Below are 57,671 nucleotides of genomic sequence, written 5' to 3'. Positions count from 1 at the left end.
CTTGCCAGTCTAAGGTTTCCTGCCCTGAAATAGCGATTATTTCACTATTTTTCGGTAAGTTAGCTTCACTAGCAATTGAACCCGCAGTCACCTCACCAATAATGGGCTTTACGCTTGGCACACCAATTAAAAACATTAAATAGAAAGCGGCAATAGCAAAACCAAAATTAGCAAAAGGCCCTGCGGCTATAATAGCAATGCGTTGATACACTGACTTGGCATTAAAGGTGCGACTTATTTGTGCTTCGCTTACGTTATCGACTCGACTATCGAGCATTTTAACGTATCCGCCCAGTGGTATCATGGCGATAACAAACTCAGTGCCATGACGATCGACTTTACGCCAAATAGCTTTACCAAAACCGATAGAAAAGCGGTCTACTTGCACACCGTTTTTACGTGCGACCCAAAAATGACCGTATTCATGAACGGTAATTAAAATACCCAGTGCAACAACAAAAGACACAAGATTCCATATAAACTCTATCATGCTACTACTCTTTAATTATGTTAATGCTTGGCTTGAGTTATCAGTGATTGTGCGAAAATTCTAACATTTTTATCCAAAGCAACAACATCTTCGATTGAAGTCACCTTTTCTGAGACAAATTTATTGACAGAAGTTTCATTTATTTTCGCAATATCAGTAAATTTAATTTTTTCGTTCAAAAAAGCATCAACGGCAATTTCATTGGCCGCATTCAGTGCCGTACATGCACCTTGGCCACTTTTACAGGCATCAATCGCTAACTTTAAATTCGGGTACTTGACGAGGTCGACTGCTTGAAATTCTAATGATTTTGCTGCGAAAAAATCAAAGGGTGCGACGCCAGATTCAATACGTTGTGGAAAACTTAACGCATGCGCAATCGGTGTACGCATATCAGGATTACCCATTTGAGCAATAACAGAGCCATCTTTATATTGTACCATAGAGTGAATAGTACTTTGCGGGTGGAGCACAACTTGAATATCATCAGGGTCAATGTTAAACAGCCATTTAGCCTCAATAAACTCTAGGCCTTTATTCATCATAGTCGCTGAATCAACCGATATTTTACGGCCCATATCCCAGTTAGGATGTGCACAAGCCTGTGCAGGAGTCACACATTCTAACTCATGATTTTCCCAGGTTCTAAACGGTCCACCTGAGCCCGTTAATAAGACTTTACTGACCCCATTGTCAGCTAGGTCACAATAACCTGGCTGTTGTTGTGCCCTTAACGGTAAACACTGAAATATTGCATTGTGTTCGCTATCAATCGGCAAAAGCTGGGCACCAAACTCTTTTACGGCCTCAATAAATATGGCGCCAGAGGTCACTAAAGCTTCTTTATTAGCGAGCAACACTTTTTTACCAGCTTTAACTGCCGCTAATGTCGGCAACAAGCCTGAAGCACCGACGATGGCAGCCATGACCGTATCAGTAACAGGGTCTTGCGCGATGATTTCAAGCGCATGAGTACCTGAGGTCACCTCAATATTAGCAAGTTTTGTGGCAATCAATTTTTTAACCAGCAGTTCGGCATGTACTCCAGAGACCATGACGACTTTATTAGGCTGAAACTCTAGACACTGATTAAACATATCATCAACGCTTGAATAAGCCGACAAACTCACGATATCAAATTTTTCAGGATGCAATCGCACAACATCTAAGGTGCTTTTACCAATGGACCCAGTAGAGCCTAGAATACACAATTTTTGCATTTATTCTACCAACCCAAATATACGTAACATAACGCATAGATAGGTGCTGTTGCTGTTAGACTATCAATACGGTCGAGTACTCCACCGTGCCCTGGCAATATTGTACCACTGTCTTTTACACCCGCTTGACGTTTAAACATACTTTCATTTAAATCACCCAAGACAGAAATGGTGGTAATTAAAATTGTTACGGGTATTACGACGCGATATTGCGCTATAGACCAATCAATAATGTAACCGGCAACTGCCACCATAATACAGGCAAAAATAACACCCCCTAAGAAACCTTCTAAGGTTTTACCTGGGCTGACATTGGGTAACAGTTTGCGCTTGCCAATAGACTTGCCAACAAAGTAGGCACCAACATCAGCACTCCACACCATGAGAAGCAGAAACATCAACAATTGCGCGCCATGGTAACTGTCTACTTGGTAATCGCTACTTCTAAGGACCATAAAAGCCAACCACGTAGGAATTAACGTTAAAAATCCAAAAATTCCACGCACGGAGCGATGACTGGACCAAAAGGCGCTGTAGCGTGGATATAAAAAGGTTAATCCTGCAGATAACAACCACCAAGCAACAGCTAACCATAACACTATATTGGCTTGCTCAAGTAAAAGCTTTGGCGCATGCCACAATTGCTCAAGCGGTAAAAAATGCCATAATGTTGCTATTAATATACTGGTGATACCGACAAAAGCTAATCGGCGACGCTTGTTAGCAAAACCCATTAAGGGTCCCCATTCCCAAGCACCAATAGCCATAACAACTAGCATTACTGCTGCAAAGTTAATTAGAGATAAATAAAAAATCGCCCAAATCGCAGCGGGTGCGAGTATTAATGCAGTTATAATGCGTTGTTTTAACAAACGATATTCCTTAAATTGTGTTACAGCAACTTGATTAATTACCGGTTAATTTTTAATGGTTAAAATGAAAAAATACGGCGTTATAAAACTTATAAGTAGAATAACTACTGACTAAATTTTATGATTGGTATTTATCTATTTTTCCTCATTAAAAGTAGATCACTTGATTAATCAAATTGCTATTAAGTATTTTTAGTTTTTATTAGTTACTTGTTCACCCGTTTGACCAAAACGTCGTTCTCGTTGATCAAACACAGTAATCGCTTTTATAAACTCTTGTTCATTGAAATCTGGCCATAGCACATCGGTAAAATATAACTCTGCATAAGCTGCTTGCCAAAGCAAAAAATTACTTATGCGATAATCGCCACCTGTTCTGATCAATAAATCTAATTCAGGTAACTGAGCCAAACTTGTTTGTTCGTGAAGTGCGGCTTCGGTAATCCCCTCAGCGGTGATTTCTTGACGTGCTACTTTTTCTGCCAATTTTTTTGCTGCGTAAGTGATATCCCAGCGTCCGCCATAGTTAGCGGCAATTGATAATACCATACCAGTATTTTCAGCCGTTAAAGTTTCTGAGTCTTTGATCATTTTCTGCAATTTGCTAGAAAACTTACTCAAGTCACCAATAACATTAAATTTAATACCATTTTTATGTAATCGTTTAACTTCTCGAGTTAAAACAAACATAAAAAGATCCATCAAAACACCAACTTCACTTTCGGGGCGCTGCCAGTTTTCGCTACTAAAAGCAAATAAAGTTAACGCTTTAACACCACTTTTTGCTGCCGTAGCGACTGAAGATCTCACTGACTCAACACCAGATTTGTGCCCTGCTGCACGTTTTTTCCCTCTTAACTGTGCCCAACGGCCATTACCATCCATAATAATAGCAATATGCTGAGGTATTTTCGCCTCTGCTGCTAGCAAGGGGTTAATTTCGTTATCTGTTTTACTCACATACTCTCCATAGTAAGCTTAACGCTGAGTATTAAATTAGTCTATGCAAAAACGCCGTAGTCATTATCTACGGCGTTATGGATTAAGCAATGGAAATTTTAAATTTCCATTAATTCCTTCTCTTTAACGGTCAAAATATCATCAACTTGTTTAATAAACGTGTCAGTAATTTTTTGTATGTCATCTTCCGCTTGATGCATTTCGTCTTCACTGACTTCTTTTTCTTTATTTAATGATTTAATGTCAGTATTTGCATCACGACGGATATTACGTACCGCAACTTTACCGCCTTCTGCCTCAGCACGAACGACTTTAACTAAGTCTTTACGTCGCTCCTCGGTTAGTGCCGGTAAAGGAATACGAATTAACGTACCTTGTGATGACGGGTTCAGTCCTAAGTCAGACTTCAAAATGGCTTTTTCAACCGCACCAATCATACCTTTGTCAAATACGGTAATAGCTAGAGTACGTGCGTCTGGCACAGCGATATTGCCCACTTGGTTAAGCGGTGTATCCATACCGTAATATGAGACAACAATATTATCAAGCAATGAGCGATGTGCCCGCCCGGTACGTACTTTGTTCAAACTAATTTTTAATGACTCGATACTTTTCGCCATTCTTTCTTGAGCGTCTTGTTTTATTTCGTTTATCACTATTTTATTCCTGCACTAATTAATTTAAATTTTTGGCGTGATCTATCGTTGTACCTTCATCACCACCCATAATGACAGACTTTAATGCGCCAGGTTTATTCATGTTAAACACACGTAGCGTCATACTGTGATCACGCGCTAGTGTAAAAGCCGCTAAATCCATCACTTGTAATTCTTTTTCTAAAACGTCTTGGTAGGTTAAATGACTGTATAGAGTTGCATCTGGATTGGCCACTGGATCTTCTGAATAAATGCCATCAACCTTCGTTGCTTTTAACACCACGTCAGCTTCAATTTCAATACCACGTAAACAAGCTGCTGAATCAGTGGTAAAAAATGGGTTTCCTGTGCCAGCACTAAAAATAACCACGCGGCCAGATTTTAATAAGCTAATAGCTTCAGCCCAATTATAGCGGTCACAAACACCGGCTAAATCGATTGCTGACATTAAACGCGTATTAACAAAAGCACGATGTAAAGCGTCACGCATAGCTAAGCCATTCATGACGGTTGCCAACATGCCCATTTGGTCACCCACAACTCGATTCATGCCGGCTTCAGCCAGGCCTTTACCACGAAACAGATTACCACCGCCAATAACTAAGCCAACCTGAATGCCCATTTCGATTAATTCTTTTATTTCTTGTGCCATGCGATCCAATACTTTCGGATCTATGCCAAAACCTTCTTCGCCCATTAGGGCTTCACCACTGAGTTTTAAAAGAATTCGACGATACATTGGTTTGGGGTTGATGCTCATGTAATAAACATTCCTTAAGAATTTTTAAATTAAAATAGACTAGGTCTGATCGACCGCTGCTATTTTAATACGTTTAGCCACGGTTCGAAAGTCAAATATGAAAAAAGTCTACCCTAGATGCTATTTATCGTTTTTCACTGGTAAAATAGTATGATATTCAACCGATAAATATACATTATCCAAAGTAGCTGACTTATTGTAGCCTGCTTTATCTGCAAAATTTTGCTATAAAAAAAGCGCCAATCGGCGCTTTTTCAAGAAATATGCTTTAACTCATATCAATTCACCAAAGTGAATTAAGCTTTTGCCGCAGCGATTTGTGCTTCAACTTCAGCAGCGAAATCTTCTTGTTTCTTCTCAATACCTTCACCAACTTCTAAACGAACAAAGTTAGCAACTGAAATGCCTTTCTCTTTTAAGATAACGCCAACAGTTTTCTTAGGTTCCATGATGAAAGGTTGACCGGTTAAAGATACTTCGCCAGTGAATTTTTTCATACGACCAATGATTATTTTTTCAAGCAACTCTACAGGCTTTTTCTTATTTTCTTCAAGCTTGTCATTTTCAATTTTTAAGATATCTAATTGAATCGCTTTTTCTTTTTCAACAACATCAGCAGGAACATCTTCAGGATTGATGTAATCAGGCTTGCTTGCAGCAACGTGCATAGCGATGTGCTTAAGTGCTTCTGCATCACCTTCACCAGCAACAACAACACCGATGGTAGCGCCGTGACTGTATGTCGCTAATGTAGTACCTTCAATGTATTCTACACGACGAACATTGATGTTTTCACCAATTTTTGTCACTAGCGTAATGCGCTTTTCTTCGAATTGAGCTTGTAACTCTTCGATAGTTGCTCTAGCAGCAAGAGCGGCATCAGCAACTTCATTAGCAAAAGCTAGGAAGTTATTATCTTTTGCTACGAAATCAGTTTGGCAGTTAATTTCAACTAAAGCAGCAAGGCCACCTTCAGTTTTAATTAAGATTGTGCCTTCAGCAGCGATATTACCCGCTTTTTTAGCCGCTTTCGCTTGGCCAGACTTACGCATATTTTCGATCGCAAGTTCCATATCGCCATTAGCTTCTTGTAAAGCTTTTTTACAATCCATCATCCCCGCAGCTGTGCGTTGACGTAATTCTTTAACTTGTGCAGCAGTAATTGTCATGAAATTTTCCTCAATATAAAAAGTTTTCAGTAATTACCACAACAACCAAAATTGTTGTGGTAATAACAGCATAAAACGTTACTTAAAACTGAATTTATTCAGTTTCAACAAAACCGTCTTTTTCAGCTTGTACTGCGATGTTTTGCTCGCGACCTGAAAGTACAGCGTTAGCTGCAGAATCTAAGTATAAGGTCACAGCGCGAATCGCATCATCGTTACCTGGAACGATGTAGTCAACGCCATCTGGATTTGAGTTTGTATCAACAACAGAAATTACTGGAATGCCTAAGTTGTTAGCTTCTTTAATAGAAATGTGCTCATGATCCGCATCAATAATAAATAAAACATCAGGTAAACCACCCATGTTTTTGATACCACCAAGGCTTTTCTCAAGTTTTTCCATTTCACGAGTACGCATTAAAGCTTCTTTTTTAGTAAGTGCTTCAAATGTACCGTCAGAGCTTTGAGCTTCAAGATCTTTTAAACGTTTGATTGATTGACGCACTGTCTTCCAGTTAGTCAACATACCACCTAACCAACGGTGATTTACGTAAAATTGATCACATTTTATCGCTGCATCTTTTATAGCATCGCTTGCTGCGCGTTTAGTACCAACAAATAAAACTTTACCTTTCTTCGAAGAAACATTGCTTAATACAGCAAGAGCTTCGTTGAACATTGGTACAGTTTGTTCAAGGTTGATGATATGAACTTTATCACGAGCACCAAAAATGTATGATTTCATTTTTGGGTTCCAATAACGGGTTTTGTGACCGAAATGAACACCTGCTTTAAGCATATCGCGCATAGAAACGTTTGGCATGTTTTTTCCTTTGTGGGGTTAAGCGTTCATACATCCAATATACACGACCCTTATTGCGCTTTACTTACTGTAAATTCGCTGAGCACCCCGGTATATCTTTGCTAGATGTATGTGAGTTTAGTTTTAATGTACTGAATTTTTTCAATACCCTTTTTATTGCTAAATATATTCGAAAAAATCAGCGAAGATTTAGACAAGCATCATCGAAGACTCAGACAAACAATTTAACGGCGCACTTTATAACATATTCAAGAACAATTAACTAGTTTTTAACTTAAAATTAAGCTTAATGATATTTTATTTTACTAAGGGCTAGGATCTTTAATAGCAGCAAGTTAAAATTAAGCCACTTTTTTATCAGGCTCGTTAACTTATGTCATTGAACACACAAAATGCAGAACTTTTTTATATTTATGATAGTCATTGTCCTTGGAGCTATGCCTCTGCAGTATTAGTTGAAAAAGTGTTAAGTGCTTTTCCAAATATTACGCTTAGAGCTATGCACATAGGTTATTACGATGGTGACAACAAAGTATCAGCCACTACCCTTGCTGATGTAAGCGAATTTAGTCAAGTAGTGTTTGGTGCCAATTACCTTGATACACTCAATTACACAAAAGACTCAACTTTAGCCGCTAACTTGATGGCCTGGGTGCAAAACAAATCGGCAAAGTCTGCCTTTGAATTGTTGACGAAATTGCAGCATGCACACTTTGTTTTGGGTAATGAATTGACTGACCAAGAAAGCGTTAGTGAAATAATTGACGAACTTAAACTGTCACCACCAGCAAAATGCCTACAAGCTAACAAGCTAACCAAAGATGCTGAATTTGCTATTCATGATATTATAGAAGTGCAGGAAATTATTGGCACACAAGCCATTCCAGCGATGTTATTGGCATGCAATGAGAGTTTGGTATTGTTAAATCACAACCTTTATTTAGAGAATCCTGAAGCCATAATAGAAGCAGTTAACATTGAATTAGAAAATTTATCTTAATGCTAAGTGATGACAACTTCGCGTTGTCATCACTCTTTTTTAAAGGGTATAACCCTATAAAAATAGCTCAACAAACATCGTTCGATAAGCAGAGAAAAAGAGAGTTAAAATTATTTTTAATTGCTGGACTGTACTTTTTCCATCGTTAATATTTACACGCTATTCCTAGCAAAAAGCCGCTATTTGTTATTTAACTATTCACTCTAGCGTTTTACGATTGGGAAAAAGTAACAAAAACAGGTAAAATCACCAATAATTATTATTTACCTACGACTAACTGTATTGCGATACAGTTTATTGCAATACAATAAGTAGCTAATTAATTTACCCTAATCACATTATTTACAGAGTCACGTTTGAGGTTTTATGACAATAACGATTAAAGATCAGCAAGAAATTCAAAAAATGAAAATTGCGGGAAAACTTGCTGCAGATGTATTGGAAATGATCGAACCTCACGTTCAGGCTGGCGTAACAACCGACCAACTTAATACCTTATGTGCTGAATTTACTGACAAAGTACAAAATGCCATTTCAGCACCTTTAAATTACCATCATTTTCCAAAGTCCATTTGTACTTCGGTTAACCACGTAGTTTGCCACGGTATTCCCAATGACACGCCTTTAGTTGATGGCGATATACTCAACATTGATATTACCGTGATAAAAGATGGCTACCACGGTGACACCAGTAAAATGTTTTTAATTGGCGAAACTTCTGCTGAAGATAATCGTCTTTGTCGTATTACCCAAGAAGCACTTTATATCGGCATTAAAAAAGTTAAGCCTGGCAATACCTTTGGTGAAATAGGCACGGCTATTCAAAAGTTCATCAAAAAATCGGGTCGTTATTCAATAGTCAAAGAATATTGTGGCCATGGTATAGGCACAGTATTCCATGAAGAACCACAAATTGTTCATTATAAAAATAATGACAACGAAAAGATGCAAGAAGGCATGTGCTTTACCATCGAGCCTATGATCAATTTAGGCCGTGCTAATACCTTGCTCGACAAAGAAGATAAATGGACGGTATATACCTTAGATGGTAAAAAGTCAGCACAATGGGAACACACCCTTGTAGTGACCAAAACCGGTTGCGAAATATTAACCTTGCGCAAAGATGACACCATTGCTCGAATATTACATAATTAAATGCTTAATACTTTATAATTCAATAACCACCAACATTATTATAACTTAAAAGCTAATGGTAATATCCAATATCAATAAATCTACGACAGCCAAATATGAGAGCTAATTGTTGAATACATCATCATTAATTCCAGAGAAGTACATTGAGGCTCTCGCCGTTAGTGCCCCTTCATTAAATAGTTCACAAATATGTGTACTGAGTAATGAATTTCTTCAGTGGCAAAAAGAGCAGTTTCCCATTAGTGAAGTTACCTCGCTTGTTGCTGCTAGGGCTTTTTATGTTGATCTGATTTTAACCAAACTTTGGTGTCAGCACCATTTGGATGAATTTCAAATCAGTTTGGTTGCTGTTGGCGGTTATGGTCGAAAAGAGCTTCATCCCTATTCAGATGTTGATATCTTATTAATTACCCAAAATGTTGTAGCCGATGACTTAGCCGAAAAAATATCTGCTTTTATTACCCAACTTTGGGATGTAAAACTTGATATAGGCCATAGTGTTCGCAACATAAAAGAATGTCTTAATCAAGCAATTGACGATGTCACCATCGCCACAAACTTGATGGAGTTACGACAAATCTGTGGTAATAATGCCTTAGTGTCTCAATTACAACCCTTGTTGATTGAAGACATATTTTGGACCTCTGAAAAGTTTTTTCTTGCCAAGCGTAATGAACAGTATCAACGTCATCAACAATACCATGGCGCATCTTATACCCTCGAGCCTAATTTGAAAGCTAACCCTGGTGGTTTACGTGATATTCAAACTATTGGCTGGGTCGCCAAGCGCCATTTTATGGCAGATACGCTTGAGCAATTGATTGACCATAACTACCTCACCACTAATGAGTTTTTTGAACTGCTTGAGTGTCAAGATTATTTATGGCGTATGCGCTGTGCATTGCACTTTATCGCTGGGCGTAATGAAAACCGCTTACTGTTTGACTACCAGGCTGATGTTGCTGAATTAATGGGTTTTGGCGATGGTGGCAAGCTTGCTATTGAGCGGATGATGAAACGATTCTTCCGCATTATATCGCGTGTTTCAGAGTTAAATAGAATGCTTTTACAGCATTTTGAATACGCTATATTAAACGAAAAAAAACACAGTAAGAAAATAGTTCTTAATGATGATTTTGTCATTATCGATGGTCAAATCAAGGTCTGTGATAAACGGGTTTTTACCCGTTCAACCATGATCATGGAAATGTTTTTACTGATTGCCCAACATAAAGAGATTACTGACTTACATCCAGAGACTTTACGCTTAATGCGTAATGCGCGCCGGCGTTTAGTCTCAGGAATGATTGACTATGCTCGCTGCCGGGAAATCTTTGTCGCATTAATTAAACACCCTCGTGGTTTAGGTTTGGCCTTCACGCTTATGCACCGCCATTCTATTATTGGTGCTTACTTACCGCTATGGCGAAATATTGTTGGTCAAATGCAATTTGATTTATTTCATGCCTACTCTGTCGATGAGCACAGTTTTCGTTTATTGAAAAATTTGTATCGTTTTAGCCAAGTAAAACATAATAATGAATACCCTTTGTGTAGCAAGATTGTTCAACGCGTGCGTAAACCTGAACTGTTATATTTCGCTGGTATATTTCACGACATTGCTAAAGGTCGTGGTGGCGATCATACAAAACTTGGTGCAATTGACGCGTTAGACTTTGCCAAAATCCATAAATTGGGTGACCACGACGGTCGAATGATCGCTTGGCTAGTAGAAAAACATTTATTAATGTCAGTTACCGCTCAGCGCAGAGATATTTCTGACCCTGAAGTCATTAAAACTTTTGGCGCAATTGTCCGAGACGAAGCTCACTTAGACTATTTATACTGTTTAACTGTCGCTGATATGCGTGCCACCAATGAAAGTTTATGGAATAGTTGGAAAGCTAATCTACTGGAAGATTTATATTATAGTACCAAACGAGCCTTTAGACGTGGTCTTGAAAAGCCAGTTGATTTAAGAGCAAAAATTAGAGAAAATCAACAACAAGCTATTGAAATTTTAAAAGTAGAATCGCTCGATCAAGAGCGCTTAAAACAATTATGGAAAGAGTTTAAAGCCGACTACTTTTTACGCTATTCCCCTGAACAAATTGCTTGGCACTCTAAACATATTTTGTCGCACAACAAAGTTAAGCCCTTGGTCATTATTAGTCCAAAACCTTATCGTGGTGGCACAGAAGTATTCGTTTATACAAAAGATAAACCTAATATATTTTTCAATATTGTTTCATTACTTGGCGCAAAAAAATTGTCCATTCATGACGCAAAAATAACCACTAATAAGTCTGGCTTCACTGCCAACACCTTTGTGGTCCTAGATAACCGTAATAAAGCCATTAATGATAGTGCTAGAGCCCTATCCATAGCGCGTTCATTAAGCATTAAATTAGCGTCAAAAGAAATCCGTATTAAACCTAAGCCTTTAGCGAAACGCTTTCGCCAATTTAAAGTACCAACACATGTCAGTTTTATAGATGGTACAGCAAAAAACCGGACAATATTAGAAATAGTGGCTTTAGATCATCCTGGTTTATTGGCTAATATTGCTACTATTTTTCAAAAATGTAACATACAAATACATTCAGCTAAAATCACCACATTCGGCGAAAAAGCAGAGGATGTTTTTACCATTTCAAATAATGACAATCAAATACTAACCACAGAGCAAAAAGACGCATTAGAAGTGATGCTTTGCGCTGATAGTCACCGATAAACTTTAGCAAATTAATCTTAGGAATTTTTGATGTTAGCATTACAAACAATTATTGAAAAAGCGTTCGAAGAACGTATGAACATTACGCCTGCCACTGTATCTACTGAGGTAAAACAAGCGGTATTAGATGCATTAGCGGCATTAAACAATGGCTCAGCGCGCGTTGCAGAAAAAATTGCGGGTGAATGGGTTGTACACCAATGGCTGAAAAAAGCCGTGTTACTATCATTTAGAATTTGGGATAACGAAGTTATCGACGGTGCAGAAAGCACATTTTTCGATAAAGTGCCGATGAAATACACTGATTATACCCATGCCGATTTTGTTGCTGATGGTGTCAGAGTTGTACCGGGTGCATCAGTGCGTACCGGTAGTTATATTGGCAAAAATGTTGTGGTAATGCCAAGTTTCGTTAACATTGGTGCCTATGTGGATGAAGGCTGTATGGTAGACGCTTGGGCAACTGTTGGCTCTTGTGCACAAATTGGTAAAAACGTGCATCTGTCAGGTGGCGTTGGCATTGGTGGCGTTCTTGAACCGCTACAAGCGGGACCAACCATTATTGAAGACAATTGCTTTATTGGCGCTCGCTCGGAAATTGTAGAAGGCGTTGTGGTTGAAGAAGGTGCCGTAATTTCAATGGGCGTTTATATCGGTCAAAGTACGCGTATTTATGACCGAGAAACCGGCGAAGTGCATTACGGTCGAGTACCAGCAGGTTCAGTAGTTGTGCCAGGTAATCTACCTTCTAAATGTGGTACCTATAGCTTATATGCAGCGATAATCGTTAAAAAAGTTGATGCAAAAACACGCGCTAAAGTAGGTATTAATGCCTTACTTCGCTCGGTATCTGAAGAGTAATCTTCTGCTTTAACTGTTAACCTTAACTTGTGTCGTGTTGTTAAATACACTGCACAAGTTTAATGAAAGTATTATCAACTCTTAAATAAAAATTTGTTCGTTAACTCCTTGCCTCTAATCTATATTTACCAAATAAACTTTATAAACATCTGCTCAACACCATGAAATAAATCATTAAAAATATTTTTAAATCAAGAGCTTATTAACCAGCCAAAGCACTAGGACATTAAGCAAGAACGTCAAATAATCTAACTTAATAAAATTTATAATTGCTTTAAGCTTTGCCGTCGTAACGCTTACCAGTATAACCTTGCAATAATGAAGCTAAGTACACTTTATTATCAAAAAAACCATCATAATTCACTACTAAAAATAGAGGTGAAAACGCCATTAGGTAACCTATCAATTAAACTGCTTTGTGTTAATACCTAGCGGTTACAGGCCGTTAATTAGCCTAAATAGCGGCAGCAAAAAATTATAGATTTTTGCTTGTACTAATTAGATAAAATGAGTATCAGCTGATATCGAATTTATAGCTGAATTATTATTTTTTTAATGTTGAACATACAAGCACATGTTAAACTTAACAAAATTTATAGCGAACGCTTGTTATAACAGAGCTTTATTGTCAAATCGCCGTAACAGCAAAGTCTACAGAAAACTTACCCATAGGAACTATTTGATGAGATTTTTCACCACCCTTTCTATCCGATCTAAACTGGTAATTGCCATGTTAATGGCTGTCGTGATATCTACTAGCATCGTCGGATTTGTCGGTCACTCAAAAGCTAAAGAGCTACTTATTTCCCGATTACAGCATTCCGACTTACCTAACCTTTTGCTGCGTGTTCGCAATGCTGTGGATGGAGAGATCTCAGAAATGAAAGTACTAACAAAATCAATTGCAACAAACCCTTTTTTACTTGATTGGATAAAGTCTGGTACGAGTGCAGAAAATGACAATAACGTTATAGAAATGTTAGATAAAATAGCTAAAGATAACAACTTGAGTAATGCATCCTTTGCCGATCGGAAAACAGCTAGATATTGGAACCAAGATGGTTTTCTTCGCGTACTTAAAGATGACAATATTGATGGTTGGTTTTTTGCGTTTACCAATGAAAACAAACAAGAGTCCGCGAGTACCTACGCATACCCTAATGGTAATGTAGATGTATTTATCAACTACCAGCAGCTGAACGGAAGAGGTATGTCTGGGTTGTCAAAGTCATTTAATGACATGGTGAGTTATTTAAATAGCTTTAAAATTGAAGAGTCTGGTTTTGTTTATCTTGTCGATGATTCAGGGTTAGTGAAAATTCATAAAGACAAGGAAAAAAGTGACAAAACAAAACTCACTGATCTTTATAATAATATAAACGCTCAAATTCTTTTATCCCAAAAAGAGTTTGCCTTCCAAGAAACCAAAGACTTAATCATTGCGACTAGCTATATCTCAAGCCTTGGCTGGTATGTGGTTGCAGAAGTTCCAAAAGCTGAGCTTTACTTAGCATTGAACGAATCTCGAAATTATATGCTTATATGGTTTGGTATTATTGTTATTGTGTTTATCTTTATCAGTATTATTTTAGCAAAAAGTTTAACCAAACCTATTAACGATCTTGCACAGGTATTCAGTGAATTAGGCGATGGAGAAGGCGATCTTAGTTACCGATTAAGTGAAAGTGGTAGTGATGAGGTATCGCGTTTAGCGCATGGCTTTAATACCTTTATTAATAAAATACATTCTGTGGTTAATGATGTGTCTACAACATCGAAAAATGTTCGCCAAGCAGCTATTAAAGTTTCTCAAGATGCAGAGCAATCAAAATTAGATGCAGAAAGTCAGCGTGATATCGCAACACAAGTTGCAACAGCGATTAGTCAAATGGGTTCAACCATCAGCGAAATCGCCGAAAATGCCGCCCATGCAGCAGACTCGACAAGTGAAGCAACAACTCAAGCTAAGCATGCACAAATTGTTGTTAAAGATTCCACTGAAAATATTTACCAGATGGCTCAGAAGATGGAGTCAGTATCTACTACCATTGCGTCTTTAGCGGATAAGAGCAATGCAATTGGTAGTGTTCTCGATGTTATTCGTGGCATTTCAGAGCAAACAAACTTACTGGCCTTAAATGCCGCCATTGAGGCAGCTCGGGCTGGCGAACAGGGTCGTGGTTTTGCTGTTGTAGCTGATGAAGTACGCAACTTGGCGAAGCGCACCAGCGAGGCAACAGATGAAATTAATAAAATGATTAACCTGTTACAGACGGAATCTAAGCGAGCGGTAGATGGTATAAGAGAAAGTAAAGAGACTGCCGAAATTGGGGTAACTGATGCTCAGCAGACTACAGAAGCACTCGATGAAATTGTGGCAAATATTCAACAAATTTCAGATTTAAATACTCAGGTCGCCACGGCAACAGAAGAGCAAGCAGCAGTCGTTGGTGAAATTAATACTCATGTGCATGCGATTAGTGATAGTACAGAAAACAGTGCACAAATATCAACCCGCATAGCCTCTTCAAGTGAGTCATTAACAGCAATGGCAATGAACTTAGATAGCTTAGTAGAACGATTTAAAATATAGGAAAACAGTTTAGTCCGTGCTAATAGCAACATCTAAGCAGGTGTAGAAGCTAAATAAAGATCGAAACAAAAATCCCATGCAAGCCTATTTATGCCGTTGAGCATAAATAGGCTTTTGTGAGTAAAGATAGAAAAAAATTTGGCAGTAATTCTTATTTATTAAAAAAGTGTCAAAAATATTCCAAATAAAGTTGAAGAACGAGAGTAATTTCTATGAATGCTGCAAGCTCATTACTGCCGGTGGCGACTCATATATAAAGATTCACTTTTGCCATAAAGCCGACCTAATTTAGACTCATATTTATCACAATGAATAGTCCGCTTAGCCACCATTGCGGTCATACACTTTTGAATTATTAATGATCACTTTGTGCGCATTGTTGACGGTAGCGTTTGCTTTACTAACGGCAGCTCCATGACTTAAAGCGGTCGTTAGCATCTATGATTCCCTTATGACTTCAGATCCGACAAAAATGCCCCTAAGTTAGCAATATATTGTTGTGAAATAACGAATACTAATCGCATTTAATAGATGATCATTCTTGCTAATTGCATCAAGCACTCACGTCATTAGCTAAGTATCTATAGCCTCAGGAGAATGTTTTATTACGTAAAAACTGCGAACGTCACTATTACCTATTTGAACACACACATCATGTTTCTTATTAGCCCAATCTAACCCGATAAATATCGAAAAATTGCCTTTTCAATCACTCATAACGAATCTCCTATCGTTGAAGTTTGTTATGTATTCTTTACTCTTCTAAAAAATATAGGCAGCGATTATTATCAAGTCCTGAGTATTCGTTTATGGGTAAAGTAACTCGTGCATCGAAAAAAAAAGCGGAAATCATCAAGTGAGTAAGGCTCAATATTCGTATGCGACGAGTACATAACCCCAGCAATCTAAGTATAGATAGTTAAGGTTGAATGACTATATTAGGCTCATTAAGACTGCTAGATATATTGATTCGGCTCTTGATTTATGACTGCTTACTGCCCTAAAGTTGTCGGTATGGTACTAAAACTTTAAGTCTTCAAAGTGGCAAAAGTGACTATGTCTCGATAATGCGGATTGGAGAAGTAAAGATTTGCATTTTTATTTAATATTCGAAATTAGTAATTATATGTCTTTGCTTTAATTCCACCTAACTATGGGGTCTACATTGATCACTTACGTTTTAAATAACAATATAAATAGATAGATTACGTCGGTTAATACTTTTAGCCCATTTACTGAGTCTACGGTCGTACTTTTTTTGGTATTTGTACTTTTTAAGTCTTCTGTCATAACCAATTCGTTTATCTATGATATACACACCGCCAATACAAAAAGTTTGTATTACTTTATCTGATAAACCCTGTTTTGAGTTTCTGTCCATAGCTTACTCTTTTTATTCCGTTATTTTGATTATAGCTAAAGTTGAGAAAAAACAAAAAAAACTAAGATGACAACTAGAACGCCGTAGAATAAACGTTATTTTTAACAATTAATTAAAGAGTGAAAGTCAAATTTTTCTGGCTTTTTGTTTAACTGTTTTCACAACATTAAAAACAAACGTCCCCCTATGGAAAGCTGTTCGTTTACCATTGCCGTTCGCCTTATTAGTGAAGGTTGTAAAGAGAAACCGTTCTGAACTAATGTCGACACATCTTCACTAGATCTAAAAGGCTTGCGCGATCATATTGCTCTTTTTAGCTCAGTTGATGCCCATAATATTTGAATTTTTTCTACTCTAAGTATTGCGGCATTTCGCCTCAGTTAACTTGGTGTAAATGTGATGAACATTTCACAGGATTTTTATGTAGTAGAAATGACTACTTGGTGTTTTTTTTGTTTATTATTTCTGGTTATTTCATTATTTAAACTAGTACTCTATTTTATAAAACGTCAGCTTTATAATACAAAGTAGTTATTACAATATAGAACTGATACTTCAACTTTATGTCTGCAAAGTGGCATTAGTTACCGTTTCGAGATGACTTACCACGGGCAGCAGTCATGCACTCCAAACCTGATTGAATATCACAGGACTGTCTCCTGAGCGACAATAGCTGTAGTTCACTTACTTGCATATAGGCTTAAGCCATTAGGACTGAGCTTATGCATAGTAAATGGTGAATAGATATAAAAACCCAGTCGCCTTAATATAAATCCCCTTAAGCAGCCTTACTTATAGAAAGCAAAAGTTACTTAAACAATGCAAGCTGTAATCTGTGATTAAATTCTAATGATAAAAATTATTAACCTGCCTCGAACTCTCAACTTAAGTGGCTGCAGTCAAATATATGGTAATGGTGTCTTTAACTATATTGCGAGTTATCTGCCCCAAAATCCGACGGTAAAAAAAGAAGCGGGTAATTACATGTATAGAACAGCCACGGTGGAACTCAAATGTTATGTCTTTTGGTGAATGAGATATTAGCTGTTGAGCATAATCAAGCCAAATCTTACCTAGAAGCCAGTTAATAAGTGAAGTTCTATCTTTGATTAACTATTGTTACTCATCGACACCGTGTGTATTGAAAACTAAATTGGCTAAATCAATACCAAGTGCTTTAATTAAAGCACTTGGAGTCTCCTTTAATTGTTTAACACTATTCATTATGGTCATAAATGGCGATTGTTAAAGGGAATATAAGTTCCTACTAGTAACCAACGGTTCCATTGAAGCGTTATTAATGTTGATTATTTAACTCCTAAGAGGGAAGAAATGAGTGGCGTAACTTTTAACTGGTACACACTAGGCGGTGCTTTGATTATCGCTGCTGCTGCTGCGACTTTTGCTTACTATAGATACTTGCAAGAGCAAAAACATCAAAGGAGCACGTTACTCAATGCCTTATTTTCTGAGATTGCAAATATTTACGAGCACTACTCATATGCAGCACATGAAATTCCAACAACGCTAGAAGATGAATTTGAAATTCAAAAGCGTTTGAGGTGGTCATCTTATGGAAAAATTAGTTCTATCAGCGATATTGAAAAGCTTGGGTTCTTAAGTGCTTTAAATATCAAGGCATTATTACAGCTTGGATTGTTAATACGAAACGATGACATGCTTTTACAGCAACTTCAGGAAAAAAAAGAAGAAATTACTCCAGAAAGACTCAAGTATTTAAAGGGGCGTTTTAAAGACCGCATCGAGAATTCCGAAAGAATTATCTCTGAGCTTATTAAGTCTTATCCACATCTGCATCCGATATTTGAAAATATTAAGAGCCAATTCCTCTGATTCATATACCCATAACAAGGCAAGTTAATTGAAGTCATGATGGTTGAAGATAAACCTCCTAAGGAATTAGGTGAATGATTTATTTCTTGATTAAATTAATAAACCTACCACTTTATGATACTTGTCGATAATCATCATTATCTTCAACGTATCTCATCGCTGATTTAATTGAACCAAAGTAATGGAACAGCACTTTTAGCCGCTTATCTTTTACATGCTGAGGAGTGTCTTGGTGCAAAATATCTAGCCATGCTTTGACTAAAGCCCACGGTGGAAGTTGCTGATCCATATGTTCATCCTTGAATTTACTGAGTTACCGTATAATATTGGGCGAAGATCAAATAACAATCGAATAACTATATGAAAATTATCCTATTACTTTTATCGTTTATAACGACTGTCGGCTACACGACTGATATACCAAGCTCTTTTAGCAAAGCTAAAAAGTTAGCTTTAACTCAGGTATATAAAAATCACCATACATCATTTTATTGTGGCTGCACTTTCAATGATAAAAAAGAAGTAGACCAATCTAGTGCGGATATGAACCAAGAAGACCAATAACCAAGTCAGGTAAAGAAAATGTACGTGATAACCGTATAGAGTGGCAGCATGTATTACCAGCAAGCACTATGGGAAAGCAATTAGCCTGTTGGGGGCGTGAACGTAATCAATTCCCTCAATGCTTAAAGTCTAATGGTAAGCTAAAATTAGGCCGTGATTGTGGTCAAAAAGTAAATAGGACTTTCGTAATGTCTATAATGATTTAGTGAATTTAACACCTGCTATTGGTGAAGTTAATGCTGATAGTAGTAACTTACCTTATTCGGAAATTATTGGTGAAAATAGAGCTTATGGTCAATATAACTTTGAATACGATAAGGTTAATAAAACTGTTGAATCAGGTGTAAGCATTAGAGGCGATATAGCTCGTATTCAACTTTATTTAAAAGATAAATATGGTCAGGTGCTTGGGTTGAAATTTAGTGCGGAAAAGAACGCAATAAACGTATTTGTGAAGTTCAAGGTAGTGGAAACGATTTAGTTTCTTTGTGTAATTGAACTCAAGACTCATAATTCACGATTCAAAATCGAATATGAACGATAGCTTTTAGAGGGCATAGAACTACTCTGTCGTGACTAACTCCTGAGTCACCATAGCAGTCAAAAATATTTTACTCTTAAGCGGTATCTCCTCTGAAAAACCTTACATAACTCATCAGTTTTAATTGTCAAAACTTGTGTTTCTTAGATATGAAACACAAAGTTTTTCTTGGGATAAAATTCATAAAACTAGCATATAGAATAAGTAGTTCATAATACTATGAGCTTTCTAGGTACCCTTATTATGTCCATTTTTTTTACAGTTATTATTTTAAACTAAAACCAACGAAAACCAACATCTTAATAATTAAGGGGATTGTAATTGTGGTATATATATTGCTAAAAAGTGGGGTTAGTTAATTATTTATTTATTTAATTACAAGGAAATGAAATGAAATGAAAAAAATCATATTTACTACCACAGTTTTTACTTTGATAGTTTGCGGTTTCAGTCATGCAGGCATTATTAAGGAAGTTGAAAGTGATGAAAAATGTTCAACGACAAGCGTCCAAATAACAGGTATCACTGCCGTTGCGGCAGCTGGGGGGAATATTGTTCCTGCTAATAAAGTTATCGATTCTACTTCTTGTTTAGGGTTTGTTACCTATCCTGATAATGATTGGGGAAATAATCCAAAGCCAAATATGGGTGGTCTTGGTGATGGACTATTGAATAGTGAAGCTGTATTAAAAGGTCAAGGTCAAGATAAAGATAGTTATTATGTTCCCGGAGATTATTTTCTAACAAACGATAGAGACTCTATGGTTAATCTAGATGGTATTGGTGAAGCCAATGATCCCGGATGGATTCGTTTGGGTGGTGCGGAAACGACGTCAGGAGGGGAGTGGAATTTTAAATACGATTCTATAGGGAATTACAACCTAGGATCAGTAATTGACATGTCGTTTATTGACAATGGAACCTGGTCATTAGCAGTGGACCCTTCTGCTATTGAGTTTGTGACAAAAGCATTAGGTCGACCAAGTGTGTTTGACCATTTGGCTTTTGTAATGAAGGGGCCAAATAGTGGCGGTAATGATGATGGTTCATGGGCTATTTATGATTTCAATTTCTATGATTTGATTGACGATGATAAGTTAAATATAAGCTTTGGGGATACCACATATAAATTTGAAGGAACATGGGATAAGGATATGTTTATTAAAAATAATGCTTTGTCACATATGAGCGTATGGGCCCATGATCCACCAGTAGCGCAAGATGTCCCTGAACCATCGACACTTGCCATTTTTGTATTAGGAATAATTGGTCTAGTCTCACGTCGATTTAATAAACATCTTTAATATTTTATAATTGTTTTATTTTATAAAATATTAGTAGTAATGGTTGGTGTTTTTTTTGTATCTGGCATTTGATATTTTGAAAGTAAATCAATATCACTAATGGCCTTGTAGAGCTTACAGCGGACCTTAGGTATAAAGATGTTGTAGCTTCCGCTAAGCGCACTTTTCAGACCAAAATCCATGCCTATTTGCTCTAAACGTAGTCCACTTACTGTCTTATAGCTGACTGTAAAAAAAGCTGACACTATCAGATAATTAGTTCAGTTTTACGCACAAAGTTAGCATTAGTAATTTTATAATGAACAACCGTTTTGGCTTAGTTGTCTGTCAGCCTAAATGATTCAATGACAAAAGATTCCATCAAAAAAACATGTCTTTTAATCTATGGGGAATGTCGGCAATCAGGAGGCTGTTAACTCATTTGGTTGTTCAACCGTGTCGACTCTGGATTAAAGTTAACTTACAACTTTTTGAAAGATATTTTCGTATCTAAACGTAATAATTCCAGTTACCGACTTTATTAAACGGTTTTCAACTTTACCTAGAACCCAAAGCAGGTGTGAAAGTTCAGCGCACCCTAGCCCTCTTTATTGTTATGCGACCGCTAACACCATAGAATATATAGGCTGATACCCACCATCATTTAAGGTAGTGGGTATCAAGCTAACGTAGTTAGGTTAAATATTGCAACAAAGAATGAGCAATGTAAATTAGCAGACCGTGATTCGTTAGATTGAGACAAATAATACACCACAATTTTAAAAGCTGAGTGTTACCACTTAAAGACATTAAATATCTGCTGCCATTGCTCATCAAACTCAGCTTCAATTAATATTTCCAGCCCTGTTACGGGGTGAATAAACTCCACCTTTTTAGCTATTAACATCAAACGTTTAAAACCAAAGTGCTCACCAAAAAATGGATTTTGCTTATTGTCACCATAATTTATATCACCAATGATAGGGTAGCGTAAATGAGCGAGATGTCGACGAATTTGGTGACGGCGTCCAGTATGAGGTTGACATTTAATTAACGAATATCGCACGCTTGTATACTTACCTAACGGCACCGGCAATGACACAATAGCGACTGACTTGTAAAATGTTTCTGCACTTTGCGCTTCTTTATCACGGCTAACATTTTTATCCCCTAAATCATCAAGCTTTTCTTTTAATGGGTGATCAATAACACCTTCATTTAGCAAATGTCCGCGCGTTAAGGCAAAATAAGTTTTTTTTATCTTCCTATCGCTAAACGCTTGCCCCATTAAGCGAGCTACATCCTGAGTTAAGGCAAATAACAACACACCTGATGTCGGTCTATCAAGGCGATGTAATGGGTAAACATATTGGCCAATTTGATCGCGAATAAGTTGTAAGGCAAAGTAAATTTCATCTTTGTCCATAAAGCTTCGGTGGACAAAAAGCCCAGGAGGTTTATCAACAGCGACAAGATATTCATCTTGATATAAAATTTTCAATCGTGGTTTATCAACAATTACCGTACCCGCATTTTTAATTGTCATGTTAATTTATTTTTCTCTGTCACATTAACTTATATTGTTCAAAATAATCTGGTTAATACCTCACAGGCCAAATTGTCAATATTTGTTGTTACTGTACTGTTGTTATTAATCGTTTGATAAAAATAATACTTAGCCAGTTTAGCGGTCAAAATAGATTTTTACCTGCTCAAATTTAGTGCTGGATTTATTAACGTCACAGCAGTGCTACTTTAAGTGCTAAATATAAATTGTGCAGTAAAAATTTTATAGATATAAGCTAATAATCATTGCCATTACCTAAAATCACCGGATTAAGATTAACGGTGGAGTTAAAGCAGCGTTATCTCTATAATGTTGAGTCATAACGACACCTAGCCACTTATCAAACTTTTAATAGCGACAGTAGATTCTATGAGTATAACTTCGGACACTATTTCTTCAATTTCAGCATTACTGAACTTATCAGATTCTCAATATTGTATTTACGACATTGGTCGTCGAGTAGATAAAATATCCATAGAGCAATTTGAACAAATTGAAGCAGCTCAACTGCCTTACCCCTTTCCAATTCAAGGTCATGCAATGCTTGCCATTGCATTTTGGCAAAAGCAATCTACTAGCCCTTACTTATGGTTTGTCAAACTACCGTTAGATGAACGAGGTCTATTAAATCAAGGAGCTAGGAATCATTTTATTGCCATTATTGTTGAAGCCTTAGGTGAAAACCTGATGGTAAATCCAACCGAGCAACAAGAGGCGTTACTAAAGAAAAATCCTTATCACTTTACACCGGCTCAGTATAAATTAGCTGCGATAAATAGTGTTTTGTCAACGTCGTTTAAACAAGCGGCTAGCAAGTTTTATGCACCTGCACAACGTTACTTATCGGGTGTCAACGGATGGGAAGCTTGGCAAGACCTTGGGGTGCAAGGTTTATCTGACTTTGCCTTTCGACTCAACGAAGCTAACAACACTGAGGTTTTAACCAACGCTTTAAGTTACTTGCCTGAACAAGTACTTGTACCCTTATCTTCTGCACTTGAAAACGTTAGCTTACCTGTTGACGTTATTGAGCAAATAACACTACGTTTTCAACAAGCAAAAACCAGTAACAATACCGTCGTTACCATTGCATTGTTACGTGCACTTGCATCGAGTACAGAGCAAAACTACAGTCAAGGCCTGCTGAGTAATCTAATCGCTGATCAAAAGTTAGATGAAGATATACTGATTATTATTGCTGGTCGTTTATGGCCAATATTAAGTACTGAAAAAATGCTTTTTGTTTACTTAGAGCATTTAATAAAAGATAAAAACAAGGTCTTATTTGCAGCAATATTCAAAGATTTAGTTGCAATACCGATGATACGCCCCGTACTATTACAAGCCATTCGTTCACCAAAACGCAGCCCTGATTTGGCCCAAGCCATTGGCACGCTTTTTAAACCATAGGCATTCTCATGGAAAATATTTACTATCTACTTTTTATTGGCTTACTCTTTTGGTATTTTGTGTATTTGCGCAAAGTATCTGAGTATGCTCGTTCCCATGTTGATAAATATTGTAAACAAGAAAATTTGCAATTTTTAGCGATAGCGCGTTTATCGAGTCGATTTAGGTTCTCTAAACGCTTAGGACCACATTGGTTAAGTCATTTTGATTTTGAATTTAGTGGTGATGGTGAATCTACATACCATGGCACAATGATATTACGTGGTTACAAACTTGACAATATCGACACGCCCCCTTACCGAGTTAACTAACACAACGCTGAATAAATAAGCAGGTAAAGGAAAAGCGATCTTAAGTCGCTTTTTTGATTTCGCTAATTATGTCTTCCAAAAGGGCCTGTTCACTCCATGAATAATCTGCACGTCCTGGAAAGTATCCATATTGACCTAAATTATATAACTTAATATTCTCTCTATAAATACAGCGCTATTTTTTGCTCTGTACTTAATCGCTTCCCTAGCTCTGTGTCTGTTTGACAGCATAAAGTCTACTTTAATTGATATTCTAAAAATAGTTTGATAAATGACTATAAGTGCACAAACAAATATCTCAGATAAACTGACTTCGCAGGATAAATTGGTTACCCTTGATAAGTCTCATTGAGTTTTATTTTAGTAATTTTCAAGTTAGCGTATACCGCCATATAGCTAACTTATTTTTGGAGGTCTTTTGCAACTTATTAAGTCGCTATTTTGCTGGCACGGTTTTGATAACCGACAACGTTTTATCTTTATTAGTCTTACATGTTTTCTTGCTTTTATCATACTAAATGAAAGCTTGAGTGATCATAAATTCAGCGCCATTTTTATACTGTTATTATGTTCATCAACATACTTAGCGGCTACGCAGCGCCGACTCAATGATGCGCACCTACATAACACTTGGATTCTAGCACCTGCGGGCAGTTTTTTGATAACAGGTTTTTTTATTGTTTTTACTGGCTACAACAGTAGTTATTGGTTGCTATTAATACCTTTACTTATGATGGTCGTACTTTTAACTTACCCAAGTAAAAGTCAAAGGCGCTATACACTTGGTTATAATGGTCCAGTTAACTTATCTGATTTTCAACAACTAAAAAAAACTAACTCTCGAAACAGTCAACGTATTGAACCTACTATGAATAGTGTCAATATCAATCAATCTTTGCATAATAAAAATGATTATTCACCACTTGCAGATAATAGTCAAAATACCTCTTCAACCACCAGTGGCAGTCACTTCAGTGATAGTACGCAAGACAAGACTGAGCTTGCTGAGTCAATTCGCTTAGCGCTTTTTAGCAAAAAAAAGAGCCAACTCTTTATAGCCTTGATTAGCTTTTTATTAGTACTAGCATTCATTATATCAATGCTATTTGATAAGCAAACACCGGCCAAAAATCCTGTGGAACACACAAGTGAAATTCAAAAAAAAGCAAAAGAATTTCAACATCAGATAACATTGCCAGACAACTTCTCTATTATGATCGCTGCTAATAACGCTATTGTTATCCAGTGGCAAGCTAGTGTTGAAGATAACCTTAACGTTTGGGCCCTAGGTAATGCTGAAGGTGATAAAAGCTGTAAAATCATAGAGTTTACGAAAGCAGAAGTGATCAGAACCTATAGTGTCAGTACAATAGATAACAAGTATTATGCTTATTTCTCACCATTAGACACCAAAGCGTTAATTAAAAATATCGCTTTTAAAAACAAATTTTCACTCTGCGGTTACAGTTTCTCATTAAAAGGTAGTCAAGCTAGGTTAGGGAAATCATCTTTTTATGCTAATTTAATTGAATATTAATTGGCCTGATAAATAAAAATAAACCAGCCTTGAATTAATTGTTGATTTGATTTGAAGAGGGGTTAATGGCCTCATTTAAAATAAGCTTTGACAAAATTGCTTGTTAGATTGGCTTTAAATTAGACTGGCTTTAGTACGTTGATTGAATTTTAGACAAAAAAAAGCGGTTCAATGAACCGCATTTCTATAACTAGCTTATATGCATCCTGCATAACTATATAATGTTCCCTCTTCATCCATAAAGAGCTATCCCTAGCCTTTCCTAGCAAACCTTTTGCTGTCCATATTGTCCTTAATAATAACTATCCTAGTTACATCAATTGTCTATATTCATCTTCCTGATGATTATTCCGTGACAATTATTCAATCTATCCTTGCGAGACATCCTATCTCTTTGCTAATCTAAGCATCCTAGTGGTAAACCATCACCGTTATTCGTAATCCCTTTGTCTTCCTGACAGGTATAATAGTAGACTAAATGCTAGCTTTTCAAAGTAGGTGATTTAAAAAAATCATCATAAAATCAATCGCAACATTAAATAATTAAAAATAAAACAATAAAAACAATAACTTAAAATACAATTAAAGATTTACATGTCTACCAAAAGTATTATATCTTACAGTAATGTGAGACATGTCTTACATTGAGTTGGCGCATTCAGGTGTACGAAAAACAAACTACTGGTATTGTAACCCTTACACTTTAAGATGCAGACTTGTGTAAGCTGAGAACGGGTTCGCTACCAGACAGAATTTAAGGCCGCTCAATAGAGGGTGAAAGTAGTGCGAAGTCGGTTACCAACACCAAAAAAATCTTGTTATTGGCAACTGCCTCTGAATAACCTTGCTAACTCATATATCGATGTGAGTGCGTTTATATAAGAGTCTCTATGTAAAAATATTACCAAAATCGATAACACCATAGGTAACACTTTATTGGCTTACTCGTTGGGAAGTAAGTTAGAAGTGAGGCGGGTCTATAACAAAAACCCTACTAGAAATTTTATCAGAAAACCTTTTAGTTATTTAAGTGCTAACATCGCTGTAACATCACAGCGAATAACTAAATACCAGTCCCCCATAAGCAATGAAAACCATCACCCATGTACCGAATTGATTATTTAGCTAACTAAAGTGAAGCTTTAGTTGTATCACTTTACTTATATAAGATTGACAGCTAAATGGTTAAGCATTAATTTTCCGCTGCTTCTCGATAATAAACCATCAAAGAACCAGAGACATTACCAACAGCAACTTCTTTAATAAACTGATAGTTTACGTCTTTAAAAAATGCTTTATATTTTTTACTGGTAGCGTAAACGGCGACACCTTCACTGTCTTTATGCTCTGATAAAATGGTATTGACTGCTGCCATTAGATAATGACCAAAGCCATGGTGTTGATGTAATGGGTGTATAGCAATAAAAGACAACATGTGAAATTTTTTCAACGGTACTGTCGCTAAAACAATTTTTTCTTTTTCAATCATTTGTTTGGTACTAAAATAACCTGCACCAAGCATCATTTTCAAGCGCCAATGCCAAAATCGCTCAGATGACACACCTTCTTCAGGGTTATTTAAGCAGGCAACACCCACCATAGTTTCACCTAAATACAAACCGATCATTGGCTGCTTTGCTTGCCAAAAAACATTTAGTTCTTCACGTATCGCTGCCCGTAAGCGTTGTTCATAATCGCTTTTATCTGCAGAGAATATTTCAAGAAAAACCGGATCGTCATGATACGCTTGGTATAATAATGATGCGGCTAATTTTAAATCTTCGGCCGAAAGATATGCAGCTTTTATATCGACATTGGTTTTTTCAATGACTTCTGGTGACATTTAGAGTCCCTCATAAATAGTACGATTTTTATTTTTTTTATCTCTCAACCATATCAGGATATTAGAAATCAGGTCAAACTTTATTACTAGACATAAGTAACAAGCCGCGCTATTTTCGCTAATAATCGCTTTATTACTACGAAATAACATAACCTTGTCAGTTTAATTGATTTTTAATATCATCCGAATTTAACTAAAAAATAACGGTAAACTAAGGCCAATAAGGCCCCGAAAAACAACCAACTGCTGCCTCCTGAGTGTTCATCGTAGTATTCAACCGCTATATACTCAGGATCATAGTCACTACTTTCCAATGGCAGTGCATAAAGCGCATTAGTATTATTGGCGCTGTAAGTCGCCACCACAGCACTAAAGCCCACTTCGTATAAGTCAATTAACACATCATAATGATCTGCTACATAACCTGAATCTAACTGAGTAATCACTTCAAATTCATCTTCACTATCTTCGCCAGTAATAACAAAGTTATCACTAGAAAAGTACAAAGCCCAAGGTCCACCATTTTGACTCAAATATAAATCAGCATAAACAACGGCTTGTTTATTAGCCATTGACGATAATATATCGGCATCGAATGTTACGCTAAAGCGCTGATAATAGCCGTCTTCATCAATATCCAGAATAAGTTCACTGAAAGCGCTGTAAATTGAAAAGCTATGATACGAACCGGCATCATATTCAACATATTGACTTAGCGCTAAGGTGAGTAAATTTGATGTTGCTTTTTGCTGGCGAGCATAGCTTACCTCAGCTCGACTCATGCCTTTAAATGCTAAGGTTCTCTGGGAAATATTGACTTGCTCTTTAAGGTTAAGGTTAGGGTTAATTTTTTCACGCTCGAATGCATTACTTTTTAATCCACTCGCAGAGCGACTTACCTGCTCCACTTCTAGGGGCGTTTGTGCAAGAGACACTTGGCTTATCAATAACAATGTTGCTGTTAAGTTGATTGTAGATTTCTGATTAAACCGTTTATAAAAAATTTTATTAAACATAATGATAGCCTCGATAAAGTATGGCTGTCATTTAACCTGAGTTATTCTGAACCCTGCCTGAACACTATTTTTGACTTTTAAATATTACCGTTATTAAACACCATAAGATGCAGGCGGATAAAACAGTGAGCTTATATTCAGAAAGCATTCAGTTTAGTTATTTTAAAATACCCCCTACTTGGATTCTATCCATCATTATTTTACACTGTTTGACAATCTCGTTTTGATCAGTCGTTTTAATAAGGTTTCACAATGAAAAAACAATTATTTATGTTAAGCGTAGTAACGTCATTAATAGCAGCCCCAGTGTTTGCTAGTATTGAGACTACGCCTAATAGCTTGATGATTGTAAAAACTAAATATGGTCAATCTAACAGTGCTAAGTCACTTAGCCCTCAACAAGCTGCCCGAATTGTTCAAAATAAATTTGGTGGTAAAATACTAAAAGTTAATAACAATGGTTCTAAAAAAAATCCAAGCTACCGAGTAAAGTTACTTAAAGACAACGGTCATGTAATTTCAGTTAACGTTGACGCCCAATCAGGCCGTGTATCAGGAAACTAATTAATGCGAATTTTGCTCATTGAAGACGATAAGAATCTGCAACAACACGTGAAAGATCATTTAATTATGGCAAAATACTGTGTCGATGTTGCCAGTGATGGTGAGCATGGCTTATTTCAAGGCCAAGAGTTTCCGTACGATGCGGCTATTATTGATTTAGGCTTACCAAAAATTGATGGCGTAAGCGTTGTTAAGTCCTTGCGCGAACAAGGGTTTATTTTTCCCATATTAATACTCACGGCGCGTGGCAGTTGGCAAGATAAAGTCGCTGGATTAGACGCCGGCGCTGATGATTACTTAACTAAACCTTTTCATATTGAAGAGCTATTAGCACGGTTAAATGCCTTAATTCGACGCAGTGCTGGTCAAGCAAGTCCGTTAATCGCAAATGGCCCCTTTGCGATTAACACCGCAAGTAGGCAAGTTATTGTTAATAAACAGGTTATTTCGCTCAGTAGTTATGAATACAAATTATTTGAATACTTAATGCACCATTTAGGTGAAGTCAAATCAAAAACACAGCTCACTGAACATATTTATGATCAAGACTTTGACTTGGACTCCAACGTAATAGAAGTTTTTATCCGCCGACTACGAAAGAAACTTGACCCTGAAAACCAATACCAATTTATTGAAACTTTACGTGGCCAAGGCTACTTATTAAAAGATTTAACACACTTAATCTCTGGTTAATTAAACTAACATAGCATTGGGTTTTTATTTTACAAAAGGTAAATTTAGTTGTTATATTCGCTAAAGAAGTCACTTAAATCATTAAAAACTAGAGTGCTGCTTAGTGCCTTATTAATGATTTTCATCTTATTGCCCATTGTTGGGTTAATTATCAGTAATGCCTATGAAAAACATATGCTTGCTAGTTTAAAGAATGAACTCTCTGCTTATTCTTACTCTATTCTAGCCATTATTGAAGTTGAAAATGACACCTTGCTGATGCCTGAGCTATTATTGGAAACGCAATTTAATGTTAGCCAGTCAGGCTTATATGCTGTGCTCACTAGTAGCTCAGCAACAAGGCAAGAAAATACGGCACATCAACTACCCGCCTCATCTGAAAAGCTTTGGAGTTCTCAGTCATTACTGTCGCCATGGCCGGCAGAAAACTTTCAACAACCTCACTTAGGAGAGAGTGCATTTTATCAAGCTCAGATAGCAGCACAACCACACTTTGTATATAGCTTAAGTGTCAGTTATGGCAGTGAACAACAACCTTTGGCCATGACCCTACATATTATTAAGCAACAAAACGACTTAACTCAGATGATGGCAGAATTTCATCGCCAATTAATGCTAGGGTTAGCCGGTTTAATGCTGGTACTTTTATTGATTCAATACCTTTGGTCGTTATGGACGTTAAAGCCGTTAAAAACCTTACAAATAGAGCTCAGTGATGTCGAACAAGGTAAAAGTAAACGTCTTATGGGCACTTATCCAACCGAGCTACATCAAGTGACTGAGCAATTGAATTTATTATTAAATGCCGAACAAAAACAGCGCCAACGCTATCGAAATGCCTTATCAGATCTCGCTCATAGTTTAAAAACACCCCTTGCCGTTATGCAAACTCAAGCCGCACTATCGCCACTAACTCAAGAACAGCTCAACATTATTAATGCCATCATTGAATATCAGTTACGCAAGGCACAAAGCGCGGGCCAATCTTCCTGGTTCTTAGGTACAGCGGTAGCACCAATAGCAAAAAAATTAATCAAGAGTCTAGAAAAAATATATCGTGATAAATCCTTATTATTTGTTGTCGATATTACCGATGAATGCAACTTTAAAGGTGATGAAGCCGACCTATTAGAAATACTAGGTAACTTATTAGATAACGCTTGCAAAGCCGCTAAGCAAGAAATACAACTTGAGATCAGTCACAGTTCCAAAAACATGATGATCATTATTGAAGATGACGGTGCTGGCATCGCACCCAATTTAAGAGAAGAGATATTAAAACGTGGTACTCGAGCTGACACTTATCAACATGGTCATGGCATTGGTTTGGCGATAGTGCGAGATTTAATCAATAGTTACCAAGGTAGCATGTGTATTGAGTCGTCAGCGCGACTAAAAGGTGCCAAATTTACGCTTAATTTCCCACTATAGAATTTAACTAGCCCAATAAGCACTCGATTCAGCTAGCGTTCAGTTTACCGCAGTTAATATTGCTAGCATAATTTAAAAAGTCACCTCAGCTACTTTACATTAGCTATTTACCGTTAAGCTATGAACATAGGTGGCTTTTCAATCATCCGTATTAAGGAATAGTAAGATGCAAAAAGTTAACTTTAAAAACTCACTGATTTATTTAATGCTATTTTTATCAAGCGCCTTGGTGTTTTCAACCCTTGGTTTTACCGCTGACAACACCAGTGTAACTTTCTATGAGTCAAGCATTGAAACCAGCTTAACGGAGCAAGCCCATCACTTTACTGATGCTGAGTTAGCACAAATGTTAGCACCCATAGCATTATATCCAGACCCATTGCTTAGCCACATTCTTATTGCTACAACTTATCCTATTGAAGTTGTTGACGCCGAGCGATGGTTAAATAAAAATAACCTGCTAAGCACTCAAGCAATTGCTGATGCCGCAGAAGACAAAGATTGGGATCCCAGCGTTAAAGCCCTATTACCTTTTCCAAAGATACTTAAAAAATTAAGTGAAGATTTACATTGGATGACTGGCTTAGGTGATGCTTTTTTACAAGATGAAGCACAGGTGCTTGCCAGTGTACAAAAATTGCGCCAACAAGCAGATCAAGCAGGTAACCTTGAAAATATCAGAAACGTCAAGGTTGTTCGAAAAAGCCAAACAATAATCATAGAGTCAAAACAGCCTGATATCATTTATGTGCCTTATTACGATACTCGAGTCGTTTATGGCGATTGGCGCTGGTCGCGTTATCCGCCCATTTTTTGGCACCACCCTGTGCACTATGCTTCGCATCATGGCGCGTATTATTGGCATAACCCTGTTCACCTGACTGTTGGACTATTCTTTGGTGCCGTACACTGGAGTAATCGTCATGTGGTTGTTAATCATCACAAGTCTCGATATTACAAACACCATAGTAATAAAAAAGTGTCTACCAGTTATCAGGTAAAACGTTGGCATCATAACCCTCGCCATAGAAAAGGCGTAGCGTATCGCACATCCAATATACAGAAGAAATATCGCAGTCACACACCTAGTGTGCAAAAAAATAAAGTTTTACGTACCAAACAAAGACCTTTTGTTAATAAGAATAAACTCCGTACTGAACACCCCAGTAATGAATATATCCACAGTAAAAATAAAAGCCTGAAGCATAAATTGCAGGTTAATCGAGCGGTAAAAATCAATAAAAATCCGCTTAAAAAAAATATAAAAAAAGACAGTTATAGCCAAAGAGATCAAGTAATAACGAATAGAGACCGTACTAAAAAAAGTTATATTAACGCTGTAAAAACACCTAAAAAAACTTACCAAAAGCGCCCAACTTCAGCAAGTGATAAAAGCGTGCATACGCGTTCAAATGCCAAGGTAACTCGTCGCCAAAAAAACAGTGGTAGCAGAACACATCAAAACAGAGCAAAGCGGCATAACTAATTTACCTCTGCTGTTTATCCAAGCGGGTCGTTAATCACAGGGTTAGTCGAGGCTAAAAATGTTACTTTTATAAAACTAAAGAGGGCGATATCTATTGATATCGCCCTCTTCTCATACCTTCGAGATACTAAGCCCGATCAACACACCACTGGTTATCAACCTTACTCTATGGCAGTTAATTCATTATTAACAAACACTAACTTTGTACACTCATCTTTCGTTGTTAAACCATCTTTATGCAAACGATGTGTACGAAAATAAACCACATTAACCGTTTTTCCATCATCGAAATAAGTTTCATTAAAATCAGCTACGCCCATTACACGAGAAACATCAGCAAACGTGGTGTTTAATTGTATACCCGCGATTTTCTTTCTATTTTCATATTCTCTATCATCAAAATCGCCAGAAATCGAGTGACCATCTTCGCCACCAACGGCAATAACGCAACCGGTTAAAGTCAAGGTTAACGGCGCAATAACGATTAGTGCTAATAACGTTTGTTTCATTTTATTTTTCTCTTATCAAAAGTAATGAGTTTGATAAGACTAACTGCAAATACCAAACCAATTCCGTAACCATCTGATTATATTAACTATAAATAAAAGAATTAAAAACAAAGCGAGACAGCGTTAGTGTTTTTCGCTAAAATATTGTTTCTTTAACACCTGAGTTATGCGTTATGACTATATCTGATGAAATTTCCATCGTCGCCAACAAGTTAGCCAATGAAGGTAAAGTGCCCAGTGTGGCATTGATTAAAAGTCAGCTTAATCAAACCGTACCTTTGCCACAAATAATTTCAGCTTTAAAAAACTGGCACCACGAGCCAAACTTTATAGGTACTCAACATCAAGAAATAACCACCAAAATCTCAACTGAAGCAAAACCTAACAACACAGAAATAAACTTACTCATAGCAAATGCTTTAGCGCCAATGCAGCAGGAGATAACTGAATTAAAGCAGCAGCTAAAGCAATTGTTAGACCATCAAAAAAACAGCTAATCTTATGCTCAGTACTGCCAAAAAATCATTATAATGTTTGAGAAATTTACAGTTTACTGAGCATTTTCAATACTGGTTGGCGGTATCCTTGGCGTAAGTTGCGACATAAATTCAGCCAGTGTCTCTGCTATTTTTTTATGTGGCTCACGGCCCACTTTTTCCACCCAAACTGAGCCGGTGTCATTGTCTAATGAAATAATATGGTCGTCATCATCAGTAAGCGCAAAAAATATCGTTAGCTTTTGTTTTAATTTTGTTTTCATTAAAATATGGCCAATAATATTTTCTTGTAAACGAGCAAAGTCTTTTTCGCTCCATGCAAATAACAATGACAAATCACCTTCTACGCAACTGGCGTCTAGGCTGTCACTATAAATAGTGGTAAAATAGTCTTTAATGTCAGCATGAAGTTTGACTTCCAAGGCCGCTTCAACATTATCAAACGTTAGCACTTGTGCTATTTTTATTGGATGCCATAAAGAAAAACTTTCTTCATGCACACCTTGCTCACAAGGCGATGACCAGTCTTCATCTTTCTGGGTAATAGGTAAATGTTGAAACCTATCTTGGTATGCTTGTAAGTAATCTTGAGAAAATTTCCATACGAGTTCATTAAGAGAGTGATTTGATATTTTCATCTAGCAGTTAATTCCTATAAAATAGAGAAAGATTTCAACCTTGTTACAACCAGAGAAGAAGTTACGCAAAAATGAGCATTTATACAAACGCAAAAGCGTTAAGCAAGTTAACGCTTGGACAAGTAACAAGCTATTGCAGCCAATATACCCCAGAATTACTACAAGCGGTACCTAGGAGCTTAAATAGAGATAGTTTAGGTTTAACCACAAACAACCTGCCGTTTAAAGGTGAAGATGTTTGGTATGGCTATGAGTTGTCATGGTTAAATGATAAGGGAAAGCCTGTTGTTGCGGTGGCTGAATTTAGTTTTCCATGTACCAGCCCAAACATTGTTGAATCAAAGTCCTTTAAGCTGTATTTAAACAGTTTTAATCAGACTAGATTCTCCTCATGGCAAAGTGTAGAGTCTGCATTAATAAAAGACTTATCAGCTACCGCTGGCGCTAGTGCTGATGTTAAACTTTTTCCTGTCAATAACTGTCCAGCACTCGCTATACAACTTGATAGCGCATTATGTATAGACGAGTTAGACATTGAAGTAAGTCATTACCAACTTACTCCTGAAATACTGAAAAATATCAACCATGCTCAAGCGGATGTTGTGACTGAATATTTAGTTTGTCATTTATTAAAGTCAAATTGCTTAATCACTAATCAACCTGACTGGGCAAGTGTTTATATTGAATACAGTGGTAAACAAATTTGTCATGAAACTTTATTAAAATATTTGATTTCGTTTCGCCAGCATAATGAATTTCATGAGCAATGTGTTGAGCGAATTTTTTGTGACCTCAAGCGTTTTTCTGAGATTGAATACCTAACAGTTTTTGCTCGATATACCCGCAGAGGCGGCTTAGACATTAATCCCTTTCGCTCAACAAGCAAAACAAAAACGCCTAAATTAAGAACACTACGACAATAAGCCATCACAATGTGTAGTTTTTAAGCAGTCAGTTATTAGATATACACTTATACTGGCTTTTTATATGGTTGTGTTTATTATTATCATATGACAATAAACTATTGCTTTAGCCTTGATGTAAAAGCAATAGTTTCAAACATACGTAGTGCTATTGTTTCCATTCAATAAGTATATTTTAAAGACTTTTTTTTATGGCTGAAATTTTATGAGTGAAAGCTTTATAGCGAAAATAACTATTAGTTTTTTATAATATCTATTTGATACCGCGATGCACTCTTGGCGCACTAGCAGCATTGTTGAACAACTTGATGATAGATTGTTACACGCTTGCAAACACAATGACCTACAGTTAAATAATAAATTAATCAACTTAAAATATATACTAAAAAACTCACTAGTTTAGCAAAAAACCAACACCCTTTATCTTAACAAGTGTTATGGCCAAAGGTGCTTTTATTGGCCGTTATGGTGACAAAAAATTTGTTGAATAATCTCGATAAATCCACTGTGGTAAACAAGCTCAATATATTAGGTAAAAAGGTGACAAGTCTACCTTTGATTTTTACAAATCACCGTATTTGAACATGCTATCAAGCTAGAAAGACGGCGTTCTTTACGGATAATAATCAGCACGAGGAAGTACCTTTATGCATACTCAAATTAATCCTGTTGGCAAAATGAATTTACTGTCTCAAGCAGAAGTTGACCGTTTACAACAATCCGCCACCAGTGAACTCTATAATCTCTATCGTAATTGTTCGTTAGCTGTACTCAATGCCGGCAGTCATACAGATAATGCTGAAGATATATACCAACAATTTTTAGACTTTCAAATTAAAGTATTAAGGCGTGAGCGTGGTGTTAAATTAGCCTTAGATAACCCGCCCGAACATGCTTTTGTCGACGGTATTATTATCAAGGGTATTCAAGAGCACCTTTCGGCAGTGTTGCGCGATATATTATTTATTGGTGATTGTTACAGCACTAAAGACGTCGACAGTGTGACTAATGTTATTTTTGATATGTTACGCAATGCCAACGCGATAATTCCTAACAGCTCACCTAATTTGATCACTTGCTGGGGTGGACATTCGATTAATAGTACCGAGTATCAATATACCAAACAGGTAGGTTATCACCTGGGTTTGCGTGGTTTTAATATTTGTACAGGTTGTGGGCCTGGCGCGATGAAAGGGCCAATGAAGGGAGCAACCTTTGGTCATGCCAAGCAACGCAACGCAACTGGCCGCTATATAGGATTAACTGAACCTAGTATTATTGCAGCAGAGCCACCAAACCCTATCGTTAATGAATTAGTCATTATGCCCGATATTGAAAAGCGCTTGGAAGCTTTTGTGCGTATGTCACATGGTATTATTATATTTCCTGGTGGTGCAGGTACAGCAGAGGAGTTGCTTTATATTTTAGGTATTATGCTACATCCAAAAAACCAGTTACAAAAATTGCCTATTATTTTAACTGGGCCCATTGAAAGTGCGGAATATTTTCACAAAATTGACACTTTTATCGCCAACACACTTGGTGAATCAGCACAGCAACTCTATAAAATTATTATTGATGACCCTGAACAAGTGGCAAAAACCTTTAAATTAAGCACAGAAGAAGTGGTCGCACATCGAAAATTAACCGGTGACTCTTATCATTTTAATTGGTCATTAGTCATTGAAACTGAATTTCAACAGCCGTTCGAGCCTGATCACAAAAACATGGCCTCATTAAACTTACATTATGACCAAAGTATAGCGTCATTAGCCGCCAATTTGCGTCGGGCTTTTTCTGGTATTGTTGCCGGTAATGTCAAAGCCAGTGGCATAAAAGCAATCCGAAAAAACGGGCCGTTTAAAATAAGTGGTGATAGTAAGATGATGGCATTAATGGACACACTATTAAATTCTTTCGTCGAACAACAAAGAATGAAGCTACCTGGTAGTAAATACATTCCTTGTTATACAGTCATTGAAGGTTAAATTTTATGACAGTCCATTTGGTATTAATTGATGCCTTAAATTTAATCAGACGAATTTATGCTGTACAAGAACGACCATTTTTGTTGAACAATGAATTGGCTGAAAATACCAAGCAACAGGTGTTATTTAATACCGCCAAAGCATGTGAACAAGCCTTACAAAAAATTATTGAACAATTACAGCCTAGCCATGCGCTTACAGTGTTTGACTCTCAAGCGCCATGTTGGCGCTATGATATTTATCCTGACTATAAAAAAGGCCGTAAAAAAATGCCCGAGCATTTGGCTGACAAGTTAACTGATATTCAAGACCGCTTTATGAAACACCACGTCGACTCTTTAGTTTCAGAAGCAGACGAGGCTGATGATTTAATTGCAACTTTGGCAATAAAGGTTGCATTGCGTGGTCAAAATGTAACTGTGGTATCTACAGACAAGTGTTTTTTATCACTACTCAACCCAAACATACAGGTCTATGACTATTTTAATCGTCGTTATTTAGATGAAGAATATGTACTTAACAAGTTCACGGTAAAACCAGATAAATTAATGGACTTGTGGACGTTAACTGGTGATAACACTAATAAAATTCCTGGCGTAGCCGGCATAGGTCAAGTAACCGCAGCAAAATTATTAAATCAGTATGGCTCGATTAAAAGTATACTAAATGCTAAAGACTTAAAAAGTAGCATCAGTGAAAAGCTATTGCAACATGATGAACAAATTGCGTTAAGTCGCAAGCTACTGACATTAAAAATTGATATCCCTTTGGGGTTTAATTTAAAAGACATAAGGCTGCCCTTTAAAAATCCACTTGCCAGCAGTTAACTAGCTGGTAATATTGAAAGCTGTTACTGTCATTTTCACTATAGCCATTAAAAAGTGCTAAAATACTCATTATAATTTTTATTTAAAGCTTAACCTTTTATTTACAGCTTAATAATGAGTAATAATGTTAACAGTAACTAATGACTCAAAAATAATTTTGCTTCATCTGCATAATATTAAATAACACTAAAATAATATTTAAAAAAGCTTCAAGGATTAAAAGTGAATAAAAAGATTATTGCTATAGTATTGGTCGCCTTAGCAGCATACGGTATATTTGTCACACTAGTGGTCAACTTTTACGATGACAGCCCTGCAAACATGCAATGGGAAGACCGAGAAGCTTACAATCAACAATTTATTGCTAAACTTGAATTGAAGAAATTTAATTTTAATAGTGCCATCGAACAGCTAGGTAGTCCTGATATTACCGAAGCAAAAATAGTCAACGAAAGTAGATATCAAGTCAGCTTTTATCGTACCCAACATGTAAAGTCTGACGGCATTACTACACAAGATGAGTGCACCGCATTATTGTTTACAAATGGTATTTTAACCGCTATTGGTAAAACAGCTTATCAGCAGTTTAAAGCGTTTTAACGCTACACATCTCAGCAATATTTCACAACGGCTGCACTTAAAGTAAAGTAATAACATATTAGCTAGCCTGATAAGTCATATTTTATATAATCCGATAGCTACCATTCATATCGCGTTTATTACTAACAAAAATATTTATTTTTAAAGTTCCGCACTAAATATAATACTCGCTACCCATACCACTTAGTTATTACCCACATCTGCTCATTTAAATAGCCCAAATTTAGTTGAGAACAATAAACACCAGCCTTGATTTTTTTCTCCTACAAACAACTAAAAACCTAATAGCACAGTAATTAGACTAAAGTTTTACAGTAAAACTTACTAACTGCTTCGGTTAGTTGCTATAATTGCAGAAATTAACTCGGTTGAATCAATAAGCGCAGTGTCAGGTCAAGTATATTCGCTAGTAAGTGCTTTATATTTAAACAAAAAATCATGATTCTCGCAATTCAAAAAAGCAATACTCAAAAGGCAATTAAACAATGGCAAAACAAACCATAACAGTGATCCCAGGTGACGGCATAGGTCCAGACATTATCGACGCAACTATCAAAATATTAGATAAAGCCGGTTGTAATTTTGAATATGAGTATGCTGACGCTGGTCTCACGGCATTGGAGAATCATGGTGACTTAGTGCCAGAATCAACCTTAGCACTAATTGAAAAAAATAAAATTGCCATAAAAGGTCCGTTAACGACACCTGTAGGAGAAGGTTTTACATCGATTAACGTCACCTTACGTAAGCATTTTCAACTATATGCTAATGTTCGTCCTGTGTTGTCATTTAAAGGCACGAAAGCACGTTATGAAAATATTGATATCATTACCATTCGTGAAAATACTGAAGGTATGTACTCGGGCCTAGGACAAACAGTTTCAGAAGACGGAAATCAAGCGGAAGCGAGAAGTATTATCACTCGTGAAGGTGCTGAACGCATTGTGACTTTCGCTTATGAAACGGCGATAAAAGAAGGACGTAAAAAGGTAACTGCTGTTCATAAAGCTAACATCCTAAAGTCAACATCAGGCCTATTTCTCAAAGTGGCCCGTGAAGTAGCCGCACGTTACCCACAAATTGAATCAACAGAAATGATTGTTGATAACTGTTGTATGCAGCTAGTCATGAACCCTGAACAGTTCGATGTTATTGTGACCACAAATTTATTTGGCGATATATTGTCAGATTTATGTGCAGGTTTAGTGGGTGGCTTAGGCATGGCACCAGGCGCTAATATTGGTAATGGCTGTGCTATATTTGAAGCGGTTCATGGCAGTGCGCCTGATATTGCGGGCAAAAATTTGGCAAACCCTACCTCAGTTATTTTAGCTGCGATTCAAATGCTAGAATACTTAGGTATGGCTGATAAAGCGGATAACATTCGTCGTGCTATAACCGAAGTTATCGAATCTGGCGATCGCACAACACGAGATCTTGGTGGTACACACGGCACCTCAGACTTCACACAAGCTGTATTAGAACGTTTATAACACCGTTTATTACCTTATATGAAAAACCAAGCCACAGTGCTTGGTTTTTTTATCTTCAGCATTTGTCTTATCTTGCACATGCTATTAAATTATAGCTATTTAATTAATTAAGTAAGCTAGTTTTTTATGAGAACAAATAGCTAAATACAAGGCATAAAATTTAGTCAGTAGTTATGCTAATTATAAATTTTATAACGCCCTAGTTGTTTATTTTAACCATTAAAAATCAGCAGATAATTAATCAACTGGCTATAACATAAGCTAACTTATTGTTCGTGTGAATAACAAATCCACACGTTTAATTGAGCGGCTATAACAGCCTTAGTATAAATATTTTAGAGCTTTTCTTCCTCTGAATAACTGGAATTGCATTTTCATCACTGATTTTCTCTCTAGGTGGTTCACTATCATAGCCTAGATCAGCAATGATATAATCCGAACTCGGCAACATATTTATAAGTGTTGATGCTGCTTTACTGTTTTGAACTTCTCCCCTGTAATACAAAAATCAATAGGAGAGTTTTCAACATCTTTTGGCCAAATAACGAGTCCCAAACTTGTATATATTTAACGTTAGCAACCAAATCTAAATGATCATCAAGTGAGGTTAATTTTAATCACAAGCACTGAGTGCTTTCTGGTATTAGTGTAAATTGACCTAATATCATTCAATGTTCAATAATTTCAATTACTAGATCGATTGACATTGTTGGCTTGGGTAAATTTGCATTTATTAACACCGCTATATTGCTTAAGGTTATATAGGCTATTTGTTAAGGTATAAAACCTTAAACAATGAAAATACTCTACAAAATTACCGCTTAGAAGATAACAGCTTAATAGCGTTTGGCGATCCAATGACAGTAAATTATTGTTTTTAAAAATATAGTAATTCAAGGCGTGTCAAATGCGGTAACCGTCGGTGAACCAAAATCATACACGGTCCTATCATTAGCATTACTATTTTTATAAAAAGGAAGATTATTTCTTGAGATATAACAGCTGTGAATTTAATAGTAAAACAACAGCAGTAGCGGATATATAAAATTAAAATATAAAAAAGCCCTAAAATCCATCAGAAATATAGGGCTTTTTCAACATATTGTTAGTAAAAAATCACTAAATATCCATTGGTGGAGGAGATAATAACCTAGCGTGAACCGTTATTTCTTCGCGGTCATAATACAAATGCTTGGCATACAATTCGTATTTTACATTGTGAAGAGAAAAAGCATCTTTCATCGTTTGTAAGTCATCATTAACTTGCTGATAACGCCCCTTCATAGGTAATTTCAAATTAAAAATAGCTTCTTGGCATAGCCCTTTTAATAGCCATTCACTCATCAGCTTTGCTACGCGTTGTGGCTTTTCAATCATGTCACATACTAACCAATAAACATTTTTCTTTTGCGGCAAGTACTTAAAGCCATCCATTGTACGATGCTTTACCTGACCCGTTTGCATTAATGACTCCGCCATTGGGCCGTTATCGATTGACGTTACCATCATGCCACGACGAACCAATTGATAAGTCCAACCACCTGGAGCTGCACCTAAATCAACGGCATTCATACCTGAAGTTAAACGTATATCCCATTCTTCTCTAGGAATAAAATATAAAAAAGCTTCATCAAGTTTCAATGTTGAACGACTTGGCGCGGCATTAGGGAATTTTAAACGTGGAATACCCATCACATGTGGCGAAGTATTTCGCGCTAATGAAAAGCCAAATATAACTTCTTTGCCTGATAAAAATAACGCATGTAAAACTGCGCCATCTTTATTACCTTTTTCGGTCAGTACTTTATCTTTTCTCAGTGCTTGTCGCAGTGGTACCGCTAATTTACGACAAAACTTCGACAGCTCTTTACCGTCATTTGTGTCAGGAGTTTCCATACGCAAATCAGCATATTGCCACTCAGTGCCTAACACTTCTACAATTGCTTCAACGCGATTGTAGTCAGGTAAGTCTATTTTTTCAGTTACCGTGACAAACCATTGGCGAGCGAAAATGAGTCGCTTTAATGGAATTTTTTCCATTAAAATTTCACCCTCTTCCGGTTTATTTAAATGAAAATAAACTACGCCTTGGTTTTTAGTTAGCTCTAAATAGCCATAAACTTCATTCCATGAAGCTTTTTCTTGAATTTCTGCGCCACATTCTTTTTCAAATCCGGGGCGACAATATAAAACTATTGCAGTCATTTTAATTAATTACCTAACTTTTGGTCAAACATTTTAGTACCTGCAAATCCAACCACTAGCCAGGCAAGTGCAAATGACAGGCCGCCTGATGGCGCCAACTTTCCAATACTCAACACATCGAATAACGTTCTGATATACAAACTACCACTAAAAAAGACGATACCAATCACAAATAATATTCCTGCGATCAATAAGATAGCTCTTTCGTGCAGCTTATATAAGGTGATGGTTAGCATTAGCGCTAACGTATGAAAAAACTGATACGTTAATGCGGTCATTAGTCGTTCTTGTGACGCCAAAGGTAGCGATTGCCCACCATGGGCTAACCAAGCGCCGAATAATACAGAAAAACATCCACTGATACCAACAAATATCATCAGTAGTTTAGCAACTGTTATTAATTTCATCGATAAAATCCCTCATTTTATGAACTGCTGTAGCTTGATGCTGTTTTAGGTTGTAGCCCGATTTTACCCGCGGCTTTAAATCGTGGTCACCGTCATTAAAATAATGTAACTGACAACGTGAAGAAATTTTGTATTGCTTAATTTCATTTTCACTACCCAGCGCATCTCTTTCGCCTTGTAAGATCAACACAGGCAATTGTGTATCTTGCAATGGCGCTAAGCGTAACTTTTCTGGTTTTTTTACCGGATGAAATGGATAACCTAAGCAGATAACGCCCCGTACTAAATTACTTTTCATTAAAACGCTATCACCCGCTAAAGTGGCGGCTACGCGCCCACCCATTGATTTTCCGGCAATATATATCGGTAAAGTGCTATTGGATTTTGCTAGTATGGCTTGATAGCACTCAACTAGTGCGGGCATTCTATCCGGTGGTCGCCTTTTGCCATCAAGTTTACGCTTGTCCATAAAAGGAAAGTTAAAGCGTAATACACTCAATTGCTGAACATTCATCAAACCAACAAGTTCTTCAATGTACGCGTGATGCATATCCGCACCCGCACCATGGGCAAATATGACCAATGCTTTTGCGTCTGTAACACTATTTAGTTCCTTACTTACTGATAATTTATTGTTGATCACCCTAGCTACCCTTCATCAGTAATAGTTTGCTCGTCGGCAACCGTTTGCAATACCCACTCACGAAACGCCGCTATTTTACCTAATTCCAATTGCTTTTCTCGACAGACAATGTAATAAGAGTTTTTACTGATTAATACTTCTTTAAATGGGCAAACCAATCGACCGCTATCAATATCCGGTTTCGCTAGCACACTATGGGCTAGAGCAACCCCTTGGCCATGAATAGCCGCTTGTAGCACCATCGCCGAATGACTAAATATTGGGCCATGATTAACATTCCCGCCATTGAAGTCAACATGCTTAAACCATCTTTTCCAATCTCTTCTCGAGGTATCATGTAGTAAAGTATGATTTGCTAAATCGTCAATTATACTCAAAGGTTTACTACCTGATAATAATAAAGGTGAACACACGGGGATCAAATACTCGGTATGTAATTGCTCCGCATGAATACCATTCCACCGCCCTCTACCATAATATATCGCTAAATCAACATCTTCAGTAAGCGAGTTTTCTGGTTGGTCAACCGCTTTAATACGCACATCAATATCAGGATGTAATAAGTTAAAGGTGTTTAACCTAGGCACCAACCACTGTATAGCAAAACTTGGCTGCAAACTTACCGTGATAGCACCTTTTGCGCCGCGGGCTAATAATCTTTCTGTAGCGTCATGTAAGGCATTAAACACATCTTTAATATCAAGGTAGTATGACTGGCCTTCTTCCGTCAGTAACAAACTTCTATTTTTACGCATAAATAATTTTATGCCTAAATTATCTTCCAAGGCTTTTATTTGATGACTTATTGCTGCTTGAGTAACGAATAACTCTTCCGCTGCTCGGGTAAAGCTTAACTGCCTAGCAGATGCCTCAAAAGCCCTCAAAGCGTTAAGTGGTGGGGTTCTATTCGCCAAATTACACCTATAAATTTACGTTCAAAATAGATCTATGCTTGCATAATCCATCAAGTTTTCGACATAAAAATGTCGGATTAGTTTTTCTAATGAATGACATTATAAATAGTCATTATAAACTTTACCAGTTTTACCGTAATATGCACGCCATAGATGAAGGACTTCATCTTTAGCCCGAAATAATCGGGTGATAATCAAACAGGCTCCCAACCCTTGTTTGTCATTAAAAAGAACGAGTCCCAAAACATCTATAAAACCAATTAACGTTTTATTACAGGTGACTTATGAAAAATATTTTTAAATTAGCAACTATCGCCACGTTAGCTTTAGTAGCAAGTAACAGCCAAGCAACACAATTAGTTAAAGTACAGGCTATTAACGCCTTTGAACTAGTAGAAATCACTAAACTACACTTGGCAGAATCAATTAAGTTAAATACGATAGTCATAAATCCTATCGAAAAAACAGCTCACGCTCAAGTTACAATGAACGATTCTCATATCAACAAAGGCGCTGAAATTATAATCAAAGCGGTGACGCTTGCTGAATAGTCTGGCTATTAAATTAACCATTAATTTCTCGATTATTAATCTTCATAACAAAGGTGCCCAACAGCACCTTTTTTTGTTATTTGAAGCTCAATAAACCACACGAAAATATAAAACAATAATAGCTAAAGTAACATTAATGGCTACATAAGTGTATTGGAACATAGGTGCATTGGAGGTAATGAAAGCTTAAGATTGGTCATTATAGGTCGGCATTTATACTGCTAGATTCTTACTCAAGTTTATGACGTCAAATAAGCACCGCTAGGTTAAATACATCACTAATAAACTCAATTAAGCTTTTAAATACCCCCTCCCATCAATAAAAATTTAACTGAGCGCTATTTTAATTAACCGCTATTTCCTTAAAAATAAGCACTTAATACTATCTTTAGGTCGATATTTACTCCATCCACTATTATTGTTGAGTGATGATATATAGCTTTTCTCTCAGGTAATCAACTTCAAAGTTTCGCTGGGCAAATTGCTTATCTTTAAGCTCATTGGTCGCAATACATTCAATAGTAAAGCCTGAAAACAAGCGTTGCACATCAGTGGCTGTGATCGAAAATGGCGGACCACTTAATTGGGTTGTTGGAAACTCCACTGTCACTAAAAACAAGCGTGTATGTGAGCAAAAAAATTTCTTCAAATGCTTAACGTATGCTTGCTGCATTGTTATTGGCAGCGCAATTAAGGCCGCACGGTCATATATCCAATCTACGCGGTCAATGGCGTCTGCAGAAAGCTTAAAAAAATCACCTTGTAAGAGTGAAAGTTGAGAGCAAAAAAATTGTTCAAAATCACCTGAGGTCTTTTTTTGATACTTAATATTGTTTTCGATAAAAAAGTCGTGACAGGCAATTTCACTTAATTCATTACCTGTCACTTGCCAATACTGCGCTAAATAGGCCATATCAAGTGTTTTGCCACATAGCGGCACAAACACATGCTGATCAGAGGGTAAAGACAGTTTTTTGAAATATTGAGACAACAAAGGATGTACGTCACTTTGGTGAAAACCCAATTTGTTGCGCTCCCAACATTTATGCCAAAAAAAACTGTCCATTGATATGGCCTTACTAGCTTACATTAGCCAAAGCTATTAACTTGGAAAAATACGATTATTTTGCCAAACCTTGCTTATAATGCTATCAAATGACAAAGATGCTGCTTTTGAAAACTTTTCAGCTAAACCTTTCTTTGTTGCATATTTAATTTGCACTAACTTGTGAGATTTACAACGCGCCTGTAAGTAATCGTCACTGGTTTGTATTTCGTCGACCAGCCCTAACTCTTTTGCTTGTGTGCCGAACCAATGCTCGCCTGTTGCCACTTTAGCAATATCTAGACTTGGACGATGCTCACTAACAAAGTTTTTAAATAACACATGCGTATCTTCCAGCTCTTCAACAAATTTTTCACGGCCTTTATCGGTATTTTCACCAAACATGGTTACCGTACGTTTAAATTCACCAGCGGTAAACTGTTCAAAATCAACATTGTTTTTCTTTAATAATTTATGAAAGTTTGGCACTTGTGCAATAACGCCAATAGAGCCAAGAATAGCAAATGGCGCTGAGACTATCTTATTAGCCACACAGGCCATCATATAGCCGCCACTGGCTGCCACTTTATCAACTGATGCTGTTAATGGAATATTGCGTTGACGTACGCGGTCGAGTTGTGAAGCCGCTAAACCGTAACCGTGTACCATGCCGCCGCCACTTTCTAAACGAACAAAAACTTCATCGCTGGGTTGAGCAACAGTTAAAATTGCACTAATTTCTTCACGTAAAGAGCCAACTTCTTTAGCATCAATACTACCGTTAAAGTCGACAACAAATAAACGTGGGATAGCTTTCTTTTCGTCACTGCCGTCTTTCTGAGCTTTTTTATCGATTTTGGCTTGCTCTTTTGCCGCCTTTTTCTCTTTTTTCTCTTTTTCTTTTAACTCTTCTTTAGATAAAAGCTGGTGGGTAATATCTTCTTCAACTTCAATATATTGCTCTGATAAGTCAATAATTTCTAGCTCACCTTTCTTACCACCTTCTTTCATTGCGGAAGAGGCAATAGCAATAATAATGGCCACCACCGCAATAACGAAAGTGATGGTTTTAGCTAAAAATAAACCGTATTCATAAAGAAATTCCAATATTTTTCTCCTAAACAACAGGTTAACACCTGTTAACTTTATTGTTGTATATTAATTGTAATGATTATTCTAGTTAACAATATGGGGGATATAGTTTGTAAAAAAAGGGGAATAGCTAATTATTCACTAAAGTTACCCCTAAATGAAAATAAATAAGCCACTGCCACAATGACATTGTTAACTAATTGAACTGATTTACACCCTGATTTTTTGAGCACGGCTAGGGTCATTGAGCATAGCTTTGCCCCAGTATAGTTTTGCTCTGGTATAAGCTACCTTAAGGTAAATGATGACTGTATTATCAAAAAATAGACCTTAGTGCGAAAGAACTAAAAGCATGATAAGACAAATAAAATATCAGCCAAAAAAAACGGCCCAAGATATGGGCCGTTAGTATTTTGTCAACTTGCGACAATATTTAATTAAAACTGAGTTAACTCATACTGTGACTAAAATGCAGGCTTTATTCAACACAAGGCGCATGAGTGCTCTACTGTACAACAGCAGTGTCAGTTACTTTAATTAATTGACCCATCGTCGCAAAGAATACCGCTACTTGCGATTGCATTTCTTGTGTTGCTCTAGCACTTAACGCAGCATCTGGTGAAGCGGCGGTAGGACGAGGATCAAGTATTGAACTATGATGACCACTAACAAACCTCACCACACCTGAGCCATTAGTGTCTGCACTCACACCTTGCAAGCCTAAGAAAGCAATGGCAGGTTCAGTACCACCCATGGGCGTAAATGGTGCTCTATTTGTCACAACTTGGTCTGATAAATTATCATCACCATTGCCGACAACTTCGATTAAATGCGTAGGTGTTTCAGTCGCTGCTAATGTTTGTACATAAGCAATAGGGTCACCCGAGTCTGTCACTGTTTGCGCTGCAAAAGTAAATTGAGCAAAACCGCCATTTAAAGTTGTTTTTTGCTCAGCTGATAAAGTTTCATAGAAAGCAAAGTAGAAAGCACTTAATTCTTCTTGGGTATAATTGGCAGGTAAAGTTGCTTCAACGGCTGCTTTAAACTCAGGCGATAGCTGTAAGGTTAAATTAGACTTAGCTAAGCCTTCAAATGCTGGCGAATCCAAACCAAAGTTAGCCAACATTAAACCCGGCATTGCTAAAGATGTACTGGCAATTTTAAATAAACCATCGATTTGTGGATTTAACTCAGTATTTGCTAAGCCAACGGCATTAATCCCGTAAATACCACCTAATGAATGACCTAACAGGTGAACTTTTGAACTATCGATTTTTATTGGGTTACCATCGCTATCAGCACCACCTAAAAAGTTCATCCCTAAACGCAAACCCAGTAAGTCAGAGGTACTTTGGCGTGTATTATCACGCATGCTTAACATACTACCCAAGTTTATATAATGTAAAGTCGATACGGTACTAGCATTAATATCATCAACATCATCGCCATTTAAATCAAAACCGCGACTACCGTGTAATGGTTGGTCAATCGCAACCGTTGCTATACCAAATAAAGATAGTATGCCAGTAATGGGTAACATTTGTTCTTTTGTCGAGGTAATACCATGGACTAACATCGCTACTGGCCAACCATTTTCCGGCTCTTCTAACGCTGGTAAACCCATGCTTTCACGCACGGGGTTAGCAAAATCTAAATCTGGCGTAGTCATTTGTACATCAATCGGCAACATCGCGCTTGTCGCTGGTATAGGATTGAACTTAGTTAAATTACGTTCAGTATCAATAGCAGCTATCGCTGGATTTGAGCTTGAGCTTAAATCACGTAAACCAAAGTTCATACAAAAGCCATCATTTGCGTCTAAAGGCCCTGCAGGAATTGCCGCTGGGTTTGCTGCAGCTAAACCGGCTAATGTGGCACCTGAATCACAACGAGCACGCCACCAATTATTAACCGGTGCTAGTGGGTTTTCTGCAGAGGGTACGCCTGAGTAATAAGGTAGTGTAATTGAACCACGAATATAATTTGCTGCAGAATATAACGGTACCAAGCTTTCAGGAATTTGACCCGCTAACACATCCGCAACTGACAGGGTGGTATCGGCTACGCCAATGGCTGGAATGCCTTGCTGAGCATCAGCAACCATTTGCGGAACACCCGCTGCCATTAAAGATTTAACCGTACTTAATACGCGTGTAGTTGATTGTGTCGTCATCGCAGCACTATAGATAATAGTATCGCTACCAACGCCAGCAGCGATTACAGCCGCTTCATAACTATTAATCGCGGCTTGCAAGCCTAATTGCGACTCGTTACCCAAAGGTAAGGTATTAATATCTTGGCGCGCTAATTCATAAGTACTAGAGCCGGCAACTGCTTTACCATTGTTATCACGAAGATTATTCGTCATCACCATGACATAAGTCGTTTCTGCTTTAAGGGGTTGAATCGGGACAAACAAAACATTGTCGCCGGATTTTTGCGTAACGAAATGTTGGCCAAAAGTAAGTTCGCCAACCACTTTACAGGCTAGGCCACGTGTTACAGCGGTACAATCACTGTCATTGACATCTCCACCCATCACGGTTTCAAAAACTCTTACCGAGCCAGGTTCAGCAGCACTACTGGCATCTAAAGAAGTTCCCGCTGGGAATTCAATAGCGAGGGGAAAAGGTTGGGAAATTGACCAACCGTCAAGAGCACTAATAGCAACAAAAGGGTCTGAGCCATCAGTGGGGTCGGCAACGGGAATCTCTAATGTTCCATCAACCGTACCAGAAAAAATCAAATCATTTGGTATAGAAAGTCCAGCAGCGCCCGCCGCCGGATCAAATTTAACACGTGCGGTGGCTGTTACGACCGTGTCGTTTTCAACCACTTCACTTTCAACATCTGTTATGGTTTCGTCTTGGCAAGCACTTAAACCTAATGTGCTCGCTATTGCTAGACTGAGTACTAACTTTTTCATTTTATCTCCCCACTGACTAATCTTTATTTTATATACTTAACCGTTGGCTAACTATATCTTTATTATTTTTCATTATTATCGTTGATTTTTATACTTATCCTAGTATTGAATTCAACTTGTTCGACCAGTCAAACTTACCTCAAGAATAGATCAAGTGCTAGTAATTTTTTAATTTATTCACAGTTTTATTCTACAAATGTAGATTAGTAACGAAAAATCCTCGTCAGCATAGCAGTGAAAGTAGTAATATTGTTATCAAATTTTTTAAAAAATTAATCTTATGTTTGACTATGCAATAACACCACAAATTTTAGCCAAAAAAACTATTTTAGTAACCGGTGCGGGTGCAAGCATTGGCCGCCAAGCAGCATTAACTTATGCTGAGTTAGGCGCTACAGTTATTTTATTAGGAAGAACCGTTGCTAAACTAGAAGCAGTTTATGATGAAATACTTGCTAAGGGCTATCCAGAACCTGCCATTGTACCGCTAGACTTAAAAGGGGCAACAAAGCAAAATTATATTGATTTAGCCGCCACTATTGATAATCAATTTAGTCAGTTAGATGGCGCATTACTCAATGCTTCAATACTAGGCGAGTTAACGCCCTTTAACCAAATTAATCAACAAATTTGGCAAGACGTCATGCAAGTTAACGTTAATGCCCAATTTTTATTAGCACAAGCATTAATACCTGTGTTACTCAAAGCTGACCATGCATCGTTAGTATTTACCTCATCAGGTGTCGGTAATAAAGGTAAAGCGTATTGGGGTGCTTATAGCGTTTCTAAATTTGCCACAGAAGGACTAATGCAGGTTATTGCGGACGAATATGAAAACAGTTCGCTTAGAACTAATGTAGTGAATCCCGGCGCAACAAATACCGATATGCGTTCAGTGGCTTATCCCGCAGAGAATAAAGCTGAAATTGCTTTACCGAAAGATATCATGCCACTTTACGTATATTTAATGGCCAACGATAGCAAAGCGGTTAATGGCGAGAGAATAAACGCACAATAATGCCTTTTTCCTGCAAAATAAGAAGTTAAGAACCTAGTGTTTTTAGATTAAAATAATAGCTAGCTTATTGTTATCACACTATGTTCTTCCACTATGTTTCTGACAAAGCGCTAAGTCATTAAAGTAAAGCAGGAGCAATTACCGAGATGTCTAAGAGCAACTTGAACATCGCCACTCTTTCATATCCAGGTGAACGTGGCATACTATTTATTTGACCATAAAAAAAGCCAACATTAGTTGGCCTTTTTATTAAGTCACTTTGACGTCGATTAATAACCAGCGGTACCGCTATCTAAGTTAGCGTAATTCACGTCGTAATATTTTACCGACGTTGGTTTTTGGTAACTCGTCACGAAACTCAACAAATTTTGGTACTTTGTAATTAGTTAAGTTTTCACGACAGTGATTAATTAAGGATTTCTTAGTTAAATTAAGATCTTTACGTACAACAAATAATTTGACTGCTTCACCAGAAGCTTCGTTGGGAATACCAATGGCCGCAGCTTCTAGTACACCTTCATGGCTCATTGCTATCTCTTCAATTTCATTTGGATAGACGTTAAAGCCAGAAACAATAATCATATCTTTTTTACGATCAACAATTTTTAAAAAGCCATATTCATCCATACAAGCGACATCACCCGTGGCTAACCAACCTGCTTTTAGAATTTCATCCGTTGCTTCTTGGCGATTATAATAGCCTTTCATTACTTGCGGGCCTTTAACCCACATTTCTCCAGCTTCACCTATCTTAGCGTCGCTGCCATCTTCCAAGACAATACGAATATCGGTAGAAGGTGCAGGTAAACCGATGCTACCAGTATAATGTGTTTGGTTATAGGGACAAATCGTTACTAAAGGTGAGCACTCTGTCAAACCATAACCTTCAAGTAAGCGTGTTTTTGTGACACCTTCCCACTTTTCGGCAACCGGACGTTGAACCGCCATGCCGCCACCTAGTGATAATTTTAAATTAGAAAAATTAAGTTCACTAAAGCCCGGGGTATTCAATAAACCATTAAATAAGGTGTTTACACCGGTAATCGCGGTAAAGTCATATTTTGCTAACTCTTTAACGAAACCCGACATATCACGCGGATTGGTGATCAATAAATTTGTACCACCTAGGGTAATAAATGTCAGGCAATTCGCCGTTAAAGCAAAAATATGATAAAGCGGTAAGGCAGTAACAACTAGCTCTTTACCCTCTTCTAATTGCGGTTTAATCGCGGCTTTAGCTTGCTCTAAATTAGCAACCATGTTGCGATGCGTTAACATCGCACCTTTTGAAACACCCGTCGTACCACCGGTATATTGCAAAAAGGCCAAATCATCACCACAAAGTGTCACTGGGCTAAAATTTAGTTTTTCTCCCTTGACTAAAGCTTTATTAAAATGCTCTACATTCTTAAGATTAAAAGCGGGCACCATTTTTTTAACGTACTTAACAACGCCGTTAACAATAGCACCTTTAACGGTACCTAAACGGTCACCAAGCGAAGTTAAAATAACTTTTTCAACCGGTGTTTTATCAATAATTTTTTCCAAAATACTGGCAAAGTTTTGAATAATCAAAATCGCTTTAGTGTTGGAGTCTTTTAATTGATGTTCTAATTCACGTGCTGTGTAGAGCGGATTAACATTAACCACGGTTAAACCTGCTAACAGGGCGCCAAATAGTGCAATAGGATATTGCAAACAATTGGGTACCATAATGGCAAATTTATCACCTTTAACTAAACCTAAGTCTTGCTGTAAGTAAGCAGCAAAGGTTGTAGCTTGTTGCGCAAGTTCACGATAACTAATCTGCGCACCCATATTAATAAAGGCAGTTCTGTCGGCATAAACCTCAGTATATTTATGGAACATATCGACAATTGAAGCGTATTTATCAGGATCAATTTCAAATGGAACACCAGGAGGGTAACTCTTCTCAAGCCAAATTTTTTCCACGGTACCTTTCCTCTTTAAATTTTTATTTTTAATTTAATGACACGTTTTATCAAATTTTTACTGGTCGATCCAGTTAATTTAAACACTTGTTTAAATTAACTGGATAATTAGTAAATTTAATACCATTGAACTGGTTAAAATTCGTCCTAAATAACGTATACCCGCTCCACTTCAAAGAGCCAGCATATAAGGTTTGAATTAATCTTACTACTTAGCTTGCTGATGAATAAAGGCATTTATCTGCTTAGCGGCCTGCTCAGCTTGTTCCATGTGAACATGGTGGCCACCACTCAACTCATGCACCTGTAAGTTTTTAAGCAAAGGGCCAAAGCACTTTAAACCTTTAGTTACCATTTCCATACCTTTGCTGCCGTAAAGTAATTGCACAGGTATGCTTATATCAGCAACAAGTTGCACGGCTTGCGCTAAGGTAAATCGATAGGGAGAAGTTGAACGTAAACGAATGTCGGCACGCCAAATAAAACCATCCTTAGTTTGCTCAATACCGCGTTTGACAATTAGCCTGGCATTATCGGTGCTTAAATCTGATACTAACATTCGAGCCGCAACAGCAGAGTTGAGACTAGTATGATACTTTTTAGCTTTATTATCTCGCGTTAAACGGCTTAACAAGCCTTTGCGTAATTGCTTGGTGGTGGTCGCTGCATCTGAGGTTAAAACACCAAGGCTGTCAATCAATGTTAATGATTTCACATGTTCAGGAAAGGCTGCCGAAAACGCAGACGCTACCATCCCTCCCATAGAGTGACCAATAATATCAATAGCTTGCCATTGCTGTGAGCGAAATAAACTGATCAAGTCATAGACCCAATCTAAAAAGTGATAATGGGCATCAGCGCCTCGATGATCAGATGAGCCATGTCCGGGCCAATCAATAGCAATAACATGATAGTTTGACAAATACGGCATTAACGGCTGAAAGCTTGCCGCATTATCAAGCCATCCATGCAAGCATAAAAGCAATGGCCCTTGCTCATCACCAAAACTAATGCCACTAATTTTTCGGCCGTTGACATCAAATCTCACTGTTTTAAATACACCAGAAGTTGCCATAAAAATCCTTTATAAGTCGGAGAAGAGTAGCCTAACGCTACATAGCAATGATGATTTTCAGTAGCTAACGTGTGCTACGCAACGATAATTTACTGAGTCGATAGGTGGCAAATAATGCTACTGAAAACCAAATAACAACCCATATTATTTCAGGAATAAAGGTCATATTAGCTAAAGCAGCACCGTCACCTTTTGCTTGACCGTCAAGTAAATAAAGCGGGCTCATTAAACTGTTAATTAAGACTAATAAACCGGTTAATTGTAATAACGTTTGTAGGTGTTTTTGTGATGAATATTTTAGTTGCACTATTACTAACATAAGTAAAACGACCACAATAAATAAGGTTAATAAGTCTCGTACCCACAATAAAATACTGCTCGCTAATAAGCCAATTAGCAGTAGAGAAAAAATCTGTGCTGTTTTTCTATGACTCGACGCCAAGTAGAATATCAGACTGCCCCATAATATTGCGCCGCCATAACCCATTAAGCTGATAAAAAATGCTGAGCCCCCTCTTGTGGTACATAACCCTGCGCCGTTCGGGAACAGTTGGATTTGTACAATACTTCCGCCGGTTAACAGCGCCGTTAAGCCATGACTAATTTCATGAAAATAGCTTTCTAACCATTTAAATGGAATGGAAATAAAAGGCAGTTGTAAAATAATGATGGCCGTGAATAACATCAGCCAAAATTTGTATTTAGGGCTAAAGTTCATAGTGTTTTTTCAGTAGAGGAATAATAATTTTCATCCAATAAATCAGGCAAATAAGTCAACACCAAAAATTTGTTGAATGCTATCGCGTTGAGCAATAGCATCAACCGACTGGTAAGCAGCTACAGCCAATTGATTTTGGCTCGATGGTGTATCATAACCACTTTGGGTACTAGTTTGCTGATAATTTTGTTGTGAGCTGTTACGACTGTCATACGGGGGCAACGGCTGACGTTCGATGAGTGCCATTGCCTGTTCATCGATATCAAGGCGTTGGCGTGTAGTAATATCCGGTGGTGACTTTTGGCTTTGACTTTCTTCGCTATTAAGCACTTCGCGCGCAAGCGCGTTAGTACGCTGCTCTTGAGCGGGTACAGACAAATTCTTCCCTGATCCGATAACCGGTTGGGATGTTAAGTTGACAGAATTATTGACTTGCATAAAAGTAATTTAACAAATTTATCATCAAGGTGAAAACTATTTTTCATCAAAAATCAGCTGGGCCATAACCAAGCTAGATTAAAATGCAGTAAAACATAACGAGTGCAGTAGCATAAGCCCGTATGAGGAAGTGTTTATCAAAAAACTCATTCAGAACAAAAAGCAATATAATATCTACTTTATCGCCCAGGCAGTTTCTTCCATGATACGGTATCTCGAACATATTTAGGCTGGGCGTTTTCAGCATCAACACACTGCTCTGCAAAGTCTATTTGCCCAATGTCTAACATAGCTGAAGCGGTTGGAAACAAAATTTCAGGTGAATCCACATTCGACTTTAATGCTGCCAATGCAGGATAAGCGTCCCAGCCTGTTCCTACGCCATAAGCGGGTAATACTAAGTCTTTATAATATTGGGCCACCAATTCAGGTTTTAATACCGTTTCTTCAGTTTTTGGCTGCATAATACCAAGCTCATCAACTTCAAAGTAGCAGGTATACACCTCTGACATACGCGCATCAATCGCGGCAATAACTTTGCTGGCACCTTTATCAAGATAAGCTTGCTGAGCCATCGCTTGTAAGGTAGATACACCGCGCGCCGGCAACTCTGCAGAAAAAGCTAAACCTTGTGTTACGCCTATGCCAATACGCACACCGGTAAAACTTCCCGGTCCTTGACCAAAAATAATACCATCAAGCTCAGTTAACTTAACGTTAGCCTGCTTTAATACACTGTCAATCATAGGTAATAAACGCAAACTATGAGACTGAGGACACAGTTCATACTCACTAAACTGTTTATCAAAATATTTAATTGCTACTGAACAAGCTTCAGTAGAGGCATCGATGGCCAAAAAATTCACGTCAAAACCCTTTAAAATTACTGTTATTACTTATCGGGCGAGTTTAACATTATTTTCCCTTAAGCCCAGAGAACTTTCACTCAGGTAAACTTTAACTCAGGTAAACTGTTATCGTCTAAACAAGTACCCTTTCACCTGTAATTAACAGCAAGTTGTTCGCGGCAAACTTTATTTACGATAAAGGTTAGTCGCGATCAACCAGTTCCGCTAAAAACTCTGCGGCTTGGTTAATATCTCTACTGCGCTTCATATCAGGTAAACTCTTGAGAAAAACTTCTCCATATGGGCGATTAACCAGTCGGTCATCGCAAATAACCAGTATACCTTTGTCATTAACATCGCGAATCAAACGCCCTACCCCTTGCTTTAAGGCGATAACCGCTTGGGGTAATTGAATTTGTGCAAATGGGTCTTTGCCTTGTCGTTTTACATCTTCACTGCGGGCCTGCAACAAAGGGTCGTTCGGTGAAGCAAATGGCAGTTTATCGATTATCACACAGGTAAGTTTATCACCTCTAACATCAACGCCTTCCCAAAAACTTGCTGTGGCAAGCAACACAGCACTGTCTTGCTCAACAAATTGCTCTAATAATTTACGCTTACCCATTTGTCCTTGCACCAATAATGGGTTATCAATACGCTCAGCCAATAACTCGGCAACTTGGTGCATAACACGGTAACTAGTAAACAACATAAAACAGGCGCCAGCACTGGCAACAATTAAGGGAATAGCAAGTTCACTTAAGGCTATAGCGCGATTGATATCATTAGCGGATGGCAAATAACGCGGAATAATTAATTGGCATTGTTTAGCATAATCAAACGGGCTATCCAGTAACAAACTGGCCGAATGCTCTATACCTAAATGGCTAGAAAAATGTTTAAATTCGCCATCAACAGCAAGTGTTGCCGAAGTAAATATCCAACCCGCACCTGATTCTTTTACGTAAGTACCAAACTTATCTGCCACCGACAAGGGTGTTTTATGTAGCACAACATGCCGTGGCGTGGTTTCATACCAAAAGCTCATGCCCATGGCATTTACATCAGCGATCACTTCATATTGCGTCAATAGATTTAACGCTCGGTCAAAGCAATGATCAATCGCCTCGTTACGCGAAACACAAAGTTTGATCACTTGATAAAGAAAGTCTAAATCTGTTTTTAATAAGCTAAAGGCATGAGCAAACCTCTGCTGTTGATGTTTTTCTCGCCAGTTGCCACGTTCGGGATCGTAACTAAAAAGTAGACGAAATTCTTGACTGGTTTTCAATAACTTTTCTGCTGCCTTTGCCAACTGTTTTACGTCGGTTAATTCTGTTCTGTAAACCTGTAAAACATCGCTACAAAGATCCAGTAACTGTCGCGTAGAAAACGCCTCACCAAAATATTCACTGGCTATATCAGCAATTTGATGGGCTTCATCAAAAATCATCACATCAGCTTTAGGAATTAACTCACCAAAACCGCTGTCTTTTAGCGCCATATCAGCAAAAAACAAATGATGATTTACCACCACAAGATCGGCATCAATCGCTTTTGTACGCGCTTTAATTAAGTAGCAACTTTCAA

51 protein-coding genes and 1 pseudogene (2 of these 52 running past the window's edge) are annotated in these 57,671 nt (G+C 37.4%); 23 read left to right on the top strand and 29 right to left on the bottom strand.

All coding sequences use genetic code 11. The annotated features are described in order from the left end of the window. The 8 genes from rseP to rpsB all read right to left on the bottom strand — a co-directional run. A protein-coding gene (rseP, locus tag H4J46_RS15705) for a sigma E protease regulator RseP (protein WP_182234497.1) crosses the window boundary here: on the bottom strand, window positions 1–490 show its start. Its footprint begins 866 nt before the window's first position; the window shows 490 of its 1,356 coding nt (coding positions 1–490); its start codon is at window positions 488–490; its stop codon lies beyond the left edge, outside the window. Between the two features lie 20 nt (window positions 491–510). Then, window positions 511–1,710, bottom strand: a complete 1,200-nt coding sequence (gene ispC / locus H4J46_RS15700; protein ID WP_182234495.1) for a 1-deoxy-D-xylulose-5-phosphate reductoisomerase — start codon at window positions 1,708–1,710, stop codon at window positions 511–513. A 5-nt stretch (window positions 1,711–1,715) separates the two neighbouring features. After that, window positions 1,716–2,582: a phosphatidate cytidylyltransferase gene (locus tag H4J46_RS15695; protein ID WP_182234493.1), complete on the bottom strand. Its 867-nt coding sequence runs from the start codon at window positions 2,580–2,582 to the stop codon at window positions 1,716–1,718. A gap of 192 nt (window positions 2,583–2,774) precedes the next feature. Then, window positions 2,775–3,542 carry an isoprenyl transferase gene (locus H4J46_RS15690; protein WP_310650255.1) on the bottom strand — a complete coding sequence of 256 codons (768 nt, stop codon included), beginning with the start codon at window positions 3,540–3,542 and terminating at the stop codon, window positions 2,775–2,777. A 98-nt stretch (window positions 3,543–3,640) separates the two neighbouring features. Next, a complete protein-coding gene (gene frr, locus H4J46_RS15685) occupies window positions 3,641–4,198 on the bottom strand; it encodes a ribosome recycling factor (protein WP_182137640.1) in 558 nt (185 codons plus the stop codon). A gap of 19 nt (window positions 4,199–4,217) precedes the next feature. Next, a complete protein-coding gene (gene pyrH, locus H4J46_RS15680; protein ID WP_182137639.1) occupies window positions 4,218–4,958 on the bottom strand; it encodes a UMP kinase in 741 nt (246 codons plus the stop codon). A 296-nt stretch (window positions 4,959–5,254) separates the two neighbouring features. After that, window positions 5,255–6,127, bottom strand: coding sequence for a translation elongation factor Ts (tsf, locus tag H4J46_RS15675; protein ID WP_182234491.1), 873 nt, complete (start codon window positions 6,125–6,127; stop codon window positions 5,255–5,257). Between the two features lie 94 nt (window positions 6,128–6,221). After that, window positions 6,222–6,950 carry a 30S ribosomal protein S2 gene (gene rpsB, locus H4J46_RS15670; RefSeq protein WP_081153010.1) on the bottom strand — a complete coding sequence of 243 codons (729 nt, stop codon included), beginning with the start codon at window positions 6,948–6,950 and terminating at the stop codon, window positions 6,222–6,224. Between the two features lie 373 nt (window positions 6,951–7,323). On the opposite strand from rpsB, the gene H4J46_RS15665 reads away from it, so the two are divergent. From H4J46_RS15665 to H4J46_RS15645, 5 genes are all read left to right on the top strand, one after another. Then, the gene (locus H4J46_RS15665) at window positions 7,324–7,950 is read left to right on the top strand and encodes a hypothetical protein (protein WP_182234489.1); all 627 of its coding nucleotides are present in this window, start codon (window positions 7,324–7,326) and stop codon (window positions 7,948–7,950) included. Between the two features lie 366 nt (window positions 7,951–8,316). After that, complete coding sequence (gene map / locus H4J46_RS15660) at window positions 8,317–9,105, top strand: type I methionyl aminopeptidase (protein WP_182234487.1); 789 nt, start codon at window positions 8,317–8,319, stop codon at window positions 9,103–9,105. Between the two features lie 109 nt (window positions 9,106–9,214). Beyond that, window positions 9,215–11,839: a [protein-PII] uridylyltransferase gene (gene glnD / locus H4J46_RS15655; RefSeq protein WP_259365902.1), complete on the top strand. Its 2,625-nt coding sequence runs from the start codon at window positions 9,215–9,217 to the stop codon at window positions 11,837–11,839. 30 nt (window positions 11,840–11,869) lie between these two features. Continuing rightward, window positions 11,870–12,700: a 2,3,4,5-tetrahydropyridine-2,6-dicarboxylate N-succinyltransferase gene (gene dapD / locus H4J46_RS15650; RefSeq protein ID WP_182234483.1), complete on the top strand. Its 831-nt coding sequence runs from the start codon at window positions 11,870–11,872 to the stop codon at window positions 12,698–12,700. Between the two features lie 682 nt (window positions 12,701–13,382). Continuing rightward, window positions 13,383–15,293, top strand: coding sequence for a methyl-accepting chemotaxis protein (locus H4J46_RS15645; protein ID WP_182234481.1), 1,911 nt, complete (start codon window positions 13,383–13,385; stop codon window positions 15,291–15,293). Window positions 15,294–16,473: 1,180 nt separating this feature from the next. Here H4J46_RS15645 and H4J46_RS15640 read toward each other — a convergent pair. After that, window positions 16,474–16,674: a hypothetical protein gene (locus H4J46_RS15640; RefSeq protein WP_182234479.1), complete on the bottom strand. Its 201-nt coding sequence runs from the start codon at window positions 16,672–16,674 to the stop codon at window positions 16,474–16,476. A 1,332-nt stretch (window positions 16,675–18,006) separates the two neighbouring features. Here H4J46_RS15640 and H4J46_RS15635 point away from each other — a divergent pair. Next, entirely contained in the window at window positions 18,007–18,528 is a 522-nt protein-coding gene (locus H4J46_RS15635) for a hypothetical protein (protein WP_182234477.1), read from the top strand. A gap of 112 nt (window positions 18,529–18,640) precedes the next feature. On the opposite strand, the gene H4J46_RS15630 is transcribed toward H4J46_RS15635, so the two are convergent. Further along, window positions 18,641–18,817 carry a hypothetical protein gene (locus tag H4J46_RS15630; RefSeq protein WP_182234475.1) on the bottom strand — a complete coding sequence of 59 codons (177 nt, stop codon included), beginning with the start codon at window positions 18,815–18,817 and terminating at the stop codon, window positions 18,641–18,643. Window positions 18,818–19,294: 477 nt separating this feature from the next. Between H4J46_RS15630 and H4J46_RS15625 the strand changes: the two are divergent. Together H4J46_RS15625 and H4J46_RS15620 are read left to right on the top strand one after the other, a co-directional pair. Beyond that, window positions 19,295–19,573 (top strand): annotated as a pseudogene (locus H4J46_RS15625) (endonuclease); the annotation flags it as partial. Between the two features lie 455 nt (window positions 19,574–20,028). After that, window positions 20,029–20,937 (top strand): PEP-CTERM sorting domain-containing protein, encoded by a 909-nt coding sequence (locus H4J46_RS15620; RefSeq protein WP_182234471.1) that lies wholly within the window; start codon window positions 20,029–20,031, stop codon window positions 20,935–20,937. Window positions 20,938–21,709: 772 nt separating this feature from the next. Here H4J46_RS15620 and truC read toward each other — a convergent pair. Next, window positions 21,710–22,462: a tRNA pseudouridine(65) synthase TruC gene (gene truC / locus H4J46_RS15615; RefSeq protein ID WP_182234469.1), complete on the bottom strand. Its 753-nt coding sequence runs from the start codon at window positions 22,460–22,462 to the stop codon at window positions 21,710–21,712. A 390-nt stretch (window positions 22,463–22,852) separates the two neighbouring features. Between truC and H4J46_RS15610 the strand changes: the two genes are divergently transcribed. The 3 genes from H4J46_RS15610 to H4J46_RS15600 all read left to right on the top strand — a co-directional run bounded on the left by H4J46_RS15610 (window position 22,853) and on the right by H4J46_RS15600 (window position 25,741). Further along, window positions 22,853–23,893, top strand: a complete 1,041-nt coding sequence (locus H4J46_RS15610) for a DUF3549 family protein (protein WP_182234467.1) — start codon at window positions 22,853–22,855, stop codon at window positions 23,891–23,893. A gap of 8 nt (window positions 23,894–23,901) precedes the next feature. Then, window positions 23,902–24,204: a DUF3301 domain-containing protein gene (locus tag H4J46_RS15605; protein ID WP_182234465.1), complete on the top strand. Its 303-nt coding sequence runs from the start codon at window positions 23,902–23,904 to the stop codon at window positions 24,202–24,204. 526 nt (window positions 24,205–24,730) lie between these two features. After that, window positions 24,731–25,741, top strand: a complete 1,011-nt coding sequence (locus tag H4J46_RS15600; protein WP_182234463.1) for a hypothetical protein — start codon at window positions 24,731–24,733, stop codon at window positions 25,739–25,741. Between the two features lie 1,192 nt (window positions 25,742–26,933). On the opposite strand, the gene H4J46_RS15595 is transcribed toward H4J46_RS15600, so the two are convergent. Both H4J46_RS15595 and H4J46_RS15590 read right to left on the bottom strand, forming a co-directional pair. Beyond that, window positions 26,934–27,584 carry a GNAT family N-acetyltransferase gene (locus tag H4J46_RS15595; protein ID WP_182234461.1) on the bottom strand — a complete coding sequence of 217 codons (651 nt, stop codon included), beginning with the start codon at window positions 27,582–27,584 and terminating at the stop codon, window positions 26,934–26,936. Between the two features lie 179 nt (window positions 27,585–27,763). Beyond that, a complete protein-coding gene (locus H4J46_RS15590) occupies window positions 27,764–28,600 on the bottom strand; it encodes a choice-of-anchor H family protein (protein ID WP_182234459.1) in 837 nt (278 codons plus the stop codon). A gap of 252 nt (window positions 28,601–28,852) precedes the next feature. Here H4J46_RS15590 and H4J46_RS15585 point away from each other — a divergent pair, with 252 nt between their 5' ends. The 4 genes from H4J46_RS15585 (at window position 28,853) to H4J46_RS15570 (ending at window position 32,774) form a co-directional block, all read left to right on the top strand. Beyond that, window positions 28,853–29,164 carry a PepSY domain-containing protein gene (locus tag H4J46_RS15585; protein ID WP_182234457.1) on the top strand — a complete coding sequence of 104 codons (312 nt, stop codon included), beginning with the start codon at window positions 28,853–28,855 and terminating at the stop codon, window positions 29,162–29,164. Between the two features lie 3 nt (window positions 29,165–29,167). Then, a complete protein-coding gene (locus tag H4J46_RS15580) occupies window positions 29,168–29,857 on the top strand; it encodes a response regulator transcription factor (protein WP_182234455.1) in 690 nt (229 codons plus the stop codon). 114 nt (window positions 29,858–29,971) lie between these two features. Then, window positions 29,972–31,288, top strand: a complete 1,317-nt coding sequence (locus H4J46_RS15575) for an ATP-binding protein (RefSeq protein ID WP_182234453.1) — start codon at window positions 29,972–29,974, stop codon at window positions 31,286–31,288. 166 nt (window positions 31,289–31,454) lie between these two features. Continuing rightward, complete coding sequence (locus tag H4J46_RS15570) at window positions 31,455–32,774, top strand: DUF3300 domain-containing protein (RefSeq protein ID WP_259365901.1); 1,320 nt, start codon at window positions 31,455–31,457, stop codon at window positions 32,772–32,774. 161 nt (window positions 32,775–32,935) lie between these two features. Here the strand turns inward: H4J46_RS15570 and H4J46_RS15565 are convergent, their stop codons facing one another. Beyond that, the gene (locus tag H4J46_RS15565; protein ID WP_182234451.1) at window positions 32,936–33,283 is read right to left on the bottom strand and encodes a DUF3192 domain-containing protein; all 348 of its coding nucleotides are present in this window, start codon (window positions 33,281–33,283) and stop codon (window positions 32,936–32,938) included. A 173-nt stretch (window positions 33,284–33,456) separates the two neighbouring features. Between H4J46_RS15565 and H4J46_RS15560 the strand changes: the two genes are divergently transcribed. Next, window positions 33,457–33,780, top strand: a complete 324-nt coding sequence (locus H4J46_RS15560) for a hypothetical protein (RefSeq protein WP_182234901.1) — start codon at window positions 33,457–33,459, stop codon at window positions 33,778–33,780. A gap of 53 nt (window positions 33,781–33,833) precedes the next feature. On the opposite strand, the gene syd is transcribed toward H4J46_RS15560, so the two are convergent. Beyond that, window positions 33,834–34,418, bottom strand: coding sequence for a SecY-interacting protein (syd, locus tag H4J46_RS15555; protein ID WP_182234449.1), 585 nt, complete (start codon window positions 34,416–34,418; stop codon window positions 33,834–33,836). Window positions 34,419–34,489: 71 nt separating this feature from the next. On the opposite strand from syd, the gene queF reads away from it, so the two are divergent. From queF to H4J46_RS15530, 5 genes are all read left to right on the top strand, one after another. Further along, window positions 34,490–35,341 carry an NADPH-dependent 7-cyano-7-deazaguanine reductase QueF gene (queF, locus tag H4J46_RS15550; RefSeq protein ID WP_182234447.1) on the top strand — a complete coding sequence of 284 codons (852 nt, stop codon included), beginning with the start codon at window positions 34,490–34,492 and terminating at the stop codon, window positions 35,339–35,341. Between the two features lie 647 nt (window positions 35,342–35,988). After that, window positions 35,989–37,329, top strand: coding sequence for a nucleotide 5'-monophosphate nucleosidase PpnN (gene ppnN, locus H4J46_RS15545; protein WP_182234445.1), 1,341 nt, complete (start codon window positions 35,989–35,991; stop codon window positions 37,327–37,329). A gap of 5 nt (window positions 37,330–37,334) precedes the next feature. Then, a complete protein-coding gene (xni, locus tag H4J46_RS15540; protein ID WP_182234443.1) occupies window positions 37,335–38,156 on the top strand; it encodes a flap endonuclease Xni in 822 nt (273 codons plus the stop codon). A 222-nt stretch (window positions 38,157–38,378) separates the two neighbouring features. Continuing rightward, the gene (locus tag H4J46_RS15535; protein ID WP_182234441.1) at window positions 38,379–38,756 is read left to right on the top strand and encodes a DUF3192 domain-containing protein; all 378 of its coding nucleotides are present in this window, start codon (window positions 38,379–38,381) and stop codon (window positions 38,754–38,756) included. Between the two features lie 485 nt (window positions 38,757–39,241). Beyond that, the gene (locus tag H4J46_RS15530) at window positions 39,242–40,249 is read left to right on the top strand and encodes an isocitrate dehydrogenase (RefSeq protein ID WP_182234439.1); all 1,008 of its coding nucleotides are present in this window, start codon (window positions 39,242–39,244) and stop codon (window positions 40,247–40,249) included. A gap of 310 nt (window positions 40,250–40,559) precedes the next feature. On the opposite strand, the gene H4J46_RS17720 is transcribed toward H4J46_RS15530, so the two are convergent. From H4J46_RS17720 to H4J46_RS15510, 5 genes are all read right to left on the bottom strand, one after another. Continuing rightward, a complete protein-coding gene (locus H4J46_RS17720) occupies window positions 40,560–40,754 on the bottom strand; it encodes a transposase (protein ID WP_404851804.1) in 195 nt (64 codons plus the stop codon). A gap of 614 nt (window positions 40,755–41,368) precedes the next feature. After that, complete coding sequence (gene rlmM / locus H4J46_RS15525) at window positions 41,369–42,454, bottom strand: 23S rRNA (cytidine(2498)-2'-O)-methyltransferase RlmM (protein ID WP_182137611.1); 1,086 nt, start codon at window positions 42,452–42,454, stop codon at window positions 41,369–41,371. A 5-nt stretch (window positions 42,455–42,459) separates the two neighbouring features. Beyond that, the gene (locus tag H4J46_RS15520; protein WP_182234437.1) at window positions 42,460–42,861 is read right to left on the bottom strand and encodes a DUF423 domain-containing protein; all 402 of its coding nucleotides are present in this window, start codon (window positions 42,859–42,861) and stop codon (window positions 42,460–42,462) included. Beyond that, window positions 42,839–43,504 carry an alpha/beta family hydrolase gene (locus H4J46_RS15515; protein ID WP_182234435.1) on the bottom strand — a complete coding sequence of 222 codons (666 nt, stop codon included), beginning with the start codon at window positions 43,502–43,504 and terminating at the stop codon, window positions 42,839–42,841. Before H4J46_RS15515 ends, H4J46_RS15520 begins: the two co-directional genes overlap by 23 nt. A 5-nt stretch (window positions 43,505–43,509) precedes the next feature. Beyond that, complete coding sequence (locus H4J46_RS15510) at window positions 43,510–44,418, bottom strand: transcriptional regulator GcvA (RefSeq protein WP_182234433.1); 909 nt, start codon at window positions 44,416–44,418, stop codon at window positions 43,510–43,512. Between the two features lie 284 nt (window positions 44,419–44,702). On the opposite strand from H4J46_RS15510, the gene H4J46_RS15505 reads away from it, so the two are divergent. Then, window positions 44,703–44,969, top strand: coding sequence for a hypothetical protein (locus H4J46_RS15505; RefSeq protein ID WP_182234431.1), 267 nt, complete (start codon window positions 44,703–44,705; stop codon window positions 44,967–44,969). Window positions 44,970–45,384: 415 nt separating this feature from the next. On the opposite strand, the gene H4J46_RS15500 is transcribed toward H4J46_RS15505, so the two are convergent. The 3 genes from H4J46_RS15500 to H4J46_RS15490 all read right to left on the bottom strand — a co-directional run bounded on the left by H4J46_RS15500 (window position 45,385) and on the right by H4J46_RS15490 (window position 50,032). Then, window positions 45,385–46,035, bottom strand: coding sequence for a thiopurine S-methyltransferase (locus H4J46_RS15500; RefSeq protein WP_182234429.1), 651 nt, complete (start codon window positions 46,033–46,035; stop codon window positions 45,385–45,387). A gap of 36 nt (window positions 46,036–46,071) precedes the next feature. Further along, on the bottom strand, window positions 46,072–47,121 hold the full coding sequence (sohB, locus tag H4J46_RS15495) for a protease SohB (protein WP_182234427.1): 1,050 nt from the start codon (window positions 47,119–47,121) through the stop codon (window positions 46,072–46,074). A 490-nt stretch (window positions 47,122–47,611) separates the two neighbouring features. After that, the gene (locus H4J46_RS15490) at window positions 47,612–50,032 is read right to left on the bottom strand and encodes a VolA/Pla-1 family phospholipase (RefSeq protein WP_182234425.1); all 2,421 of its coding nucleotides are present in this window, start codon (window positions 50,030–50,032) and stop codon (window positions 47,612–47,614) included. A 280-nt stretch (window positions 50,033–50,312) separates the two neighbouring features. On the opposite strand from H4J46_RS15490, the gene H4J46_RS15485 reads away from it, so the two are divergent. Continuing rightward, window positions 50,313–51,050: a YciK family oxidoreductase gene (locus H4J46_RS15485; protein WP_182234423.1), complete on the top strand. Its 738-nt coding sequence runs from the start codon at window positions 50,313–50,315 to the stop codon at window positions 51,048–51,050. 297 nt (window positions 51,051–51,347) lie between these two features. On the opposite strand, the gene fadD is transcribed toward H4J46_RS15485, so the two are convergent. The 6 genes from fadD to H4J46_RS15455 all read right to left on the bottom strand — a co-directional run. After that, on the bottom strand, window positions 51,348–53,003 hold the full coding sequence (fadD, locus tag H4J46_RS15480) for a long-chain-fatty-acid--CoA ligase FadD (RefSeq protein ID WP_182234421.1): 1,656 nt from the start codon (window positions 53,001–53,003) through the stop codon (window positions 51,348–51,350). A gap of 207 nt (window positions 53,004–53,210) precedes the next feature. After that, window positions 53,211–54,077 (bottom strand): alpha/beta fold hydrolase, encoded by an 867-nt coding sequence (locus tag H4J46_RS15475; protein ID WP_182234419.1) that lies wholly within the window; start codon window positions 54,075–54,077, stop codon window positions 53,211–53,213. Between the two features lie 64 nt (window positions 54,078–54,141). Next, on the bottom strand, window positions 54,142–54,795 hold the full coding sequence (locus H4J46_RS15470) for a M50 family metallopeptidase (protein WP_182234417.1): 654 nt from the start codon (window positions 54,793–54,795) through the stop codon (window positions 54,142–54,144). A gap of 42 nt (window positions 54,796–54,837) precedes the next feature. Then, window positions 54,838–55,173 (bottom strand): hypothetical protein, encoded by a 336-nt coding sequence (locus H4J46_RS15465; protein WP_182234415.1) that lies wholly within the window; start codon window positions 55,171–55,173, stop codon window positions 54,838–54,840. 239 nt (window positions 55,174–55,412) lie between these two features. Then, window positions 55,413–56,099, bottom strand: coding sequence for a tRNA (adenosine(37)-N6)-threonylcarbamoyltransferase complex dimerization subunit type 1 TsaB (gene tsaB, locus H4J46_RS15460; protein ID WP_182234413.1), 687 nt, complete (start codon window positions 56,097–56,099; stop codon window positions 55,413–55,415). A gap of 184 nt (window positions 56,100–56,283) precedes the next feature. After that, window positions 56,284–57,671 carry the 3' portion of an ATP-dependent DNA helicase gene (locus H4J46_RS15455; protein WP_182234411.1) on the bottom strand. The gene runs 565 nt beyond the window's last position, so 1,388 of the gene's 1,953 nt are visible here — the last part of the coding sequence; its start codon lies beyond the right edge, outside the window; it ends in the stop codon at window positions 56,284–56,286.

The sequence above is a fragment of the Colwellia sp. MB02u-6 genome (assembly GCF_014077095.1).
Lineage (GTDB): Bacteria > Pseudomonadota > Gammaproteobacteria > Enterobacterales > Alteromonadaceae > Cognaticolwellia.
The sequence above is the reverse complement of the archived record's forward strand: the minus strand, read 5'-3'. Positions and strand labels throughout refer to the sequence as shown.

What these genes read in the sequence shown, in the direction of transcription:
- ispC (WP_182234495.1), bottom strand. Translation starts at nt 1,710, where the DNA reads ATGCAAAAATTGTGTATTCTAGGCTCTACTGGGTCCATTGGTAAAAGC.
- pyrH (WP_182137639.1), bottom strand. Translation starts at nt 4,958, where the DNA reads ATGAGCATCAACCCCAAACCAATGTATCGTCGAATTCTTTTAAAACTC.
- tsf (WP_182234491.1), bottom strand. Translation starts at nt 6,127, where the DNA reads ATGACAATTACTGCTGCACAAGTTAAAGAATTACGTCAACGCACAGCT.
- rpsB (WP_081153010.1), bottom strand. Translation starts at nt 6,950, where the DNA reads ATGCCAAACGTTTCTATGCGCGATATGCTTAAAGCAGGTGTTCATTTC.
- H4J46_RS15665 (WP_182234489.1), top strand. Translation starts at nt 7,324, where the DNA reads ATGTCATTGAACACACAAAATGCAGAACTTTTTTATATTTATGATAGT.
- map (WP_182234487.1), top strand. Translation starts at nt 8,317, where the DNA reads ATGACAATAACGATTAAAGATCAGCAAGAAATTCAAAAAATGAAAATT.
- dapD (WP_182234483.1), top strand. Translation starts at nt 11,870, where the DNA reads ATGTTAGCATTACAAACAATTATTGAAAAAGCGTTCGAAGAACGTATG.
- H4J46_RS15645 (WP_182234481.1), top strand. Translation starts at nt 13,383, where the DNA reads ATGAGATTTTTCACCACCCTTTCTATCCGATCTAAACTGGTAATTGCC.
- H4J46_RS15640 (WP_182234479.1), bottom strand. Translation starts at nt 16,674, where the DNA reads ATGGACAGAAACTCAAAACAGGGTTTATCAGATAAAGTAATACAAACT.
- H4J46_RS15635 (WP_182234477.1), top strand. Translation starts at nt 18,007, where the DNA reads ATGAGTGGCGTAACTTTTAACTGGTACACACTAGGCGGTGCTTTGATT.
- H4J46_RS15630 (WP_182234475.1), bottom strand. Translation starts at nt 18,817, where the DNA reads ATGGATCAGCAACTTCCACCGTGGGCTTTAGTCAAAGCATGGCTAGAT.
- H4J46_RS15620 (WP_182234471.1), top strand. Translation starts at nt 20,029, where the DNA reads ATGAAAAAAATCATATTTACTACCACAGTTTTTACTTTGATAGTTTGC.
- truC (WP_182234469.1), bottom strand. Translation starts at nt 22,462, where the DNA reads ATGACAATTAAAAATGCGGGTACGGTAATTGTTGATAAACCACGATTG.
- H4J46_RS15610 (WP_182234467.1), top strand. Translation starts at nt 22,853, where the DNA reads ATGAGTATAACTTCGGACACTATTTCTTCAATTTCAGCATTACTGAAC.
- H4J46_RS15605 (WP_182234465.1), top strand. Translation starts at nt 23,902, where the DNA reads ATGGAAAATATTTACTATCTACTTTTTATTGGCTTACTCTTTTGGTAT.
- H4J46_RS15595 (WP_182234461.1), bottom strand. Translation starts at nt 27,584, where the DNA reads ATGTCACCAGAAGTCATTGAAAAAACCAATGTCGATATAAAAGCTGCA.
- H4J46_RS15590 (WP_182234459.1), bottom strand. Translation starts at nt 28,600, where the DNA reads ATGTTTAATAAAATTTTTTATAAACGGTTTAATCAGAAATCTACAATC.
- H4J46_RS15585 (WP_182234457.1), top strand. Translation starts at nt 28,853, where the DNA reads ATGAAAAAACAATTATTTATGTTAAGCGTAGTAACGTCATTAATAGCA.
- H4J46_RS15580 (WP_182234455.1), top strand. Translation starts at nt 29,168, where the DNA reads ATGCGAATTTTGCTCATTGAAGACGATAAGAATCTGCAACAACACGTG.
- H4J46_RS15575 (WP_182234453.1), top strand. Translation starts at nt 29,972, where the DNA reads ATGATTTTCATCTTATTGCCCATTGTTGGGTTAATTATCAGTAATGCC.
- H4J46_RS15570 (WP_259365901.1), top strand. Translation starts at nt 31,455, where the DNA reads ATGCAAAAAGTTAACTTTAAAAACTCACTGATTTATTTAATGCTATTT.
- H4J46_RS15565 (WP_182234451.1), bottom strand. Translation starts at nt 33,283, where the DNA reads ATGAAACAAACGTTATTAGCACTAATCGTTATTGCGCCGTTAACCTTG.
- H4J46_RS15560 (WP_182234901.1), top strand. Translation starts at nt 33,457, where the DNA reads ATGACTATATCTGATGAAATTTCCATCGTCGCCAACAAGTTAGCCAAT.
- syd (WP_182234449.1), bottom strand. Translation starts at nt 34,418, where the DNA reads ATGAAAATATCAAATCACTCTCTTAATGAACTCGTATGGAAATTTTCT.
- queF (WP_182234447.1), top strand. Translation starts at nt 34,490, where the DNA reads ATGAGCATTTATACAAACGCAAAAGCGTTAAGCAAGTTAACGCTTGGA.
- ppnN (WP_182234445.1), top strand. Translation starts at nt 35,989, where the DNA reads ATGCATACTCAAATTAATCCTGTTGGCAAAATGAATTTACTGTCTCAA.
- xni (WP_182234443.1), top strand. Translation starts at nt 37,335, where the DNA reads ATGACAGTCCATTTGGTATTAATTGATGCCTTAAATTTAATCAGACGA.
- H4J46_RS15530 (WP_182234439.1), top strand. Translation starts at nt 39,242, where the DNA reads ATGGCAAAACAAACCATAACAGTGATCCCAGGTGACGGCATAGGTCCA.
- rlmM (WP_182137611.1), bottom strand. Translation starts at nt 42,454, where the DNA reads ATGACTGCAATAGTTTTATATTGTCGCCCCGGATTTGAAAAAGAATGT.
- H4J46_RS15520 (WP_182234437.1), bottom strand. Translation starts at nt 42,861, where the DNA reads ATGAAATTAATAACAGTTGCTAAACTACTGATGATATTTGTTGGTATC.
- H4J46_RS15505 (WP_182234431.1), top strand. Translation starts at nt 44,703, where the DNA reads ATGAAAAATATTTTTAAATTAGCAACTATCGCCACGTTAGCTTTAGTA.
- H4J46_RS15500 (WP_182234429.1), bottom strand. Translation starts at nt 46,035, where the DNA reads ATGGACAGTTTTTTTTGGCATAAATGTTGGGAGCGCAACAAATTGGGT.
- H4J46_RS15490 (WP_182234425.1), bottom strand. Translation starts at nt 50,032, where the DNA reads ATGAAAAAGTTAGTACTCAGTCTAGCAATAGCGAGCACATTAGGTTTA.
- H4J46_RS15485 (WP_182234423.1), top strand. Translation starts at nt 50,313, where the DNA reads ATGTTTGACTATGCAATAACACCACAAATTTTAGCCAAAAAAACTATT.
- H4J46_RS15475 (WP_182234419.1), bottom strand. Translation starts at nt 54,077, where the DNA reads ATGGCAACTTCTGGTGTATTTAAAACAGTGAGATTTGATGTCAACGGC.
- H4J46_RS15470 (WP_182234417.1), bottom strand. Translation starts at nt 54,795, where the DNA reads ATGAACTTTAGCCCTAAATACAAATTTTGGCTGATGTTATTCACGGCC.